Source organism: Kitasatospora sp. NPDC022856 (assembly GCF_055561235.1).
This window is the reverse complement of record NZ_JBVHHE010000009.1, coordinates 153,055-208,707: the sequence shown is the minus strand read 5'-3', so window position 1 is coordinate 208,707 and position 55,653 is coordinate 153,055. Positions and strand designations below refer to the sequence as shown.

The window sequence follows — 55,653 nt, the reverse complement described above, 5'->3', positions numbered from 1 at the left end:
CGGCATGACCGACTTCGCGATCGACGAGACCTTGGTGCGGGAACTCCTGCGGGAGCAGCACCCGGACCTCGCCGGGCTGGACATCCGCCGGGTGGACGCCGGGTGGGACAACCAGCAGTGGCGGCTCGGCGAGGAGTTGGCCGTGCGGATCCCCCGCACGGAACGGGCGCCGGAGCTGCTGCGGAAGGAGCGGGAGTGGCTGTCCGTGCTGGCCCCGCGGCTGCCCCTGCCGATCCCGGTCCACGTTCGGGCCGGTGAGCCGTCCGCGCTCCTCCCCCGGCCGTGGAGCGTGGTCCGCTGGGTACCGGGCGAGCCGGCCGACCGGGCGCCGATCGAGCGTGGCGACCACGCGGCGGGCGTGCTCGCGGAGTTCCTCGCGGCGCTCCACCGGGAGGCGCCCGCCGGGGCGTTCCCCGGTTCGAACCGGGGCGCTCCGCCCAGGGAGGCCGCCGGCGGCTTCGAGCAGCAGTTCCACCTCGTCGCCGCCGACGTCGCGGCAGACGTCCGGCGGGTCTGGGCGGAGGCCGTCGCCGCGCCCGACCGGGAGGGCCCGCCGCGCTGGCTGCACGGCGACCTCCACCCGGCGAACGTCGTCGTCACGGACGGGACGCTGTCCGGCGTGCTCGACTTCGGCGAACTCTGCGCCGGCGACCCGGCGGCGGACCTCGCGGCGGCCTGGCTGCTCCTGCCCGAAGGCGCGGCGGACGGCTTCTTCGACGCCTACGCCGAGGCCACCGCGGCCGAGGTGGACACGGCGACGGTGCTGCGCGCCCGGGGCTGGGCGCTGCTGCGCTGCCTCTCCCTGATCGGCATCGGCCTGGCCGGGGAGCGCGGCCTCCCCGGTGGGCAGCGGACCTGGGGTCCGGCCGGGCGGGCGGCGCTCGCGCGGGTCCTGGCTACGGGGTAGCCCCGGGGGCGGGCGCCCCGGCGGCCGCCCGGTGCCGTGCGCGGTAGGAGCGCGGCGTGGTGCCGGTCAGCCGGGCGAAGTGCTGCCGCAGGCTCGCGGCCGACGCGAAACCGGCCAGCGCCGCCACCCGTTCCACCGGCTCGTCGGTCTCCGTGAGCAGCTCGCGGGCGCGGTCCAGGCGCAGCCGGAGCAGGTACTGCGGCGGGCTGACGCCGGCCTGGGCGCGGAACCGGCGGTTGAGGCTGCTGACGCTGATTCCGGCGTGCGCGGCGACGTCGGCGGGGGTCAGCGGGAGGTGGAGGCGGGCCTTCAGCCAGCGCAGGGTCGGTTCCAGGCCCGCGCTGTCGGCGAGTTCGCGGTCGATGCCCTCCTGGACGCGGTCCGCGTGCCGCAGCAGGGGGGTGAGGAGCTCCCGCGAGGTCTCGCCGGCCGTCCGCTCCCCGTGGTCCTGGGCCAGCAGGTGCAGGCAGACGTCCAGCCCGCCGAAGATCCCGGCCGAGGTGAGGAAGCGGCCGTCGGCCACCGCCGCGCCGACCGGGTCGACCTCGATCCGGGGGTGCCGCCGGGCCAGTTCCGCGGTGTGCCGCCAACCGGTGGTGGCGCGCCGGCCGTCGAGCAGGCCGGTGGCCGCGAGGGTGAACACCCCGGTGCCGATCGCGCCGATCCGGCCGCCCCGCGCGGCGGCGGCCCGCAGCACGTCGAGGACCTCGGACGGCGGCTCCGCCGGGGCGCCGTCGCGCCCCGCCAGCAGCACGATGTCGGCGTCGGCGAGGCCCTCCAGCCCGTGCGGGACGGTGATGCCCAGCGGTGCCGGCAGCCCGATCCCGACCGGCCCGGGCGCGGCACACAACCGCACCTCGTAGGCGACCCCCGGGTGCTCACGTGCCGCCGTCCCGAACACCAGCCCCGGCGTGGTGAGGTGGTGTCCGGGCAGCCCGTCGGGCACGAGGACGGCGATGACCGACATACCCGGAATGTACCCGAAGCCCGGGGCGGCCTGGCCACCGTCCCGGCGGTCACCCCAGGTAGGGCGTCGCCCGGTGGTCGAGGTGGTGCCGGAGCCGGAGCCGCTGCGTGTGGTGCATCGGCAGGTCCCCGATGTCGTCCGGAGCCACGAACCGCAGGTCGGTCGACTCGTCGGAGATCCGGAGCTCCCCGCCCGTGACGCGGGCGGTGAAGCAGACGTTGAACTGCTGCCGCACCTCGCCGTCGGAGTAGGCGATCACATGCCGGGGGTCGGTGTAGGTGCCGACCAGCCCGGTGATCTCGACGACGAGCCCGGTCTCCTCGCGGACCTCCCGGACCGCGGTGCCGGGAAGCGACTCACCGAGGTCCATCGTGCCGCCCGGCAGCGCGTACAGGCCGTTGTCGGCGCGCCGTTGGAGCAGCACCCGCCCGTCCTCGTCGGTCACCACGGCCGACGCGGCCACCACCAGCCAGTTCGGCTCCGGCGCGCCGGGATCGTCGTAGAACTCGGTTCGTGCCACGTGGTCAGCTCTCCTCGACTCTTCGGCGACCGGTGGGGCGGCGTTCCCATACTGCCCCGGCGGCCGGCGGCAGCGCCGGGCGCTGCCGCCGCCGGGAGTCAGCTGTTCTGGTGGATCGTCTGCCGGATCCAGTCCGCGTACGCCGGAACGCTGGTGTAGAGGCCCGGGCCGGTCGAACAGGTCGGGTCGGTGTCGCCGTCGCCCGAGGTGGTGCCGACGAGTTCCCAGCGGCCGCCCCGGCCCTTCTGGAGCTGCGGGCCGCCGGAGTCCCCGAAGCAGGCCATCGCGCCCGGCACCTGGCTGACCGTGCAGAGGCGCAGCCACCCCGCCCGGCCGGGGGCGCACTCGTCGACGGCTCCCCGGCGGGTCTCCAACTGCTGGAGCCGGTTCGCGAACTCGGCCCGCTGCGGGGTGTCCACGTCGGCGACGCTGCCGAAGCCGAGCAGCCGGGTCGGCGTACCGGGCCGGGCCGCGCGGTCGGCGATCCGGACGGGCTGCTCGCTCACCGGGCGGTCCAGCCGGATCAGCGCGAGGTCGTCCTGGTTGGCTCCGCCGCCGCCGGTTCCGATCCCGTAGCCGGGGTGGGTGATCGTCCGCTCGATGGTGCGCACGGTGCCGCCGGACGTGCGCCGGTCCGAGCCGATCCGGACGGTGCCGTCCAGGACCACGCCGATCTCGGGGTCGAGGCAGTGGCCCGCCGTCAGCACCCACTGCGGGTGGATCAGTGTCGCGCCGCAGACACCGTCGGCCAGGCCCTGCGTCGGAGCCGACATCGGGATCGAGGCCATGTACGGGTAGCGCCCGGTGGCGTCCGTCCCGTTGACGATGGCTCCGGCGCTGCCGGTCATGGCGGTGGCGCACACCGTCGCGGCCAGGGCGACGGTGGCGACGCGGGCCGCTCGGCGGGCCAGGGAGCTGAAAGCGGGCATGGCAGGTCCTTCGTTCGGGGTGCGCGCGAGCGCGCTTCTGGGGTGTTCGGATCAGGAGTGGCGCGGACGCCCCGGCGGTGCGGGTGCCGCGTACCGCCCATCCTTCGCACCGGCCCGCGCCCGGAACAGCGGCTCCGATGTCACCCTCGGCTAAATTCTGGACATGCCAGTGATCGCTGTCCTCGCCCTCGACGGCGTACCGGGCCACCAGCTCACCGCGCCGGGGATCTCCTTCGGCGCCGCCGCGCGCCACCACCCGCACGTCGGGTACGAGGTGCGGTACTGCGCGGGCCCCGGGTTCCGTACGACGGGGGCGCCGGCACCGTTCCGGCTCGACACACCGTGGGGCCTGGAGGGGCTGGCGGGTGCGGACACCGTACTGGTGCCCGGCCACGACGGTTTCCGTGCGGAGCCGCCGCCCGGGGTCGTCGACGCGCTGCGGGCCGCGGCGGCCGGGGGCAGCCGGATCGGTGCGATCGGGACGGGGACGTTCACCCTCGCCGCCACCGGGCTGCTGGACGGGCGGCGGGCCGCGACCGGCCGCCGGTACGCGGCCGAACTGGCCGGGCGCCACCCCCGGATCGAGGTCGACCCGGAGGGCTCGGTCACGGACGCGGCGCCGTTCCACAGCGCGGCGGGGGTGCTCGGCGGGGTCGACCTCTGCCTGCGGCTGATCACCCTGGACCACGGCGAGCCGGTCGCCATCGAGACGGAGCGGCAGGTCTTCCTGGAACTGCACGGGCCTGCCGGGCCGGCGGCCTCCAGCGGGGCGGCGGCCACCACCGCGTCGGCGGCCACCACCGGTACCGCTCGCGCACCGGGTCCCGGGGGCTCCCGGCTCGGGCCGACGCTCCGGTGGCTGGAGGCCCACCTCGACCGGCCGCTGACGCTGAACGACCTCGCCGACCACGCCGGACTCACCGTCCGCGGCCTGACCAGGCGCTTCCGGGCCGAGACCGGGCTGCCGCCGCTGCAGTACCTGCTCCGCGCGCGCATCCAGCTCGCGCAGCGCCTGCTGGAGCGCGGCGACGAGCCGGTCGAACGCATCGCCACCCGCACGGGGCTCGGCACGCCCGCCAACCTGCGCCACCACTTCCAGCACCACACGGGAACCAGCCCCCGGACCTACCGGGCGGCCTTCCGTTCCCTCGTCTCCACCCTGACCTGGGCCGACGGCCGCCCGGCCGGCGACGCCCCGGCAGCGGACCGGGCCGACCGACCGGTTCCCCCGCACGACCGCCGCGCCCCGGCCGATCGTCGTGCCTGGTCCTGACAGGACCAGGCACGACGGCGGCGCGTCGGCCAGAATCGGCACATGAGTTCCCCGACCGCCCTCGGCGTCTTCCTGCGTTCCCGCCGCGCCCGGCTGCTGCCCCAGGAGGTCGGCCTGCCCGGCGCGGGCGCCCGGCGGCGGGTCGCCGGCCTGCGCCGCGAGGAGATCGCCGAACTCGCCGGGGTCAGCGTCGACTACTACACCCGGATGGAACAGGGCCGGGTCCGCAACGCCTCGCCGGCGGTGCTCGACGCGCTGGCCCGGGCGCTGCGCCTGGAGGAGCAGGAGACCCGGCACCTGCACCGGATCGCCCGCCCGGCCGCCGCCACGCGGCGGGCCGCGCCGGCGGCGGAGGAGCCGCAGCGCGTCCGGCCGATGCTGCGGACCCTCCTGCGGTCCCTCCCGGAGCTGCCCGCGCTGGTGATGGGGCAGCGGATGGACGTGCTGGCCTGGAACCGGGCGGCGAGCGCGCTGTTCGGCGACTTCGCGGCCCTGGAACCCGCCGCGCGCAACATCGCCAGGATCACCTTCCTGCACCCCGAGTCCCGCTCCCTGTACGCGGACTGGGACGAGTGCGCGCGGGGGAACGTGGCCCATCTGGGCATGGAGGCGGGCCGCCGGCCCGACGACCCGCGACTGCGCGAGCTGATCGGTGAACTCGCGATGAAGAGCCGGGAGTTCCGCACCTGGTGGGCCGAACGCCCGGTGCGGGACAAGACGTCCGGGGTCAAGCGCTTCCACCACCCGGTGGTCGGCACGCTCGAATTGACCTACGAGACCCTGCGGGCGGCCGACGACCCGGCCCAGGCGCTGATCACCTACGCGCCCGAGCCCGGCAGTCCGTCCGAGGACGCCCTGCGGCTGCTGCTGGCCTGGACGGCGCAGCAGACCCCGGCCGACCACCCGGCCCCCCCGACCGGCACCGCTCAGGGCCGCCCTTCGGACGACCACGCCCGGCGCGAGGACCACGCCCGCTAGGCGCCGGACAGGCCGGCTCCCGGCCCGCCCCCGCCCCGGCCCGCCACTGGCTCCAGCGCCGTCGCCATCCCCGTCACCAACGCCGACCCGGCGGCCGCTCATGCCCCGGTTGCCCGAAAGGGCAACCGCCCGGCGCCTTCGGGCAGGGGTCGCCACCGGCCGCGCAGGCCGTTCCTCCGCCGCAACTCCGGCCTGGTCACCGCCCGTTCCCACGGATCGCGTCGGCGGCCGCGAGCCTCCTCCGGAGAAGGGTTGACACCACAAGTTGGTCTAGTCCACCGTAGGGGAAGCAAGTTTGACGAGGTGGGAAGTCCTGGCGATGCCCCGTGCCGGACACGCGAGTTGGCCGACGCCGCCGCATGTCCACCGAGGGCGTCAACGACGCGTCGGGGGCTTCGAACACAAGAAGGAGGAAGGAATCCCGGCCCCGTCCCCGCGGGAAGCGGGCGGTCCGTCCCTGGATGCGACAGCCCCGAGGGCCCGACCGGGCCCGCCACCCCCGCAGGAACCGCACGCGCGCTGAGCGCCGCCGGGAACCGCGAGACCCGCAACCTCCCCGCTGTCCGAAGCCCCGTCGCCCGACACCCCGATCAACCACCCTCCGCCCTCTCCCCCTTCACCTTCACCTTCACCCGACCGGCGCCTTCGGCCGCGCTCTCCCAGGAGCCGTCCGCCGCCGGCCGTTCGTGGCCACCGCGCCCCGAACCGTCCGCGCCCGAGCACGCGTTGCCGCCGGTCGGCCGTCCTCCGACGCCGCCCTGCGGCGATGCCGCCGTGCGCGCGGCGGAACGGGAACGGCGGTGCGTACGGGCGCAGGAGCCGCCCCGTGAACCGGCGCTGCGTCCCGGCCGCAGTAGTTTCCCGACCTCTGGAGTGATTGCATGCCGAAGCCTGACGGATACCTGTATCGGGCCGCCTCCGACACCCCGTACTTCAGCAACGACGGCGAGACCTACCTCGCCAGGACACCGCTGAAGGACATCGAGAAGGCGCGGCCGCTGCGCGTGCTCTCCGAGGAGGACTACTCGTTCTGGCAGACGTACGGCTACGTCGTCGTCCGGGAGGCGATCCCGGCCGAGGCGGCGAAGCGGCTGCTGGACTTCGCCTGGGACTTCCAGGGCCTGGACCCGGAGCGGCCGGAGACCTGGTACGAGGAGCGGGAGTTCGCCGACGAACTGGCCCAGCACCTGCACATCTACGGCTTCGTCGAGGCCTACCAGCACCAGCTGATCTGGGACAGCCGCCAGGCGCAGCGGGTCTACGACGCGTTCGTCGACGTCTGGGACTGCGAAGAGCTCTGGGTGACGCTGGACCGACTCAACCTCAACCCGCCGAACGTCGGCAACCGTGACCGCGCGCTGATCGAGGCGACGGACAAGGGCTTCGACATCGAGCTGCACTGGGATGTCGACACCACGCTCGGCATCCTGCCGCAGCGCGTCCAGGGGATCATCGCGCTCAACGACACCCGGCCGGACCACGGCGGCTTCCAGTGCAACCCCGAGCTGTTCCGGCGGTTCAACCAGTGGCAGGCCGCTCAGCCGGCCGACCGCGACCCGATCCGGCCCGCCGTCGACCGTGCGGAGTTCCCGGTCGTGCGGCCCGAGTTGAAGGCCGGCGACCTGCTGATCTGGAACGGCCTGCTCGCCCACGGCGTGGCCCGCAACACCTCGGAGCAGGGCGTCCGGGCGGTCCAGTACCTCTCGATGATGCCGGCGCTGGAGGAGCACGAGGAGCTCAAGGCCTCGCGGATCGCCTCCTGGCGCGACCTCTCCACCCCGACGTGGAACAAGACGCTGGTGGGCGACCCGCGGAAGCACGAGTCGCTGCGCTACGGCAAGGCCGAGCTGAGCGACCTCGGCGCCAAACTGCTGGGCCTGGAGTCCTGGCACGCCGAGCAGCGCACCGAACCGGAGACCGAACCGAACACCGCACAGCACACCGCACAGCACACCGTCCGACACAGCACCCCGGACGGCGACGCGTGAACCGGGCCGCCGGCGTGGACAGGATCTGCCTGACCCTGCCCACCAACCGGGCCTGCGCCGACACCATCGCGTCCATCGGCGAGGAAGCCGCCTACGCCGCCGCGCAGTTCGGCGTCGAGGTGCACCTGCTGGTGCTGGACTCCTCCGACGAGCCGACGTTCGCCGTCCACGCCAAGGCCGTGGACGCGCTGCCCGGGGCGGCGGGCGTGGTCGTGCACCACCTCGACGAAGCCCGGCAGCGGACGTTCCTGCGGCGGGTGATCGACGCCGCCGCGGTCGCCGAACCGGCCCGGGTGCTCGACCTGATGCTGCCGGACGCCGTCTCCTACGGCGCCTGCACCAACCGGGCGTTCCTGATCGCCGCCGCCCTCGGCTGCCGCTCCGTCCACCGCCGGGACTCCGACAGCCACTACCAGGTCCTGGACGGGAAGCCGGTCTTCCCGATCCACCACGAGCTGCTGTCCCTCGGGAAGCGGGCGGCCGACGCGGCGGCCGGCGTCACCGAGAACGCCCTCGACCCGGCGCACGCCGAGAAGCCGGTGGCGATGGTCGGCGGCTCCTTCGTCGGTGAACTCTCCGTCGACATCGGCGAGATCCGCGAGCTGGACCCGGCCGTCTACGACGAGGTCGTCGCGCTCTGGGCGCCGGCCGGGGCGTCGGAGCAGGAGAAGCGGGAGCTGGTCGACGACTCCTTCGTGGGCGGTGGCACCGACCCGTTCACCGAGGACCGCGCCGTCCTGGACCTCCCGGACATCTGGCGGGTCGACATGTGCAACATCGGCTTCGACCACGCGGTGTACGAGCGCCTGTCGCTGCCGTCCGCGACAGACACCATCGGCAGCGACTACTTCCTCCTGCACGTGGTGCGCGACGCCACCCTTCCCGGTGTGGTGCACAACCGGCACATCGTGAACTACTACACCCCCGAGCGCCGCACGGGCGCCGGATTCACCGCCTACCAGCTGCGGTTCACCAAGTTCCTGCTGTCGATGCTCTACCTCTACCCGGTGTACTTCGACATGGAGGCGGCGGGCGGTGCGCTGCTCGACGACGAGCACCGCGTACGGGTCGCCGTGATCGCCGACTCCGTCCGGCGCAGCATCGCGACGGACCGGGCGGAGAACGTCCGCCGGCTGTCCGTCCTGGACGGCGCCTACCGCCGACTCGGCGGCAAGTACGCCGAGTTCGCCGACCATCTGCTCACCCTGCGGGACCGCCTGCTCGACGAGGCACAGGCGGACACCGAGGACTTCGCACTGCTGATCGGGGCGTGGGGTCCGCTGGTGCGGGCGTGCAAGGCCACCGGCCCCGAGCAGCTGGCCCGCTGACCGGGCCTGGAGCTATCGACGATGTCTGAGAACACCCTTCTGCGCGCCGCCCTGGCGGCCGCGACCGACGACCGGATCTACTACGACCTGGACGGGATCGAGAGCCAGTACACGGCGCTGCTGCGCGAACTGCCGGGCATCGCCGTCCGCTTCGCCATGAAGGCGTGCCCGGTGGACGAGGTCCTCGCCCACCTGGCGGAGCTGGGCGCCGGCTTCGACGCGGCCGGCCCGCAGGAGATCGCCCAGGCCCTGCGCACCGGCGTCCCGGTCGAGCGGATCCACTACGGCAACACCATCAAGTCCGACCGCAACATCGCCGAGGCGTACCGGCTCGGCGTCCGGGACTTCGCGACGGACAGCCTGGAGGACGTCGCGGCGCTCGCCGTCCACGCCCCGGGTGCCCGGGTGTTCTGCCGGGTCGCCACCACCGGGGACGGCGCGCTCTGGGGCCTGAGCCGGAAGTTCGGCTGCTCACCGGCGGACGCCGTCCTGGTCCTGGAGGAGGCGCGCGCGGCGGGGCTGACCCCGTCGGGGCTCTCCGTCCACGTCGGGTCGCAGCAGATGACCTCCGACGCCTGGCAGAGCGCGCTGGACTCGCTCACCGCCGTGGTCGAGGAGCTGGACCGGCGGGGCATCCTGCTGGACCACGTCAACCTCGGCGGCGGCCTGCCCGCCCTCGGCGTCCTCGACAAGCGGGGCCGGCCGCTCGACCCGCCGGTGGACAAGATGTTCGCCGTACTCCGGGAGGGCATGCAGCGACTCCGGGAGGTGTCGGCGGCGCCGCTGGACTTCCTCCTGGAGCCGGGGCGCCACCTGGTCGCGGACCACGGCGCCATCCGGACCCAGGTCGCCCGGCTGACCTCCCGGCAGCAGCTCGACGGCGAGCGGCAGCACTGGCTCTACCTGGGCTGCGGCAAGTTCAACGGCCTGTACGAGATGGACGAACTGCAGTACCGGATGGAGTTCCCCGCCCATCCGCGGGACTCCGCCACCGAGGGCGGCTACCTATCGGCCGTCGTCGCGGGCCCGACCTGCGACAGCGACGACGCGTACACCGACGACGACGGCCTCGTCGCGGTGCCGGCGGCCGCCGCCTCCGGGGATCCGGTCTGGATCTTCTCCTGCGGTGCCTACGCCACGGCGTACACGACCCAGGGCTTCAACGGGTTCGAGCCGCTCCCGTACACCTGCGTCCGCCGGACCGACAGCACCGGCCGCCCCACCCCCGCGCCTGCCCGCACCCCCGTTCCCGTCTCCGAGGGAGGTCCCGCATGATGGCCGACGAGATCGCCGAGGGCGTCCGCGTCCGACTGCTGGCCGCCGACGACTGGGACGAGGTCGTGGCACTGGAGGCCCGCGCCTACAGCGCGAGCGGTCTGTCCGAGGGGCGGGCGGCGCTGGAGTCCCGGGGCCGGGCCTCGCCCACCACCTGCTTCGCGGTGGAGCACCGGGGGCGCCTCGGCGGCTACCTGCTCGCCCTGCCCTACCCGCTCCACGCGTGCCCGGACCTGAGCCGGCCGGAGGCCGCCGGCGTCCGGTCCACCAACATGCACGCGCACGACCTGGTGATCGCCGAGGAGCTGCGCGGCCGGGGGCTCGCGCCCCTGGTGCTCGGCCACCTCGCGCGAACGGCCCGGCTGCGGCGGTTCGAGACCATCTCGCTGGTGGCCGTCCGGGGCAGCGAGGTCCTCTGGGCCCCGCTGGGCTACCGCGCCGAGCCGGAGGTCGAACTCCCGGCGAGCTACGGCCCCCAGGCGGTCTACATGTCGATGTCCCTGCGCACGGCTCCCCCCGCCGCGCCTCCCCTCCCGGCGGCTCCCACCCCCACGGCCCTGCTCGCCGCAGCCGGCTCCGGGGCGCCGCGGCACCCCCACGGCCCGTTCCCCGGGTCACCCCTGAAAGACGAAGTGGTTCGATGAACATGCTCCGCCTGCGCGACGACTACCGCCGAGCCCAACTGGCCATCGCGGCCCTGTTCTGCTTCCTCGGCTTCCAGTACGCGACGTGGGTCTCCCGCCTGCCCGCGCTGAAGAGCCGGCTGGACCTGAGCGAGGCCGAACTCGGCCTGCTGCTGATGGTCTGCGGAGTGGGCGCGGCGGTGTCCTTCCCGCTGGTCGCGGCGCTGATGAAGCGGCTCGGTTCACGGCTGCTCGCCACCCTGTCGGCGCTCGCCCTGGGCCTGGTGCTGCTCGGACTCACCGTGGCGCCCAACTACCCGGTGACCCTGGTGGTGGCCTGCTTCGACGGCATCGCGGTCGGCTGCCTGAACGTCGCGATGAACGCGCAGGGCGCCGCCCTGGAGGTCAAGTACCGGCGGACGGCGATGTCCAGGCTGCATGCCACCTTCAGCGCCGGCTCGCTGCTCGCCGCCCTGCTCGCCTCCGGCGTCAACGCCTTCACCACCACCCTGTCCGTGCACTTCGGCCTCGCCGCCGTCGTCCTCCTGCTGCTCCTCGGGCTCGCCCAGACGGGGATGCTGACGGATGACCGGAAGGCGGCCGCGGAAGCGCCGGAGGCCGCCGAGCCGCAGGCGCCGAAGAAGCGACGCGGGCTGACGCTGCCCTCGCGGGTGACGATCTGGATGGGCCTGGCGATGGTGTTCGGCACCATCACCGAGGGCGCCATGAACGACTGGTCGGCCCTCTACCTGAAGGACGTCGTCAACGCGGCGCCCCAGCTGGCCCCGCTGGGCATCGCCGTCGTCTCGGTCATGATGGTGGCGGCCCGGATCTTCGCCGACGGCTGGCGCACCCGCTTCGGCGACGGGCGGATCGTCCGCTTCGGCAGCCTGCTGGCGGGCGGCGGCCTGGCACTCGCGCTGCTGGCCGGCGGGGTGGTGCCGACGCTGCTCGGGTTCGCCTGCGTGGGGCTGGGCGTCGCGGCCGTGACCCCGTGCATCTACGTGGCCGCCGCCCGGCAGGGCTCGGACGCGCTGGCGCTGGTCGCCGCCACCGGGACGACGGGCCTGCTCGCGGGGCCGGCGGTGATCGGCTTCATCGCCAACGGCAGCAGCCTGGTGTGGGGCATGGCCGCGGTGGCCGCGTCCGCCGCCGTCGTCTCACTCTGCGCGACGCAGATCCGCTGGCCCGCGCTGGGCGGCGCGGAGCCCGCCGCGCCGGCCTCCGCCGGCCCCGACGGCATCGCGCCGCCCGAGGCCGCCCTGCGCGAGGCCTGAGCCCGTCGGGGCACCGGGTGGGATCCCACCCGGTGCCCCGGGCCCAGGCCTGACGCCCCCGGCGAAACGCGGTGGAACCGGACCGGCCCCGATGGCTAGGGTCGAGGGATGACCACTCGCACCTTCCGCGTCACCGTCCGCGGCTCCTTCGACGGCCTCGACGCCGACCAGCACGCCGAACTCCTCGCCCGCGCGGCCGAACACGACGTGCTGTACGCGTCGTTCACGCCCGAGGGGCACCTCAGCTACGACCTCGCCTCGCGCCCCGCCTTCACCTTCCGCTTCCTGGACTCGGGCGAGGCCGAGGAGGACATCCTGGAGGCCGCCGACCGGGCCGAGGGGGCGGCGAAGGCCTGGCTCGACGAACACGGCTACGGCTACAAGAACCTCCGGTCGCAGGCCGAGGACCTCTCCCAGGCCGCTGTCGGCAAGCGCCAACGCCGAGCCGCCCGCACCGCCTGATCCCACCCCGCACGATCCCGCACCCCCCGCTCCGCCACCTCCTCGACGGCTCAGTCCGCAGCTATACTTGAGTAGTCAAGGATGTGGCAATGAGTTCCACATTGGACGCGGCCCTGCGCCTGGTCCGGGCGCAGGCGGCCCTGGTACGGCGGTTCGACGCGAGCCTGAGCGGCCTGCACGGGGTCAGCCTGGCCGATTTCACCCTGCTGCTCCGGCTGGGCCAGGCGCCCGGCGGCCGGATGCGCCGGGTGGACCTCGCCGAGGCGCTCGGCCTCACCGCCTCCGGCGTCACCCGGGGGCTCGCCCCGCTGGAGCGCATCGGCCTGGTGACCCGCGAGCCGGACGCCCGGGACGCCCGGGTCGCCTACGCGGCGCTCACCGACACCGGCCGCACCCTGCTCCGGGACATCCGCGCCACCGCCGAACGCGTCGCCGACGAGCTGTTCGCCGCACCCTCCTGGAGCCCGGACGACATCGCCCTGTTCGCCGGCCTGACCACCCGCCTCGGCGGCACCGGCCTCACCGACCGCCCCCTGACCGGATGGACCTGACCGACCCGCCGCTGCTCTGCCACTGGACGTCCGCCGAGGGCACCTCCACGCTCGCCGTCCACCGCACCCCTGCCGGGTGGGAGTTGCTCGTGGCCTCCCCGTACGTGTCCGAGTCGCTGCTGTTCGACACGGCCGACGACGTCCGCGCGCTGGCCCGAGCCCTCGTGGAGCTGCCGTCCGGCCCCGAGCCGTTCGAGGCCGAGTGGTACCTCGCCGCCCCCGACAGCGAGGGCGACCAGGGCCACTTCGCCACCCTCGCGTGCGGCCTGGACCTCCGCGCCGGCCACCGCCCGTACCTCGCCTACCAAGCGGTGCACCGGTTCGGCTCCTTCAGCATCCCCGGTGCGGACCTGTACTGCGACGACCTCCCGCTCGACCGGCTCCGCCACCAGGCCGCCGCACTCCTCGCCGCACTCGCGACGCCCTGACGAACCGGCCCCCGGCAGACGCCGGAGGGCCGACCGCACCCGCGACCGGCCCTCCTTGCCCCGCCTCCCGGCTACGCCGTCCGGCGCAGCAGCGCCAGGTACATCGCGTCGGTGCCGTGCAGGTGCGGCCAGAGCTGGACGTCCGGGCCCTCGCCCAGCGACGGCACGCCGGGCAGCAGCGGGCGGGCGTCGATCCACTCGACCCGGCCACCCTGCTCCCGCAGCACGTCGTTCACCACGGCCCTGGTCTCGGCGAGGTGCGGCGAGCAGGTCGCGTAGCCGACGACGCCGCCGATCCGGGTGGCGTCGATGGCGCCGCGCAGCAGGTCGCGCTGGAGCGGGCCGAAGGCGGCGACGTCCGCCGGCCGGCGGCGCCAGCGCGCCTCGGGGCGGCGGCGCAGCGCGCCGAGGCCGGAGCAGGGGACGTCCACGAGCACCCGGTCGAAGCTGTCGGCGCGCCACGCGGGGCGGGTGCCGTCGGCGGCGATCACGGTGTACGGGCCGGGGTTGCCCTCCAGCGTGCGGGCCACCAGCCGGGCCCGGTGCGGCTGCTTCTCACTGGCCACCAGGGCGGCGCCGCGCTGGGCGGCCAGGGCGGCGAGCATCGCGGCCTTGCCGCCGGGGCCGGCGCAGCCGTCCAGCCAGACCCGGTCCGGGCCGTCGAGCGGCGCGGCGGCCAGGGCGAGCGCGACCAGCTGGCTGCCCTCGTCCTGGACGCCGGCGCGGTTCTCCTGGACGGCCGGGAGCGCGCCCGGGTCGCCGCCCTCGGCGAGCCGGAGCGCGAACGGGGACCAGCGGCCGGGCTCGGCCTCGGGCAGCGCCTCGGCGAGGTCGGCGACGGCGATCCGGCCGGGGCGGGCGACCAGGGTGACCTCGGGGCGCTCGTTGTCGGCGCGCAGCAGCTCCTCGATCGCGGTGCGGTCGGAGGCGTCGGGCTGCCAGCGGCCGAGCGAGTCCCAGAGGGCGGCGACCACCCAGCGGGGGTGCGAGTGGACGACGGCGAGGTGGTCCTCGGCGTCCTTCTCGTACGGCGGGGCCACCTTGGCGATCCAGGCGTCCAGGTCGTGGGCGCTGATCCGGCGCAGGACGGCGTTGACGAACTTGGCCTTGCCGTCGCCGAGGACCACCCGGGCCAGCTCGACGGTCGCCGAGACGGCGGCGTGGCTGGGGATGCGGGTGGTGAGCAGCTGGTGGGCGCCGAGCGACAGGACGTCCAGGACCGGCGGGTCGACCTTGCTGAGCGGCCGGTCGATGCAGGCGGCGATGACGGCGTCGTAGGTGCCCTGGAGGCGTAGCGTGCCGTAGACCAGCTCGGTGGCGAGGGCGGCGTCGCGCCGGTCCATGCCCTTCTGCTCGGCTTCGCGCAGGAGGGACGGCAGGATCAGGTTGGCGTAGGCGTCGCGCTCGTCGACGGCCCGCAGGGCGCGGAACGCGACGATGCGCGCCGGGTCCTTCTTGGGACGACGGTGCGGACGGGGCGCGCGGCCGGCGCTGGGAGTGCTCAAAAGGTGCCTCAAAGTGCTGCGGTGGTTATCGAACGAACAGTATTCCCCATGGTCCGGGGAGACTCGTCGCCCGGGGAGACTCGTCCGAAGGTACACCCCGGCCCCGGCCCGTGCCGGACCCCGGACCCGCGCCGCACCGCTCCCGCGCCGGGCCCGGCGGCCCCGCCCGGGCGAGACGGGACCGGCGGCACGGCATCCGGCGGCACGGCATCCGGCACGGGAGCGCTGTCCCGGCGGAAGCGCCGTCCTACGGGCGCGCGGCGTCCTCGAAGCGCTCGCCGGACTCGATCCGCGCCCCCCGGGCCCAGTCGGCCGCGCGCATCGGCTTCTTGCCCTGCGGCTGCACCTCGCCCAGCTCGATCTCGTGGCTGCCGGTGCCGACCCGGATGCTGTTCTTGCCGACGGCCAACTCCCCGGGGGCGAGCGCGGAGGCGTCCGCCAGCAGCTTCACCGGGCCGGAGACCTTGAGCCGCTCACCGCGGAACAGCGTCCAGGCGCCGGGGGCGGGGGCGCAGCCGCGGACCACGCGGTCGATCCGCAGGGCGGGGTGGGCCCAGTCGATCCGCGCGTCCTCGACGGTGAGCTTCGGCGCGAGCGTGATGCCCTCGGCGGGCTGCGGGACGGCGTGCAGCGAACCGTCGGCGATCCCGTCCATGGTGGCGGCGAGCAGCCGGGCGCCGGAGTGCGCGAGCCGGTCGAGCAGCTCGCCGCTGGTGTCGGCCGGGCGGATCTCCTCGGTGATGACGCCGTAGACCGGACCGGAGTCCAGGCCCTGCTCGATCAGGAAGGTGGAGGCGCCGGTGACCTCGTCGCCGGCCAGCACCGCGTGCTGCACGGGGGCGGCGCCGCGCCAGGCCGGAAGCAGCGAGAAGTGCAGGTTGACCCAGCCGTGCTTGGGGATCTCCAGCGCGCCGGGGCGCAGCAGCGCGCCGTACGCGACCACCGGGCAGCAGTCGGGGGCGAGCTCGGTGAGGCGGGCGATGAACTCCGGGTCGCTGGGCTTCACCGGCTTGAGGACCTCGATCCCGGCCTCCTCGGCGCGCTGGGCGACCGGGCTGGCGACCAGCTTGCGCCCGCGTCCGGCGGGAGCGTCGGGGCGGGTGACCACCGCGACGACCTCGTGCCGGTCGGAGGCGAGCAGGGCGTCCAGGGCGGGAACGGCGACCTCGGGGGTGCCGGCGAACACGAGGCGCATCAAGGGCCTTTCTGGTAGCGGGAATTCCGTGGGAGCGGCGACCGGGGTGGTGGTCAGCGCGCGGAGCCGAAGGTGCTGTGCGGGGAGACCCGGACGACGGGCGCGGGGCCCTCGCCCCAGTCCGCTTCGCGGATCGCCTTCAGCGCTTCCTTGCGCCGCTCACGGTCGAGGCGGTCGATGAAGATGATGCCGTCGAGGTGGTCGGTCTCGTGCTGGATGCAGCGGGCGAGCAGCTCGGTGCCCTCGACCGTGACCGGATCGCCGTACATGGTGAAGCCCTTGGCGACCACGCCGTACGCGCGCCTGGTGTCGTAGCGCAGGCCGGGCAGCGAGAGGCAGCCCTCGGGGCCGTCCTGCTCCTCCTCGGTCAGCGACAGGTCGGGGTTGATCAGGTGCCCGGTGACGCCGTCCACGTGATAGGTGAACACCCGTAGGGAGACGCCGAGTTGGGGAGCCGCGAGACCGGCGCCGGGGGCGTCGAGCATGGTCTCGGTGAGATCCCGGACGAGGTTGCGCAGTTCCTTGTCGAAGGTGGTCACCGGCTTGGCGGTGGCCCGCAGGACGGGGTCTCCGAAGATGCGGATCGGCTGGATCGCCACGGCGTACGGGCTCCTGTCCGTCGGGGAGTTGAGGAGTGCGGGAGGTGCGGGACTTCGGCGTTCGGGTTTCGAGCGTTCGGCGTGCCACGGGCGGGCCCCGGGAGTTCGGACCACGGACCGGTCACCGAGCGGTCACCGACCCGCCCACGACCGCCCGACGGGCCGACCACCGGCCAAGTCTATGCAATCGGATCGCGGCACCGCCCGCCCCTCCGCACCGCTCCCGCGCAGGCCTTCGACTCCCGGCACCGTGTTCTGGCATATCCCGAGTCGGCCCGGCTGCGTGACCCCGGCGGGCGGTCCGGCGTTGGTCAAGTGAGATTGACCGGGGCCGGAACGCGCGGGACATCACGTTCCGGCCGAGCTGAACCGTACGGAAGGTGGCACGTAGGCCATGGCCGAGCAGATCAATCACGACGCCCGGGCGCGGGCGAGCCTGCACCTGCTGGTGCGGGACATCGAGCGGGTCCGGCGGCAGGTCGACGCGCTGCGGACGCTCACCGCCCAGCTGGGCAACGTCTACCGTCCGCGCCGCCCCAGTACTTCGGCCGGGTTCGTGGTGTACGGGCGGGCGCCCGCGCCGACGGTGCGGCTGGCGCAGGAGCTGCGCGAGAGCGTGGAGACGCTGGTCGCGGCGGCGGTCGAGTTCGACCGCGCGCTGGGTTTCTCCTGGGACTCGGTGGGCTCGGCCCTCGGGGTCACCAAGCAGGCGGTGCACCGGCGCTACGGGATGCGCCGGCCGACCAGCGAGCTGCTGGCGGCCGGCGGGGTGCCGGCCGGCGGCGTCCCGGGGGTGCCCGGTCCGACCCGGCCGGACCGCTCCGAGGAGCTGCCGGCCGCCGCTCCCGCCCCGACCGGACTGGCCGCGACCGTCCCGGCGGCCCGCCAGGGCGGCCTGGACCGCAGCGCCCTGGACCGGGCCGTACTGGAGCGCGCGGCGGCGCACGACCGCCCTACCCACGACCGGGGCGCCCTGGACCGCCCGGGCATCCCCCTGCGCGGCTGAGCCCGACGGCAGCCCGTGCGGTCCGGCCGATCACGCCGAACCGCACGGGCCCCGCTCGGCCGACGCCGACCGAACCCACCCGACACCCCGGCCGACGCCACCCGAACCACCGGCCCACACCCGCCGAAGCCACCCGAGACCCCGGCCCACACCCTCCGGACCACCCGACCGCCCCCGGGCCTCACCCGATGTCCGTCGGATCGATCCGCACCTTCACCGCCTCCGGCGTCCGCAGCGCGATCCGCGCGATCTGCGCCGCCTTCAGCGCCGTCGCCAGCGCCGCGCCCTGCCCGGGCGGCACCCGCAACAGCGCCCGCTCCTGCTCCTCCCCCCGCAGCGCGGGCGCCGGCACCGGCCCCAGCACATCCGCCTCGGAGGGCAGCCGGATCAGCCCGAGCAGATCCGCCACCGCCGCCGGGCTGCCACTGACCGAGGCCATCCGCGACACCGGGGGGAAGTGCAGCTGCGCCCGCTCCTCCAGCTCCATCCCGGCGTGGCCGAGCGGGTCCCAGCGGACCAGCGCCTGCACCGGCCGCGCGGTCGGCTCGGCCACCACGACCACCGCGCCGCCCTCCGTCGACGGCTTCACCAGCGCGGCGGCGGTCAGCCAGAGCCGCAGCGTCTCCTCACCGGCCCGCAGGTCCGGGCGGCCGAGCAGTGCCCAGCCGTCCAGCAGCAGGGCGGCCGCGTAGCCGCTGCCGCCCTCCACCACCGGCTCGGCGCCCGGGGTGGAGATCACCAGGGCGGGCTCGGCGGGGACGGTCGCCAGCACCGCGTCCCGCCCGGAGGTCCGGACCGGGATGCGCGGGAACGCCTTGCCCAGCTCCTCCGCCGTGCGCCGGGCGCCGATCACCTGGGCCCGCAGCCGGAACGAGCCGCACTCCTGGCAGTGCCAGTCGGCCGCGCCCTCCCCGCACCACCCGCAGTGCAGCGGCGCGTCGGCGGCCGAGGCCTCCAGCGGGCCCTCGCAGCGGCGGCAGCGCGCCGGCGTGCGGCAGTTCCCGCAGGACAGCCGGGGCACGTAGCCGCGGCGCGGCACCTGGATGAGCACGGGGCCGCCGCTCGCCAGGGCCTCCCGGGCCACCTCCCAGGCCACCGAGGGCAGCCGGGCGGCCTGGGCGGCGGCGTCCCGGTGCTGGTCCTGGTCGGTGACGGTACGGACCCTCGGCGCCACCTGCCGGACGGTCTCCCGGTCGGCCACCAGCGGCCGGGCCCAGCCGGTGCTGACCAGCTGCGCGCCCTCGACCGTGACGGCGTGCCCGCCGAGCAGGACGCCGGCGCCCTCCTCCGCCGCGCGCAGCAGCGCGACCTCCCGCACGTGCGGGTGCGGGCTGCGCGGATCGCTGTGGCTGCTGTCGCCGTCCGACCAGACGACCACCAGCCCGAGGTCGTGCACCGGCGCGAACATGGCGGCGCGGGTCCCGATGGCGGCGCGCACCGAGCCGCGGCTCACCGTGAGCCAGCGCCGGTAGCGCTCGCGGGGGCCGAGGTCGGCCGCCAGGGTCGCGTGCATGCCCTCGCCCAGCAGCTCGGTCAGCGCCTGGTCGACCCGCGCCACCGACCGGCCCTCCGGCAGCACGACCAGTGCGCCCCGCCCGCTCGCCAGCGTGGCGGCGACCGCCCGGGCGATCTCGTAGGGCCAGCCGGGGCCGGGCAGCGCCGTCCAGACCGCGCGCGGCTGGCCGCCGGCGGCCAGCGCGGCGAGGAAGTCGGGCCCGGCGGGGTAGCGGGACCAGCCGCCGGGCTGCGGTGCCCCGGGCAGCGGGCCGGGCGGCGGCGAGGGCTCGGCCTCGGCCTTGGCGTGCCGGGGCGGTACGGCCAGCTGGAGGACGTCCGCCAGGGTGCCGGCGTACCGGTCGGCGACGGTGCGGCAGAGCCGGAGCAGCTGCGGGGTGAGGACCGGTTCGGGCGACAGCACCTGGGCGAGCGGCGCCAGCGGACCGGGGAAGTCGCTCTTCTCCAGCCGCTCGACGATGAACCCGTCGTGCAGCTCCCCGCCCTCGCGCTGGCCCTTCACCACCCGCGCCCCGAAACGCACCCGCACCCGGACGCCGGGCCGGGCGTCGTCCGCCATCGCGGCGGGCACCTCGTAGTCGAAGAACTTGTCGATGGTCAGGACGCCCTTGTCGACCACCACCCGGGCCACCGGCAGGTGCTCGGCCCGCTTGGCGCCGTGCCACGTCCGGGGCTTGGCCCGGCGGACCGTCTCCCGGATGAAGGCAAGCTGCTCCGGCGCCGCCCCGGCCTCGTCACTCCCCTGCGTGCTGCTCATCGCTCCCAGTACTACCAGGTCACACCGACATGACGCCCGCACCGGCCCCCGACCGGGGAACGCCGCAGGCGGCGGCCGCCCCCGTGTCGGGGCGGCCGCCGCCTGCGGTCCGATCGGTCGGGCCGACCGCGGGTCAGTCCTGTACGGCCTTCTTCAGCTGCTCGACCCGGTCGGTCCGCTCCCAGGTGAAGTCCGGCAGCTCACGGCCGAAGTGGCCGTACGCGGCGGTCTGCGAGTAGATCGGGCGGAGCAGGTCCAGGTCGCGGATGATCGCGGCCGGGCGAAGGTCGAACACGTCGGTGACGGCCTTCTGGATGGTGAGCACCGGCACGGTCTCGGTGCCGAAGGTCTCCACGAAGAGGCCGACCGGCTCGGCCTTGCCGATCGCGTACGCGACCTGCACCTCGGCGCGGCTGGCGAGGCCGGCGGCGACGATGTTCTTCGCCACCCAGCGCATCGCGTAGGCGGCCGAGCGGTCCACCTTGGACGGGTCCTTGCCGGAGAAGGCGCCGCCGCCGTGCCGGGCGAAGCCGCCGTAGGTGTCGATGATGATCTTGCGGCCGGTGAGGCCGGCGTCGCCCATCGGGCCGCCGATCTCGAAGCGCCCGGTCGGGTTGACCAGCAGGCGGTAGCCCTCGGTCACGAGCTTGATGCCCTGCTCGGCGAGCGCCTTGAGCTCCGGCTCCACGACGAACTCGCGGATGTCCGGGGTGAGCAGCGAGTCGAGGTCGATGTCGCTCGCGTGCTGCGAGGAGACGACCACGGTGTCGAGGCGGACGGCCTTGTCGCCGTCGTACTCGATGGTGACCTGGGTCTTGCCGTCGGGGCGCAGGTACGGGATCGTCCCGTTCTTGCGGACCTCGGAGAGGCGACGCGAGAGGCGGTGCGCCAGGGTGATCGGCAGCGGCATGAGCTCGGGCGTCTCGTCGGACGCGTAGCCGAACATCAGGCCCTGGTCACCGGCGCCCTGCTTGTCCAGGTCGTCCTCGTCACCCTCCACCCGGGCCTCGTACGCCGTGTCGACACCCTGTGCGATGTCGGGCGACTGGGCACCGATGGACACCGAGACGCCGCAGGAGGCGCCGTCGAAGCCCTTCTTGGAGCTGTCGTAGCCGATCTCCAGGATCTTGTCCCGGACGAGCTGCGCGATCGGCGCGTAAGCCTTGGTGGTCACCTCGCCGGCCACGTGCACCTGGCCGGTGGTGATGAGCGTCTCCACGGCGACCCGGGACGTCGGGTCCTCTCGCAGGAGAGCGTCAAGGATGGTGTCGCTGATCTGGTCAGCGATCTTGTCGGGGTGTCCCTCGGTCACGGATTCCGAGGTGAACAGGCGGCGAGACACAGCGCTCCCTGGGGTTGCAGCGGCTGCTGACTGAAGGCCCCCGGCGGACCGGGGACATCCGGAAAGACTTGATTCCTGGAGTGTAACGGTCAGCTACCGGCTATCGGGACTCGATTCCGGAAAAGGAGACCGGTTGCTCACCTCTTGAGATCACTCGGCGACCGGTTGCCACCGCTTCGCGACCAGGTCCCAGACCACGTCGGCGAGCGCCTCCTTCGGCCCCACCGGCACCCCCGTCTCAGTGCCGTCCGAGCCCAGAATCACGGCCTCGTTGACGTCCGTGCCGAAGGCCTTGCCGTTGCCGACCTCGTTCACCACCAGCAGGTCGCAGCCCTTGCGGGCGAGCTTCGCGCGACCGTTCGCCAGCACGTCGTCGGTCTCCGCCGCGAAACCCACCACCAGTTGACCCGAACGGGGCCGCTGGGCGGAGAGCTCGGCCAGGATGTCCGGGTTGCGGACCAGCGCGACCGGGGCCGGCTCGACCCCCTCGACCTTCTTGATCTTGCCGCTGGCGTACTCGGCCGGGCGGAAGTCGGCCACCGCGGCGGCCATCACCACCGCGTCGGCGTCCGCCGCCGCCTTCGTCGCGGCCTCCCGCAGCTCCAGCGCGGTCGAGACGTGCACCACGTCGACCCCGGCCGGGTCGGGCAGCTCCGCGTTGGCCGAGAGCAACGTCACCCGGGCGCCGCGCGCCGCGGCGGTCGCGGCCAGCGCGTAGCCCTGCTTGCCGGAGGACCGGTTGCCGAGGTAGCGCACCGGGTCCAGCGGCTCACGGGTACCGCCGGCCGAGACCACCACGTGCCGGCCGGCCAGGTCGGCCGCGGCCGCGCCCCGGCGCAGCAGCGCCCGGCAGGCGTCGAAGATCGCGGACGGCTCGGGCAGCCGCCCCTTGCCGGTGTCCTTGCCGGTCAGCCGCCCGACGGCGGGCTCCAGCACCACGACGCCCCGGCGGCGCAGCGTGGCCACGTTCTCCCGGGTCGCCGGGTGCTCCCACATCTCGGTGTGCATCGCCGGCGCCAGGACGACCGGGCAGCGCGCGGTCAGCAGGGTGTTGGTGAGCAGGTCGTCGGCGAGCCCGTGGGCGGCCTTGGCCATCAGGTCGGCGGTCGCGGGGGCGACCACGACGAGGTCGGCGCTCTGCCCGATCCGCACGTGCGGCACCTCGTGGACCCGCTCCCAGGTCTCGGTGGCGGCGGGACGGCCGGAGAGCGCGGCCCAGGTGGCCTCGCCGACGAAGTGCAGCGCGGCCTCGGTGGGCACCACGGTCACCTGGTGGCCGGATTCGGTGAACCGCCGCAGCACCTCGCACGCCTTGTAGGCGGCGATGCCGCCGCTGACGCCGAGGACGACGCGCGGTGCGTCCGACCGGTCCGTGCTCGCGCTCATGCTTCCCACTCTCTCCTCGCTCGGGACGTGCTCACCCTACGACCCCCCGCCGGCCGGCGGCACGGTGCACCCCGCACCGCCCCCGGGCACGCCGAAGGGCCCGCCGGAACGGATCCGACGGGCCCTTCGACAGAACAGACAGGGAGACCGGCTCAGGCCGCCTCGACCGCCTCGGCGGTGAGCATGCCGGCGTTGATCTCGCGCAGCGCGATCGACAGCGGCTTCTCGTGCACGTGGGTGTCCACCAGCGGGCCGACGTACTCCAGCAGGCCCTCACCGAGCTGCGAGTAGTACGCGTTGATCTGACGCGCGCGCTTGGCGGCGTAGATCACGAGGCTGTACTTGGAGTCGGTGGCCTCAAGCAGCTCGTCGATCGGCGGGTTGATGATGCCCTCGGGCGCGGTCATGGAAGAGGACACGCGAAAACCTTCCGAAAGGTGGAAAAGACAGACAGGTCAGACTACACCGAGCAAGGCTAGCAGTTCGGCCGCTACCTGCTCGACCGAGGTGTTGACAAGGCTCGTGTCGAACTCCGTCTCGGCGGCCAGCTCGACCTTGGCCGCCTCCAGCCGCTTCTCGATGACGTCCTGCGGCTCGGTGCCCCGGCCGGTGAGCCGGCGGACCAGCTCCCCCCAGCTCGGCGGAGCCAGGAAGACCAGCTGCGCCTCGGGCATCGACTCGCGCACCTGACGGGCGCCCTGCAGGTCGATCTCCAGCAGGACCGGCACGCCGGCTTCCAGCTTCTCCAGTACGGCCTGGCGCGGGGTGCCGTAGCGGTTGCCCGCGAACACGGCCCACTCCAGCAGCTCACCGTTGGCGATCAGCTTGTCGAACTCGTCGTTGTCGACGAAGTGGTACTGGACCCCGTGCTGCTCGCCGGGCCTCGGGTGGCGGGTCGTCGCCGACACCGAGAGCCAGACTTCGGGGTGCTGCTTCCTCATATGAGCGACGACCGTGCTCTTGCCGACCCCCGAGGGGCCGGAGAGCACGGTCAGCCGCGGACGCTCACTCATGCACCGATTATCCCGGATCGCGGACGCTCCCGGGACCACGGGGGCACGGTCAGGCGGCACCGCCGCCGAACTCCCGCTCCAGGGAGGCGATCTGGTTCGTACCGAGGCCACGGACACGACGGCTCTCGCTGATGCCGAGGCGCTCCATGATCTGCTTGGCGCGGACCTTGCCCACGCCGGGGAGGGACTCCAGGAGCGCGGAGACCTTCATCTTGCCGATCACGTCGTTGTCGGCCTTGCCGGCCTTGATCACCTCGTGCAGGGAGGCGCCGGAGTGCTTGAGCCGATTCTTGACCTCGGCGCGCTCCCGGCGAGCCTCGGCGGCCTTGGCGAGCGCGGCGGTGCGCTGTTCAGGGGTAAGGGGCGGAAGAGCCACGCCGTTCACCTCAGGGTGTGGAAGGAAGGGATTGAGCTATGACTGGTTTGGTTCCCAGGACACCGGCCGCAGGGGAACCTCACGGCTCTGACCTGCGAGAGCAACGGGAATCGCCGCTCTTCGATGACCTATCGCCGGACACTACCCGGATTGCGGCGCCACGTCAGGAAAAGAACACGAAAAGTCCTGGTCAGCCAAGGCCGACCAGGACTTTCCCGGGCAAAATGACCGCGATTGCGGACCTTTGGCACCACCGATGTGACGGCGCTCACGTCAAGTCGTGAGACCCCGCGCCACCCCGTCACGCCATCGCGGCACATCACGCCACCTCCGCGGCGACGCTTCGGGTGCCACCGAAAGCGCTGCGGCGCCCGCTACTTCACCGCGTCCGCGTACTCCTGGACGAAGCGGTCCGCCGCCTCCCGCAGGGCCGCCGGCGACGGGCCGCGCCGCAGGACGTCGCGGCTGACGCTCGGCACCACGTTGCGCACCGAGGCGCCGAACACCCGCGGCAGGTCCGCCATCGTGGCGCCCTGGGCGCCGATCCCCGGGGCCAGCAGCGGGCCGTTGATCGCCAGGTCGACGCCCGCGTCGGCCAGCGTCGCGCCGACCACCGCGCCGAACGAGCCGAGCGGCTCCGCGCCGGCGTTCTCGGCGGCCAGCTGCCGCAGCACCGCGGCCGCCACCGGCTCGCCGTCCGCGCCGGTCGCGCGCTGCACCTCGGCGCCCTCCGGGTTGGAGGTGAGGGCCAGCGCGAACACCCCGGTGCCGCCTGCCGCCGCCAGGTCGAGCGCCGGCCGCAGCGAGCCGAAGCCCAGGTACGGGCTGACGGTGACGGCATCCGAGAAGAGCGGGCTGCCGGGCGCCAGGAAGGCCTCCGCGTACGCGGCCATGGTGGAGCCGATGTCGCCGCGCTTGGCGTCCATCAGGACGAGCGCGCCGGCCGCCCGGGCCTCCTCGACGGACCGCTCCAGCACCGCGACGCCCCGGGAGCCGAACCGCTCGAAGAAGGCGGCCTGGGGCTTGAGCACGGCCACCCGGTCGGCCAGGGCCTCGACCACGGTGCGGCTGAAGGTCTCCAGGCCCGCCACGGAGTCCTCCAGCCCCCAGGCGGCGAGCAGGGAGGCGTGCGGGTCGATGCCCACGCAGAGCTGGCCGCGGGTGTCGAGGGCGTGCCGCAGGCGGGCACCGAAGGGGGCGAGGGTCATGACGTCCTTCCAGGGCGTAGCACGGGGGTGAGGGGGTCCGGCGGGGGTCAGGAGGCCTTGGCGCTGCCGACGGCGGCCGCCAGGTCGCGGAAGCCTCCGGCCCGGACGCGGGCGGAGAGGCCCTTGTGGATGCGCCGGCACCAGAACGGGCCCTGGTAGATGAAGGCGCTGTAGCCCTGGACCAGGTCGGCGCCGTGCACGATGCGCTGCCAGGCGTCCTCGGCGGTCTCGATGCCGCCGACCGAGACCAGGGTCAGCCGGCCCTCGGTCCGGGCGCGCAGGCGCTGCAGCACCTCCAGCGCGCGGGCCTTGAGCGGGGCACCGGAGAGGCCGCCCATGCCGATCTCCTCGATCCGGGCGGCGCTCGCGCGCAGGCCCTCGCGGCCGATCGTGGTGTTGGTGGCGATGATGCCGTCCAGGCCCAGCTCCAGGGCGAGGTCGGCGACCGCGTCGACGTCCTCGTCGGCCAGGTCGGGGGCGATCTTGACCAGCAGCGGCACGTGGTGTGCGGTGGAGCGGTCGGCGGCCTCGCGGACGGCGGCCAGCAGCGGGCCGAGGTGCGAGACGGCCTGGAGGTTGCGCAGGCCCGGGGTGTTCGGCGAGCTGACGTTGACCACCAGGTAGTCGGCGTACTGGGCGAGCCGCTCGGTGGACTTCACGTAGTCGGCGATCGCGTCGGCCTCCTCGACCACCTTGGTCTTGCCGATGTTGACGCCGACGACCGGTGTGGAGCTGGTGTGCGGGCGTGCGGCCAGCCGGGCGGCGACCCGGGCCGAGCCCTGGTTGTTGAAGCCCATCCGGTTGATCAGCGCGCGGTCCTCGACTAGGCGGAACAGCCGCGGCGCCGGGTTGCCCGGCTGCGGCTCACCGGTGACGGTGCCGATCTCGACGTAGTCGAAGCCGAGCATCGACAGGCCGTCGATGCCGACGCCGTTCTTGTCGAAGCCGGCCGCCAGGCCGAACGGGCCGGGCAGGTCGAGGCCGAGGGCGGTGGTGCGCAGCGCCCGGTCGCGCGGGGCGAGCACCAGCCGGACGAGGGTGCGCAGGCCGGGCACCGAGGACGCCAGCCGGACCCAGAAGAAGGCCAGGTGGTGGGCCTTCTCGGGGTCCATCTTCTTGAAGACGAGGTCGAACAGGAGCTTGTACACAGCGGGTCCCAACTGAGGATCGGGCGCGGCCCGTCGGGCGAGGGGCGGCGGCGGGCGACGGGTGGGCATGGCAGTGGGGGGCACCCGGCGGTCGGTGCCCCCCACTGCGGTGGTGCTACTTCGCGCGGCCGGCGTTGATCAGCTGGGCGTGCTCCTGGAGCGACATCACCCCGACCTCGTCGCGCAGCAGCGCGTCGATGCCCTGGACGGCGGCGCCCATCGCCTGGACGGTGGTCAGGCAGGGCACCGAACGGGCGACGGCGGCGGTGCGGATCTCGTAGCCGTCGAGACGGCCGCCGGTGCCGTACGGCGTGTTGATGATGAGGTCGACCTCACCGTCGTGGATCAGCTGGACGATGGTCCGCTCGCCGTTCGGGCCCTCGCCCTCGCTGTGCTTGCGCACCACGGTGGCGGGGATGCCGCCGCGCTGCAGCACCTCGGCGGTGCCGGCGGTGGCGAGCAGCTCGAACCCGAGGCCGACCAGCGCGCGGGCCGGGAAGACCAGGTTGCGCTTGTCCCGGTTGGCGACGGAGACGAAGACCTTGCCCTTGGTCGGCAGCGCGCCGTAGGCACCGGCCTGCGACTTGGCGTACGCCGTGCCGAAGACCTTGTCGATGCCCATGACCTCGCCGGTGGAGCGCATCTCCGGGCCGAGCACGGTGTCCACGCCGCGGCCGTAGATGTCGCGGAAGCGGCTCCACGGCATCACGGCCTCCTTGACGGAGATCGGGCAGTCGGCGGGCAGGGTGCCGCCGTCGCCCTCGGCCGGGAGCAGGCCCTCGGCGCGCAGCTCGGCGACGGTGGCGCCGAGCGAGATCCGGGCGGCGGCCTTGGCCAGCGGCACCGCCGTGGCCTTGGAGGTGAACGGCACGGTGCGGGAGGCGCGGGGGTTGGCCTCCAGCACGTACAGGATGTCGCCGGAGAGGGCGAACTGGATGTTGATCAGGCCGCGGACGCCGACGCCGCGGGCGATCGCCTCGGTGGAGGTGCGCAGCCGCTTGATGTCGTAGCCGCCGAGGGTGATCGGGGGCAGCGCGCAGGCGGAGTCGCCGGAGTGGATGCCGGCCTCCTCGATGTGCTCCATGACGCCGCCGAGGTAGAGCTCGGTGCCGTCGTAGAGCGCGTCGACGTCGATCTCCACCGCGTCGTCGAGGAAGCGGTCGATCAGCACCGGGTGCTCGGAGATCAGACCGGCGTGCCGCTCCAGGTAGGAGGCGAGCGAGGCCTCGTCGTAGACGATCTCCATGCCGCGGCCGCCGAGCACGTAGGACGGGCGGGCCAGCACGGGGTAGCCGATCTCGTCGGCGATCGCCTTGGCCTCCTCGAAGGAGAAGGCCGTGCCGTGCTTGGGGGCGGGCAGGCCGGCGTCGCGCAGCACGCGGCCGAAGGCGCCGCGCTCCTCGGCGAGGTCGATCGCCTCGGGCTGGGTGCCGACGATCGGCACGCCGTTGTCCTTGAGCGCCTGGGCCAGGCCGAGCGGGGTCTGGCCGCCGAGCTGGACGATCACGCCCGCGAGCGGTCCGGCCTGCTGCTCGGCGTGGACGATCTCCAGCACGTCCTCCAGGGTGAGCGGCTCGAAGTAGAGCCGGTCGGAGGTGTCGTAGTCGGTGGAGACGGTCTCCGGGTTGCAGTTGACCATCACGGTCTCGTACCCGGCGTCGGCCAGCGCGAAGGAGGCGTGGACGCACGAGTAGTCGAACTCGATGCCCTGGCCGATGCGGTTCGGGCCCGAGCCGAGGATGATCACCGCGGGCTTGGTGCGCGGGGCGACCTCGTTCTCCTCGTCGTAGGACGAGTAGAAGTACGGGGTCTTGGCGGCGAACTCGGCGGCGCAGGTGTCGACGGTCTTGAACACCGGGCGGATGCCGAGCGCGTGCCGGACCTCGCGGACCACGTCGGTCCGCAGGCCGCGGATCTCACCGATCTGCAGGTCGGAGAAGCCGTGCCGCTTGGCGTGGCGCAGCAGCTCGGGGGTGAGCTCGGCGGCCTCGGCCAGCTCGTCGGCGATCTCGTCCAGCAGGAAGAGCTGGTCGACGAACCACGGGTCGATCTTGGTGTACTCGAACACCTCCTCCGCGGTGGCGCCGGCCCGGATGGCCTCCATGACGGTGTTGATCCGGCCGTCGGTGGGGACCACGGCCTTCTCCAGCAGCGCGGTCTTGTCGCCGACCGGGCCGGCCCAGGTGAACTGGGAGCCCTTCTTCTCCAGCGAGCGGAGCGCCTTGTTGAGCGCCTCGGGGAAGTTGCGGCCCATGGCCATGGCCTCGCCGACCGACTTCATGGTGGTGGTCAGCGTGGCGTCGGCGCTCGGGAACTTCTCGAACGCGAACCGCGGGACCTTCACCACGACGTAGTCGAGGGTCGGCTCGAACGACGCCGGCGTCTGCTCGGTGATGTCGTTGGGGATCTCGTCCAGGGTGTAGCCGACGGCGAGCTTCGCCGCGATCTTGGCGATCGGGAAGCCGGTCGCCTTCGAGGCCAGCGCCGAGGAGCGCGAGACGCGCGGGTTCATCTCGATGACGATGACCCGGCCGTCCGCGGGGTCGACCGCGAACTGGATGTTGCAGCCGCCGGTGTCCACGCCGACCTCGCGGATGACCGCGATGCCGATGTCGCGCAGGATCTGGTACTCGCGGTCGGTCAGCGTCATCGCCGGGGCGACGGTGATCGAGTCACCGGTGTGCACGCCCATCGGGTCGAAGTTCTCGATCGAGCAGACGACCACGACGTTGTCGTTCTTGTCGCGCATCAGCTCCAGCTCGTACTCCTTCCAGCCGAGGATGGACTCCTCCAGGAGCACCTCGGTGGTCGGCGAGAGGGTCAGGCCCTGGCCGGCGATGCGGCGCAGGTCCTCCTCGTTGTGCGCGAAGCCCGAGCCGGCGCCGCCCATGGTGAAGGAGGGGCGGACCACGACCGGGTAGCCGCCGAGCGTGTCGACGCCGGCCAGCACGTCGTCCATGGTGTGGCAGATCACCGAGCGGGCGGACTCGCCGTGGCCGATCTTGGCGTTGACGGCCTCGACGACGCCCTTGAAGAGCTCGCGGTCCTCGCCCTTGTGGATCGAGTCGACCTTGGCGCCGATCAGCTCCACGTTGTACTTGGCCAGCACGCCGTTGGCGTCCAGCGCGATCGCCGTGTTGAGCGCGGTCTGCCCGCCCAGGGTCGGCAGCAGGGCGTCCGGGCGCTCCTTGGCGATGATCTTCTCGACGAACTCCGGGGTGATCGGCTCGACGTAGGTGGCGTCGGCGATCTCCGGGTCGGTCATGATCGTGGCCGGGTTGGAGTTGACCAGGATGACCCGCAGGCCCTCGGCCTTGAGCACCCGGCAGGCCTGCGTGCCCGAGTAGTCGAACTCCGCGGCCTGGCCGATGACGATCGGGCCGGAGCCGATGACCAGGACGGACTTGATGTCGGTGCGCTTAGGCACGCTGGCCCTCCATGAGCTCAACACTGTCGTTGTCGTCGCCTCGCATGAGCTCGACGAACCGGTCGAAGAGGTACGCCGCGTCGTGCGGGCCGGCCGCCGCTTCCGGGTGGTACTGCACGCTGAAGGCGGGCACGTCCAGTGCCTGGAGGCCCTCGACCACATCGTCGTTGAGGCAGACGTGGGAGACCTCGACCCGGCCGAACGGCGTGTCGCTCACCTTGTCCAGCGGCGCGTTCACGGCGAAGCCGTGGTTGTGCGCGGTCACCTCGACCTTGCCGGTGGTGCGGTCCTGCACCGGCTGGTTGATGCCGCGGTGGCCGTACTTGAGCTTGTAGGTGCCGAAGCCCAGCGCCCGGCCGAGGATCTGGTTGCCGAAGCAGATCCCGAAGAACGGGGTCCGGCGCTCCAGCACGCCCTGCGCCACGGCGACCTGGTGGTCGGCGGTGGCCGGGTCGCCCGGGCCGTTGGAGAAGAAGACGCCGTCCGGGTCGACGGCGTAGATGTCCTCCAGCGTGGAGTTCGCCGGCAGCACGTGCACCTCGATGCCGCGCTCGGCCATCCGCTGCGGGGTCATCGCCTTGATGCCGAGGTCCAGCGCGGCGACGGTGAACTTCTTCTCGCCGACGGCGGGCACCACGTACGGCTCGGTGGTGGCGACCTCGGGGCAGAGGTCGGCGCCCTTCATCTCGGGCGACTGCTGCACCCGGGCCAGCAGCGCGGCGTCGTCCGCCAGCGCCGGGCCGGAGAAGATGCCGCAGCGCATCGCGCCGCGCTCGCGCAGGTGGCGGGTGAGGGCGCGGGTGTCGATGCCGCTGATGCCGACGACGCCCTGGTTGACGAGCTCCTCGTCGAGCGGGCGGCGCGAGCGCCAGTTGGACGTCACCCGGGCGGGGTCGCGCACGATGTACCCGGCGACCCAGATCCGGCGGGACTCGTCGTCCTCGTCGTTCCAGCCGGTGTTGCCGATCTGCGGGGCGGTCATCGCGACCACCTGGCGGTGGTACGACGGGTCGGTCAGGGTCTCCTGGTAGCCGGACATGCCGGTGTTGAAGACGGCCTCGCCGAAGGTCTCGCCGATCGCGCCGTAGGCCTGGCCACGGAAGATCCGGCCGTCCTCCAGGACGAGCACGGCGGGGACGCGGTCCCGCCGTTGGCGCTGCGTGGTGGGGGCAGGTGCGGTCATTGAGCGGCCTCTTCCGTCTTCGTCTGCGTACGTGTTGCGAGGTGGGCGATCGCCTCGACCCAGGCGGCGTGCTCGCCGGGGTGGTCGGCCCGGAACCCGGAGTCCAGCGCGGTGCCCTCGTGCGTCCAGGTGACGACGAGCAGTCCGGACGGCACGACCTTGCCGGCGATCCCGGAGTCCGTCCGGGCCCCGGTCAGCTGCTCGGCCGGGATCCAGAAGTCGACGTCGCCGGGGCGCTGCACCAGCAGGCCGTCCGCGCCGAGGGTCAGGTCGGCCCGGCTGCGGGTGCCCAGGCCGTGCGCGACGACCCGGTCCAGCCAGTTCCCGGCGGTGGTGGTGCCGTGGTACCGGCCGCTGGTCTCCAGGATGGTCCGGCCGGCCCGGGCCGGCACGGCGGGCAGCGGCGGGATGCCGGACTGCAGGGTGCGCCGCCAGTTCCAGCCCTGGCGCATCAGCCAGTAGACCAGCCCGATCACCAGCAGCAGGCCGATGGCCCAGCCGATGTACCCGGGCCAGTCGGTGACCCTGGCCTGCTCCTGGGCGAGCCCGGTGAAGGCGCTCACGCGAGCCCGCCCTGCTCGACCAGCTCGCCGGCGAGCACCGTGGCGGTGCCGCGCAGGAAGGTGGCGTGCACCCGGCCGGGCAGGTCGAGGCCACGGTAGGGGGTGTTGCGACTGCGGGTGGCGAAGCTGTCGGGGTTCACGGCACCACGGTACGCGGGATCGAACAGCACCAGGTTGGCGGGCTCACCGACCGAGACGGGTCGTCCGTGGCCGGTGAGGCGACCGATCCGGGCCGGTCGGTGCGACATCCGGTCCGCGACGCCCTCCCAGTTCAGCAGGCCCGTGTCGACCATGGTCTGCTGCACCACCGAGAGCGCCGTCTCCAGACCGACCATGCCCATCGCGGCCACGGCCCACTCGCAGTCCTTGTCCTCGGACGGGTGCGGCGCGTGGTCCGTCGCGACGGCGTCGATGGTGCCGTCCGCGAGCGCCTTGCGCAGCGCCTGGACGTCGGCCGCGGTGCGCAGCGGCGGGTTCACCTTGTACACCGGGTCGTAGGAGCGGACCAGCTCGTCGGTGAGCAGCAGGTGGTGCGGGGTGACCTCGGCGGTGACGTTCCAGCCCTTGGCCTTGGCCCAGCGGATGATCTCCACCGAGCCGGCCGTCGAGACGTGGCAGACGTGCAGGCGCGAGCCGACGTGCGCGGCGAGCAGCACGTCGCGGGCGATGATCGCCTCCTCGGCGACGGCCGGCCAGCCGCCCAGCCCGAGCTCGCCGGAGACCTGGCCCTCGTTCATCTGGGCGCCCTCGGTGAGCCGGGGCTCCTGGGCGTGCTGGGCGACGACCCCGTCGAAGGCCTTCACGTACTCCAGCGCCCGCCGCATGATCACCGCGTCGTCGACGCACTTGCCGTCGTCGGAGAAGACCCGCACCTCGGCGGCCGAGTCGTGCATCGCGCCCAGCTCGGCGAGCTTCTTGCCCTCCAGGCCGACGGTGACGGCGCCGACCGGGCGCACGTCGCAGAAGCCGGACTCCTGGCCGAGCCGCCAGACCTGCTCGACCACGCCGGCGGTGTCGGCCACCGGGAAGGTGTTGGCCATCGCGTGCACGGCGGTGAAGCCGCCCATCGCGGCGGCCCGGGTGCCGGTGAGCACCGTCTCGGCGTCCTCGCGGCCGGGCTCGCGCAGGTGGGTGTGCAGGTCGACCAGGCCCGGCAGGACGATCAGGCCGGAGGCGTCGATCTCGATGTCCGCCTCGACCGCCAGGCCGGTGCCGATCTCCTTGACCACGCCGTCGGCGAGGTGGAGGTCCTGCGGGGCGCCGCCGAGGATCTGGGCGTTGCGGATCAGGTAGGTGGTCACTGAGCGGTCTCCACGGAGTCGGTGCGGGGGGCGGCGTCGGCGAGCGTGGCGCCGCCGAGCAGCAGGTACAGGACGGCCATCCGGACGGAGACGCCGTTGGCGACCTGCTCGACCACGGTGCAGCGCGGCGAGTCGGCGACCTCGGCGGTGATCTCCATGCCGCGGACCATCGGGCCGGGGTGCATCACGATGGCGTGCTCGGGCAGCTGCGCCATCCGGCTGCCGTCCAGGCCGTAGCGGCGGCTGTACTCGCGCTCGGTCGGGAAGAAGGCGGCGTTCATCCGCTCGCGCTGCACCCGGAGCATCATCAGCGCGTCCGTCTTGGGGAGCACGCTCTCCAGGTCGTAGCTGACCTCGCAGGGCCAGTTCTCGATGCCGATCGGCAGCAGCGTCGGCGGGGCCACGAAGGTGACCTGGGCGCCGAGGGTGGTGAGCAGGTGGACGTTGGAGCGGGCCACCCGGCTGTGCAGGACGTCGCCGACGATGGTCACCCGCCGGCCGGCGAGGTCGCGGCCGAGGCCGGCGTTGAGGTGGCGGCGCATGGTGAAGGCGTCGAGCAGCGCCTGGGTGGGGTGCTCGTGGGTGCCGTCGCCGGCGTTGATGACGCTGCCGTGCAGCCAGTCGGACTGGGCCAGCCGGGCCGGCGCGCCGGAGGCGTGGTGCCGGATGACGACCGCGTCGGCGCCCATCGCCTGGAGGGTGAGCGCGGTGTCCTTGAGGCTCTCGCCCTTGGAGACCGAGGAGCCCTTGGCGGAGAAGTTGATGACGTCGGCGGAGAGCCGCTTCTCGGCGACCTCGAAGGAGGTCTTGGTGCGGGTGGAGTCTTCGAAGAAGAGGTTGACGACCGTTCGACCACGGAGCGTAGGCAGCTTCTTGACGGCCCGTCCGGAGAGCTGGGCCAGCTCCTCGGCGGTGTCCAGGATCAGCAGCGCGTCGTCGCGGGTGAGGTCGGCGGCGGAGACGAGGTGGCGCTTCACGCGGGTTACTCCGGGAGGTGCGGTTCGGACGGCCGGGCGGCCAGGGCCTGCGAGCTGCGCTCACTGCGCGGGGGACGCGACGCGTCCGCGTGGTCGCGGTCGCCGACCAGCACGGCGTCCACGCCGTCGCTGTCCGCGAGGCGGACCTGCACGGCCTCGCGCAGCGAGGTGGGGAGGTTCTTGCCCACGTAGTCGGCGCGGATCGGCAGCTCGCGGTGGCCGCGGTCGACCAGGACGGCGAGCTGGACGGCGCGCGGGCGGCCGATGTCGCTGAGCGCGTCGAGCGCGGCGCGGATGGTGCGGCCCGAGAAGAGCACGTCGTCGACCAGGACGACGAGCCTGCCGTCGATGCCGCCGGCCGGGATCTCGGTGTGCTCCAGGGCCCGGGCGGGCTTCAGCCGCAGGTCGTCCCGGTACATGGTGATGTCCAGCGTCCCGAACGGGATCTCCCGGCCGGTGATCTGGGTCAGCCGGTCGCGCAGCCGGCGGGCGAGGTGCACGCCCCTGGTGTGGATGCCGAGCAGCACGACGTCCTCCGCGCCCTTGGCGCGCTCGACGATCTCGTGGGCTATCCGGGTGATCACCCGGGCGATGTCCGTGCCGTCCAGCACCTGGTGCGGCGGGCGCGGCGTCGGTTCGTGATGTGTGGTCATGCCGAAGCGGACCTCCTTCCCCGCCTCACTGGACGGGCCTTAAAGGATGTCTGGAACGCCCCCGCCGACGCGGCGCGGGCTCCCGCCATCGTACCAGCGCGCCCGACGGCAAACCGGCGTCCATCATTCCGCTTCACCGGGTTAACGTCCGCGACGCACCGCGGACGCGGGCCATTCGCACGACTGCCCCATTCGGCTTGACGCAGCTACCTCACTCTACGTAACCTCACAGTGAGTTACGAGACTGGCGTCGAACCCACCGGTAACGACGTCGACTATCGCCCGTGACCCACCACTGAACGCGAAGCAATCTCGTCCGGGGAGATCAATGTCCAGCGACTACGCGAAGCAACTCGGAGGAAAACTCCGAGCGATCCGCACTCAGCAGGGGCTCTCCCTGCACGGTGTCGAGGAGAAGTCCCAGGGGCGCTGGAAGGCAGTCGTCGTCGGCTCGTACGAGCGCGGTGACCGTGCGGTCACCGTGCAGCGGCTGGCCGAGCTGGCGGAGTTCTACGGCGTTCCGGTCCAGGAGCTGCTGCCCGGCGGTACGCCCGGTGGTGCGGCCGAGCCGCCGCCGCGCCTCGTGCTGGACCTGGAGAGACTGACCCAGGTCCCGTCCGAGAAGGCCGGTCCGCTGCAGCGCTACGCGGCGACCATCCAGAGCCAGCGCGGTGACTACAACGGCAAGGTGCTCTCGATCCGCCAGGACGACCTGCGCACGCTGGCCGTGATCTACGACCAGTCGCCGTCGATCCTGACCGAGCAGCTGATCTCCTGGGGCGTGCTGAACCCCGACGCGCGCCGTGCGGTGCGCGAGGAGGAGGCGAGCTGAGGCTCGCCCCCACCGGCTCCCACCGGCTCCCACCGGCTCCCACCGCCTCCCACCAGCAGGAACGGGCAGGGCCAAGCAGAAACGTCACGGCGCGGTGCCCCGGAACGGGGGCCGCGCCGTCGCGCGTCCGGCCCCGGACCGAAACCGGCCCGGGCCGCCCGGGCCGCTCCGGCGGCCTCAGCGGACCGTGCCCAGGCTGTGGCCGGGCTCGGCCGCCACGCCCTCCAGGCGCACCGCGGCCGCGGTCGGCGCCCAGCCCTGCCCAGCGCTGGCCCAGGCCCAGGCCGCCCCGCGGAAGGCCCGGTCGGCGGCTCCGTCACCGGCGGGGTCGGCAGCCCCGTCACCGGCTCCGCGGGCCGCCGCCGAGCCCTGCGTGCCGTGCAGCACCGCCAGCCCCGGCAGCTCCCGGGCCAGCCCCGCGCAGAGCACCGCGCAGACCAGCTCCAGGTCCTCGTCGTTGATCCGCACCACGCCGTCCTCCCACTGGAGCACCCGGGCCGCGGCCGTCAGCCGGCCACCGGGGGCGTCCACCGCGAGGCGCAGCTCGTAGACCCCGCTGCCCGCGCCGACCAGCATCCGCCGGAACACCTCGGCGCCGCGCTGGTAGGCCTCCCGGACGGCCCGGCCGTGCTCCTCGTAGAGCCCGCCGTCCAGCAGCAGGTCCGCGTGGCGCAGCGTCAGCCCGTTCTCGCGGGCCCGGACCAGCCGGGGCAGGAAGTCCCCGGCGAGGTCCTCGCCCTGGTAGGCGAGGAGCTGGGTCTGCAGCGGCGGATTGACCAGGTAGCGGTCGCGGGCGCCCGGCTCGGCCGGGTCGAGGCCGTGCAGGAGGCAGAACTCCTCGAAGTCCTGCGGGTGGAACATCCGGGCCCGGACGGTGTCGAAGCCGCGCCGGGCCTCGGCGAGCAGGTCGGCGGTGTCCCGCAGGTAGGTCTCGTAGTCCGGGGCGTCGCAGAGGCGCCAGGCGGCGGCGCGCTCGAAGTCGGCGGCGCTGGTCAGCACCCCGATGACGAAGGCCTGCCCCGCGCCGTCCGCCCGGCGCCGCTCGTGCCGCAGCCGCGCGCGGGGGCGGGGGCCGGCGGCGGAGCAGTCGGGGGTGCGGCGGGCGCGGCCGTTGCGGCTCATCGGAGGCTCCTGGGGCAGTGGCGGTCGGCGGCGGCAGGGGTGCCGCCGACCGTTGTCCTCCCCAGCCCCGGGTGTCGCACACGTACGGCGTGTCACAGGAATGTAACCGACCGTGAGGCGAGGCACGTCACCCGGTCGGCGCAACCCGCCGGACCGCGCCGCACCCGGCGGGCGGCCGGGCGCGGCGGGTCGCGGGACGGCGGCGGTCAGGCCTGCCGCGACACCCGGGCGAGCTGACGCGACTGGGCGACCAGGCGGCCGGACTCGTCCCAGACCTCGGCGTCCTCCTCGAAGTAGCCGCCGGCCACGTTGCGGGTGGCGTGGGTGACGCGCAGCCAGCCGGGCGCCGGCTTCGCCCGCAGGTGGACGGTCAGCTCGATGGTGGGGGCCCAGCCGGGCATCCCGAGGTCGAAGGTGACCGGCGGCAGCGCGTCGGCGACCAGCAGGAGCAGCAGCGGGTCGGGCTCCCGGCCGTCGGCGAGCCGGAACCAGCCCTGGATCCGGCCGTTGCCGGAGGGCTGCCCGAGCGCCCAGCCGATGGTCGCCGGGTCGAGCCGCAGGTCGAACCGCTCCAGGAGGGCGGCCTGCTCGATCAGCTGCTTGGGGGCGTGCTCCACGCCGACGCACTGGTCCGGCGGCGGCAGCTGCGGCGGCTGGGCGGTGGTCCGCACGTCGCCGCCGGCGTCGGCGAGGTCGCCGTGGGTGGCCACCACGCGCAGCCGCTCCACGCCGTCCTGGCTGAGCGAGGCGGTGCCGGTGGAGAGCGAGCGGCCGGTGCGGAGCACCTCGGTACGGACGGTGGCCGGGCCGGGGTGGGAGGCGGAGAGGTAGTAACCGCTGATCGAGACCGGGTCGGCGTGGTCGCCGTGCTCCAGCGAGAGGGCGTGGCCCGCCATCGCGAGCAGCAGCCCGCCGTTGACGCCGCCGCCGATCTGCCAGCCGGCGCCCAGTTCGCCGTCGTAGCGGCCCGGCTCGGCCGGGTGCCTGGTGAGGGCGATGCCCTGGTCGAACTCGCTGCGGATCGCCGTGGTCATGGGGGGTGGCCTGCCCTTCGCTGCGGGGTCACCGGTGCGCGTGGGTCACCGGAGCACCAGGTTACTGGCGAGTAGGGTCCCAACATACGCCACCCGGCCCGAACGCACGACGGCCGCCGGACCCTGTCGGGTCCGGCGGCCGTGCGTCGGAGTGCCGCCTACCGGCGGATGCTCGGCTTGAGCTCCAGGAAGCGGGCGAGCAGGCCGTTGACGAAGGCCGGGGAGTCGTCCGTGGAGAACTCCTTGGCGATCTCGACGGCCTCGTCCAGGACGACCGCGTCCGGGACGCCGTCCTCCCAGATCAGCTCGTACGCACCGAGCCGCAGGACGTTGCGGTCCACGATCGGCATCCGGTCGAGCGTCCAGCCCACCGCGTACTCGGAGATGAGGTCGTCGATCCGGCGGGCGTGCTGGACGTACCCCTCGATCAGCTCCATGGTGTACTCACCGACCTGCGGGGTGCCCTCGTCCGGCTTGGGCTCCCGGGCACGGGCCACCCAGTCGGCGAGGACCCGCTGCGGGTCGACCCCGCGGTGGTCGGCCTCGAAGAGGATCTGGAAGGCTCGCGTACGGGCCTTGCTGCGTGCGGCCGACACGGACTTACTTCACCCGGCCGAGGTAGCTGCCGTCGCGGGTGTCGACCTTGATCTTCTCACCGGTGACGATGAACAGCGGCACGGCGATCTCGGCGCCGGTCTCCAGGGTGGCCGGCTTGGAGCCACCGGTGGAGCGGTCGCCCTGGACGCCCGGCTCGGTGTGGGAGATGGTCAGCTCGACCGAGGCCGGGAGCTCGATGTACAGGGGGGCACCCTCGTACATGGCGACCAGGGCCTCGAAGCCCTCCAGCAGGTACTTCGCGGCGTCGCCGACGACGGCGGGCTCGATCGTGGTCTGGTCGTAGGTGTCCGTGTCCATGAACACGAAGTTCTCGCCGTCCTTGTACGAGAACTGCATGCCACGCTTGTCGACGTTGGCGGTCTCGACCTTGGTGCCGGCGTTGAAGGTCTTGTCGACGACCTTGCCCGTCAGGACCTCCTTGAGCTTGGTGCGCACGAAGGCCGGGCCCTTACCGGGCTTGACGTGCTGGAACTCGACGACGGACCAGAGCTTGCCGCCCTCCAGCTTGAGAACCATGCCGTTCTTGAGATCGTTCGTGGAAGCCACGGGCGCACTTACTCCTGGATATAGCTGTCAAGGAACCAAGGGGTGCGTCCTGCCGCCCCCGGCCGCCTCGGGCGGTCGCGGGTCACAGGGCGAGGAGCTCCTTGGTGGTGATGGTGAGCAGCTCGGGCCCGCCCTCTTCGAGGGGGCGCACCACGAGCGTGTCCTCGATCCGGACACCGCCCCGGCCCGGGAGGTGAACCCCTGGACCGACGGTGACCGGCACGCGGCTGTCCAGTTTACCCATGTCCGACGGCCCGAGGCGCGGGGCCTCCCGGATCTCCAGCCCGATGCCGTGACCGACGGGGTGCGGCGAGCTCTCGGTGTGCCCGGCCGCGTGGAGGATCTCCCGGGCGGCCTGGTCGGGCACGTACTGTTCGACGCCCGGACCGAGCGCCTCCCGCCCGGCCCGCTGGGCCCGGAACACCAGGCGGTGCAGTTCGACCTGCCAGGGCGCGGGGGCGGCGCCGATCACGAAGGTCCGGGCGGTCGAGACGCCGTACCCGCGGTACTGGGCACCCAGGACGACGGTGAGGAAGTCACCCTCCTCCACCCGCCGGTCGGTGGGCTGGTGGGACTGCTGGCCGGAGTGGCTGCCGGTGCCGACCGAGACCGGGAAGGCCGCCCGGTCCGCGCCGTGGTCGATCATCCGGCGTTCCAGCTCCATCGCCAGGTGCCGCTCGGTCCGGCCGACCAGGATCGACTCCAGCAGTTCGCCGAGCGCCTGGTCGGCGATCTCGGCGGCGATCCGCAGGTCCGCGATCTCGTGCTCGTCCTTGATCACCCGCAGCTGTTCGACCGCCCGGCCGAGGTCGGCCAGCCGGACGCCCTCCGCCAGAGCCGCCACGGCGCGGTGCCGGGCGACGGTCAGGTCGTGCTCCTCCACCGCCAGGTCGGCCACCCCCAGCCGGGCCGCGGCCGCGGCGGCCGCCAGCGCGGTGTCGGCGCCCGCCGCCACCGGCACCCGGGTGACGTCCTCGACGATCAGGTGCTCACCGGTGTCGTCCGGCGGCAGGTCGTCCGGCAGCGCCAGCAGCGCCCGCTCCCGGGTGAGCAGCAGCGTCGCGCCGCACGGCGGGCAACCGGTCAGGTACCGCACGTTCGCCGCCCGGGTGATCAGCGCCGCATCGGCCCCGGCCGCACTGCCGTGCTCCCTCAGACGCTCCCGCCGGACCGCGTACGCATCAGACATGCGTCGAGCCTACGGAGCCCCACCCCGATCCGCCCGCCGAGCGGATCCGACCGGACCAGGACGGCCCTGGTCGGACACCCGGCCGGTCCGCCGGTGCGGCGTCGGCCCCCGGTGCGGCCCCCGGCGCCGCACCGGCGCCGGGGTGCGCGGCCGGTCGACCGGCCGCGCACCCGAACGGACGGTGCGGGCGGCGGACCGGAACGACCGGAGCCGCCGACGGGAGCGTGCGCCGCCCGACGAGCCCCGGCGCGTACGCGGTCGCGCGGCCGACCAGCGCCTCCACCGCCCGCCGGGGAATGGGCGGGGCGGAGGCCGTGTTGGACCCCGTGAAAACGACTTCCATTTCGGCGGAAGCCGTTTCCCCACCGCCCACCCCTCGGAGGAGGAGAACCATGGCCCGCAGCGAACTGCGCCCCGTCGTCAAGCTCAGGTCCACGGCCGAGACCGGCTTCACCTATGTGACCCGCAAGAACCGCCGCACCGACGCCGACCGGCTGGTGCTGCGCAAGTACGACCCGGTCGCGCGCCGGCACGTCGACTTCCGCGAGGAGCGCTGACCTCCCCCGTGGGCCCGGCAGGGCCCGCGGACCACGGCGAGGCGGCGCCCACCCGAACGGACCGGGTGGGCGCCGCCTCGTGACACCGCGGTGCCGCGGGCCGTCGGGGCCGACTACTTGGTGATGACCCCGGCGGCCTCGTCGGCCGCCGCCCCCTGGGCGGGCACCCCGTCGGCCGGTACCACCGGCTTCGGGCTCCAGCGCTGTTCGACGCCGGCGAGGCGCCAGTAGGCGATCGCCGCCCCCCAGACCACCACGAACAGCCCGACGATCGCGTAGCCGACGTTGTCCAGCGAGATGTCCGCGATCCAGCCGCTGACCGGGTCGGTGAGGTCCAGCTTCTCGTGCAGCACGGCGACCAGCTCGATGGTGCCGATGATGAACGCCACCGCGATCGACAGCCCGGTGATGGTCAGGTTGTAGTACACCTTGCGCACCGGGTTGGAGAACGCCCACTGGTAGGCGAAGTTCATGAACGTCCCGTCCAGCGTGTCGAACAGGCTCATCCCGGACGCGAACAGCAGCGGCAGGCAGACGATCGCGTACCAGGGCAGCCCGGCGGCCGCGCCGGAGCCGGCCATCACCATCAGGGTCACCTCGGTCGCGGTGTCGAAGCCGAGGCCGAGCACCATGCCGACCGGGAACATCTGGCCGGGCCGCGTGATCGAGCGGGTCGCCCGGTTCAGCACCCGGGCCATCAGACCGCGCGAGTTGAGGTGCTCCTCCAGCTCCGCCTCGTCGAACCGACCGGCCCGCATCGACCGGAACACCTTGAGGATGCCGAACAGCGCCGCCAGGTTGAGCGCGCCGATCAGGTAGAGGAAGACACCGGACGCGGAGGTGCCGACCACACCGAGCCACTGGTGGGTGGTGGACTCGTCGTCCATCAGCGTGTTGGCCAGCTGGGCGCCGCCCGCCACCAGGGCGGCCATCAGGACCACCATCGAGGAGTGGCCGAGCGCGAACCAGAAGCCCACCGAGACGGGCCGCTTCCCGTCCGCCATGAGCTTGCGGGTGGTGTTGTCGATCACCGCGATGTGGTCGGCGTCGAAGGCGTGCCGCATGCCGAGGGTGTAGGCGGTGATGCCCAGGCCCACCCCGAAGACCTGGGTACCGACCTCGTACTTCTCCGGGGCGACCAGGAAGATCAGCGTCCCGAACGCCACTACGTGCATGGCCAGGATCACCCCCATCAACCCGGCCGTGCGGAGGGTGTCCTCGCGCCGCCAGCGGAAGCTCGGCAGGGCGGAGGACGCCGCGGGAGCAGCGGCGGTTTCGGGCAGGGTCATCTTCGGATCACGCTCCAGCACCTCGTGGAAAGACGTTCGTGAGATGCCGTGGCCGGTCTCCTGGCTGACGGGGCTTCCGGATCCGCCTTCCCAGGCGCGCGAGGCGCCCAGTGGCGTCGTGGATACGGACGACTCCCCCGATCACAGTGGCGAGGGCCGCTCCGGACTCCGGACCCTGAGGGTCCGTCACCGGTCTTCCCGAACACCACGGCGGGCAACACCGTAGGGGGCCGCACCTCACCCTTGCAAGGCTGCGCACCTGCGCAGGTGTCCAGGATCACAGCCACGGGCTGCAACAATGTCCGCATGCATCTCGTACCGGCCGACCGCGCGGGCCACCGCACCATCGACGGGCACCGGGTCTGCGAGGCCATCGCCGCGATCGGCGACCCCGGGCACGTCCGGTCCTGGGCCGAGCGGTTCTCGCTGCTCGCCGACCCGGGGCGGCTCGCCCTGCTGCTCGCCCTGCACCGGGCCGGGCCGCTCGCCGTCACCGACCTGGCGGTCGCCACCGGCATGCGCGACCCGGCCGTCTCGCAGGCGCTGCGGCTGCTGCGCACCGCGGGTGTGGTCACCGGCGACAAGGACGGCCGCGTGGTGCGCTACCGGCTCGTGGACGAGGCCCTGCGCCCCCTCCTCGACGAGTGCGCCGCCGCGGACCACCACGAGCACGGCGAGCCCGCCACCGGGAGCGACGCCACCGGCGGCGAGCCCTCCGCACCCCGGGCCGCCGCGGCCGGCTGACCAGCTGACCGGCTCCCGGCTGACCGGCTGCGCCCGCGGAACACCGACCCTGCGCCCCGGGCCGTCGCGCCCGGGACCCGCCTCACCCCTCCCGCACCAGCCGTTCGAAGCGCTCCAGCGAGCGCCGGGCCAGCGGGTCCGTCGCGGGCCGCAGGGCCCGGTCGAGCAGACCCGCGCCGGGGAGCCGGAACGCGCCGAGGAAGGCGAAGCGGGTGCCTCCGGCCTCGGCGCGGGCCGCCATCCCGCCCAGCAGGAAGCGGCTGCGCATCAGGCACCACCCGGGCGTCAGCTCGACGTCGAAACGGGCCCGCAGCCGGGTGTGGCCGGTCACCAGCGCCTCGGTGCGACCGTCCGCCGGGCTCCCGGCCACGCGGACCGACCGGATGTCCGGCAGCCAGCGCGGGAGCCCCTCCTCCAGGTCGGCCGCGGCCGCCCAGACCCGCTCGAACGGCGCGTCGATCAGCGCCTCCCGGACGGCGGCGCCGGGGGTGACGGCGGCGATCACATGCAGCCGGCGGACCGGGTCGAAGGCCGCCGTCGGCCAGGGGGTCGGTGCGCTCACTGCTGCCACGCCCTTCGAAAGCCGAGCCGGGCCCGGGAGAGCCGGGACTTCACGGTGCCGGGTGCCACGCCCAGCAGTTCTGCGGTGGACCGCTCGTCGAGCCCCTCCAGGTCGCGCAGCACCAGCACGGCGCGGTGCTCCGGCGTCAGCCGGGCGAGGACGTCCTGGATGTCGGTGGCCAGCTGCGGGTCGCCGGGGCGGGGCAGCTCGGAGAGGTCGGCCGGGACGCAGCGGGCGACCCGCCGGACGTGCCGGACGGCCTCCCGCACGGCGATCGAGCGGACCCAGCCGAACAGCGCGGCCGGGTCCTGGAGCTGGCCCAGCTTGCGGAAGACGGCGATCAGCGCCTCCTGCGTCGCGTCGGGGCCGTCGTCCAGCGCGATCGGACCGCAGAGCCGGCGGACGTAGGGCGCGACCAGCTCCAGCAGCTCGCTGACGGCCAGTTGGTCGCCGCGCTGGGCGGCACGGACCAGGCCGGCGAGCCGGTCGGCGGTTCGGGTGTCGGGACCATCCACACCCGCATCAGAGGCGCCGGACCGGCCGGACGTTCCCTCCCTCCCCCGACTTCCCGCTGTGACGCTCGTCACGGGAACCTCCGGCCGGGCGGGCCGCTCCTGCGGGGTGACCCACCGTCGGAACCCCCGGAGGACCACCGTGAACCGTCGCCGTACCGCCGCCCTCGCCGTCGCCGGTCTGCTCGCCGCCGACGCCCTGCTGCACGTCTACTGGGCCACCGGCCGCACCTGGCCGGCCGCCGACCCGGCGTCACTCTCCCGGGCGGTGCTCAACGCCGAGGTGCCGTTCACCCCGCCGGTCGTCCTGCCGCTCGCGGCGCTGCTGTTCTCCGGCTCGGCCCTGGTGCTCGCCCGCGGCGGCCTGTTGGACGGCGCGGCCCGCCGGCTGCCGGCGGTGGCGCTGCGCTGGGGGCCGCGCGCGGTGGCCGCCGGACTGCTCGCCCGCGGGCTGGCCGGGCTGCTCTGGGCCACCGGGGTCGGCGTCGACACCGGCTCGGCCTTCTACCGGCTCAACCTGGCGTTCTACACCCCGCTCTGCCTGGCCGCCGCGGCCGCCGCCCTGGCGGTGGCCCGTACCGGGGCGGACGGCTGACCGCGCCCCTCCCCCGGCAGCCCCGCGACCGCCCGGGCGGCACCGGGCAACCGGCGCCGCCTCAGGCCCGCTGGCAGGTGGGGCACCAGAAGAGGTTGCGCGCGGCGTGCGCCTCGGTCCGGACCTCGGTGCCGCAGACCAGGCAGGGCATGCCGGCCCGGCGGTAGACGTAGACCTCGCCGCCGTGGTCGTCCACCCGCGGCGGACGGCCCATCGCCTCGGGGGTGTGCTCGGGTCGGACGGTGTCGATCCGCCCCGCGCCGACGCCCTCGCACATCAGCGCGACCAGGTCGGCCCAGACGGCGTCCCACTCGGCCCGGCCGAGGTCGCGCCCGGCCCGGTGCGGGTCGATGCCGTGCCGGAACAGCACCTCGGCGCGGTAGACGTTGCCCACGCCGGCCAGCACCTTCTGGTCCATCAGCAGTGCCGCGATCGTCGTCCGGCTGCCGGATATCCGCCGCCAGGCCGGCTCCGGGTCGGCGTCGGCCCGCAGCGGGTCGGGGCCGAGGCGCGCCGCGACGGCGGCCTTCTCGGCGTCGGTGATCAGCGCACAGGTGTTGGGACCGCGCAGATCGGCGTAGGCGTCGTCGTTCGCCAGGCGCAGCCGGACCAGGCCGACCGGCTCCGGCGCGGGGCCCTCGCCGAAGGCGAACCCACCGTAGAGGCCGAGGTGGATGTGCACCCAGGCGTCGTCCTCGAAGCCGAGGAAGAGGTGCTTGCCGACGGCCTCCGCCCCGGTCAGCACCTGCCCGTCGACCAGCTTCGCGCCGTCCGCGAACCGGCCCTGCGGGCTGCTCGCACGGACCGGGCGGCCGCCGAAGGCCCTGGCGTTCTCGGCGGCGAGGCGGTGGATGATGTGGCCTTCCGGCACGGGCGTCAGCTCCCCCGGGTGTGCGACAGGATGCCCCCATCATCGCAGCCCGCACCGACAGGCCCGGCCGGGCCGCCGGCCGTCGCGGGCTCCCGGAAGGCGGTACCGAATCCGCGCCGGGGCAGCGCCGGAGCCGCCCGGAACAGCCCCGGGCGGCGCGGGCCTCAGCGGACCGGGATGCCCATCAGCCGGGCCAGGATCACCCGGTCCAGCTCGGCGGCGGTGGCCGCGACGTCCAGCTGGGAGTTGTCGATGATCGGCAGCCCGGAGTTGTACCAGCCGGCCATCCGGCCGTGGATCCGGGCCACCTCCTCGTCGCTCAGCCGCCGGTTGCCACTGCGCCGGGCGTTGCGGCTCAGCACGGAGTCCAGACTGGGCAGCAGCACGACCGGGATCATCCCCGGGCCGATGTGCCGCTTCCAGCCGCCGAGGCCGATCGCCGGGCGGTCCGGGAAGACCGCGTCGTCGATGATGCAGGAGATGCCGTTGGCCAGGTAGTTGCGGCAGGCGAAACCGCAGGTGCGGCGGGCCAGCCGGTACTGCGCCTCGGAGGCGTTGTTCCAGCCGGACTGCGGGTTGGCGAAGCCGGACTGCACCCACTCGCGGACGTCGTCGAGGCTGATGTGGGCGGTGGGCGTGGGCCGCCGCTCGGCCCAGTGCCGGGCGACGGTGGTCTTGCCCGCGCCGGCCGGTCCGATCAGCAGCACGGCGAGTGGCCCGGACGGCAGGTGCGGCTGCGCGGGGTGGACCGGGAGCTGGACGGGCGCGCCCGACGGCAGCAGGAAGTGCCCGGTGGCGCCGGCCGGAACCGGCGCGGGCGCCGCGGCGGTGGGAGCCGACGGCGGCACGGGCCGCGCCGGCGCGGGCGGTGCGAGGGGGGCCGCCGGGGTGCCGGCCGGCGGCACGACCGGGCGACCGGCGTACGGGGGCCGACCGGCGGGCTCGCGCGCGGACCGGTCCGCGCCGTGGCGGACGGATTCGGCGTGGGCCGCCGCCCGCGGCACTCCCCGGGACGCGCCCGGCGCGCCACCGGCGGGCGGTGCGACGGTGGCACTGCCGGAGTACGGCGGGGCCGGCGGAGCGACGGGACGTGGGGGGACTTGTCCACCCCCGGCGTACTGCGTCACGGTCACCTCCCGACTTCTTTCAGCGGGGACACTACACGGCGGTCCCGCAGCGGGCACAGTCCGCCGCCGGGCCGCTGACGAGGGCCGGGGTACCGGATCGGGCCGGCCGGGGCCGCGCCGATCCGGTACCCCGGCCCCGGGTGTCAGCGTGCGGTGAGCTGCCCGCCGAGCGCCCGCAGTGCCAGCTCGTACGAGCCCAGGCCGAATCCGGCGATGGTGCCGGAGGCGACCGCGGCGATCACCGAGGTGTGCCGGAAGGTCTCCCGGGCGTACGGGTTGGAGATGTGCACCTCGATCAGCGGCGCGGTCCGCTGGGCGGCGGCGTCGCGCATCGCGTACGAGTAGTGGGTGAAGGCCCCCGGGTTGATCACCACGGGCACCCCGCCGTCGGCCGCCTCGTGCAGCCACTCCACCATCTGCTGCTCGGAGTTGGTCTCGTGCACCTCGACCTCGAAGCCGAGCTCCTCGCCGAGCACGGTGCAGCGCTCGACCAGCCCGGCGTAGGAGGTGGCGCCGTAGACGTCCGGCTCGCGGCTGCCCAGCCGGCCGAGGTTGGGGCCGTTGAGCACCATCACCCGGGTCACGAGGAGACCTCCGCGTAGGCGGCGACCAGCAGGGACGGGTCGGGGCCCTCCAGCATGGAGGTCCGGCCGAGGCCGTCCAGGACGATGAAGCGCAGCAGGTCTCCGCGCGACTTCTTGTCGATCTTCATGGCGTCCAGCAGCTTCGGCCAGGCGTCCGCGCGGTAGCTCAGCGGCAGGCCGACCGAGGCCAGCACGGTGCGGTGCCGGTCGGCCGTCTCGTCGTCCAGCCGGCCGGCCAGGCGGCCGAGTTCGGCGGCGAAGACCATCCCGATCGAGATCGCCGCGCCGTGCCGCCACTTGTAGCGCTCGTTGCGCTCGATGGCGTGGCCGAGGGTGTGGCCGTAGTTGAGGATCTCGCGCTGGCCGGACTCCTTGAGGTCCCCGGAGACCACGTCCGCCTTGACCTGCACGGCCCGCCGGATCAGCTCGACGGTGTGCGGCCCGGCGGGGCTCCTGGCGCCCTCCGGGTCCGCCTCGATGAGGTCCAGGATGACCGGGTCGGCGATGAAACCGCACTTGATGACCTCGGCGAGACCGGAGACGTAGTCGTGCCGGGGCACCGTCTCCAGGGTGTCGAGGTCCGCCAGCACGCCCACCGGCGGGTGGAAGGCGCCGACCATGTTCTTGCCCTCGGCGATGTTGATGCCGGTCTTGCCGCCCACCGCCGCGTCCACCATGCCGAGCAGCGTGGTGGGCATGGAGACCCAGCGCACCCCACGCAGCCAGGTGGCCGCGACGAAGCCGGCCAGGTCGGTGGTGGTGCCGCCGCCGAGGCCGACGATCACGTCGCTGCGGGTGAAGCCGGTCTGGCCGAGCACCGACCAGCAGTACGCGGCGACCTCGGCGCTCTTGGCGTCCTCGGCGTTGGGCACCTGGAGGACGATCGCCTCGTAGCCCTCGCCCAGCAGGTCCTCGCGGATGGCGTCGGCCGTGGCGGCCAGTCCTTCGGGGTGGATCAGCGCGACCCGCTTGGCGCGGGTCCCGATCAGCTGCCCCAACTCGCCGAGCAGCTGGTGTCCGATCAGCACGTCGTACGGGTCGTGGCCCGCGCTGCCGCCGACGTGAATCCTGACGATGTCACTCATGGGGGGTCTTCAGCTCCAGTGCTTCCATTACGGCGTCCGCGACCTGCCCGGGGGTGCGGCCCGCGGTGTCGACGACGGCGGTGGCCACCTCCAGGTACAGGGGCCGACGCGCTTCCATCAACTCACGCCAACGCGCCCGCGGGTTGACCGCGAGCAGCGGCCGCGGCGCGTCCAGCCCCACCCTCCGGACGGCGTCCGCCGGCGGGACCTCCAGGAACACCACCGGCAGCTCGCGCAGCAGTGCCCTGGTGGCCTCGGCCATCACCGCACCGCCCCCCAGCGCCAGCACGCCGTCGTGGTCCCGGGCGGCGCTGCGCACCGCGGCCGCCTCCAGCTCGCGGAAGTGCGGCTCGCCCTCGTCGATGAAGATCTCCGGGATCGGCTTGCCGGCCGACCGTTCGACATCGGCGTCGGTGTCCCGGAAGGCGACGCCCAGGCGCTGGGCGAGGTCCCGTCCGACGGTGGACTTGCCACTGCCGGGCGGGCCGACCAGCACCACCAGGGGTGCGCTCATCGGACGATCAGGTTGTCCAGGTACCCCTGGACGTTGCGGCGGGTCTCGCTGACGTGGTCGCCACCGAACTTCTCGTTCACCGCGTCCGCCAGCACCAGCGCGACCATCGCCTCGGCGACGATCCCCGCCGCGGGCACCGCGCACACGTCGGAGCGCTGGTGGTGGGCCTTGGCCGGCTCGCCCGTCCGCACGTCCAGCGTCTGCAGCGCGCGCGGCACGGTCGCGATCGGCTTCATCGCCGCCCGCACCCGGAGCAGCTCACCCGTCGACAGGCCGCCCTCGGTACCGCCCGACCGGCCCGACGTCCGCTTGACGCCCTCCGGGGTCGGCACGATCTCGTCGTGCGCCTGCGAACCCGGCACCCGGGCCAGCTCGAAGCCGTCGCCGACCTCGACGCCCTTGATCGCCTGGATCCCCATCAGCGCGGCGGCCAGCCGCGCGTCCAGCCGGCGGTCCCAGTGCACGTGCGAGCCGAGGCCGACCGGCACGCCGTAGGCCAGCACCTCGACGACCCCGCCCAGGGTGTCGCCGTCCTTGTGGGCCTGGTCGATCTCCGCGACCATCGCCTTCGACGCGTCGGCGTCCAGGCAGCGCACCGGGTCCTCGTCGAGGCGCGCCTCGTCGGAGGGCAGCGGCAGCACCCCGGCGGGGGCCTTGGCGCCCGCCAGCTCCACCACATGGCTGACGATCTCGATCCCGCAGGTCTCCTTGAGGTAGGCGCGCGCGACCGCGCCCAGCGCGACCCGGGCCGCCGTCTCCCGGGCGCTCGCGCGCTCCAGGATCGGCCGGGCCTCCTCGATCGAGTACTTCTGCATGCCCGCCAGGTCCGCGTGGCCCGGCCGGGGGCGGGTCAGCGCCTCGTTGCGGGCCAGCCCCGCCAGCACCTCCGGGTCGACCGGATCGGCCGACATGACCTGCTCCCACTTCGGCCACTCGGTGTTGCCGACCATCACGGCCACCGGGCTGCCCATGGTCTCGCCGTGCCGCACGCCGCCGAGGAAGGTCACCTCGTCCTGCTCGAACTTCATCCGGGCGCCACGGCCGTAGCCCAGCCGTCGGCGCGCCAGCGCCTCGGCCACCACCGCGGTGGTCACCGGAACACCGGCGGGCAGGCCCTCCAGCGTCGCGACCAGTGCCGGACCGTGCGACTCCCCCGCCGTCAGCCAGCGCAACGTACCCAACGGAGCTCCTTCATCAGCGGACCGGTCACGGCACTTGCCATGACCCGCCCGGGCGTGCTTCCTCTGTCCCTGGATCCTTTCATGCCGTCGGCATGCCCGGGAGCAGAGTCCGGGTGACGGACAGCAACCGGTCGACCCTCGGACGCGGTGGACGGCGGAGCACCCGGGCCCCGCCGGGAGCGCGGCCGGACCCCTCGCCGCGGCACGGCGCGCCGGGGTGGCACGACACGCTGGACGGGCTTGTCAGGTCCGACCGGCACGACGCGCCAGGGTGGCACAGCACGCCCTTCCGGCACGACACGCCGACGTGACACAGCACGCCGATCCGGCACGACACGCCACCCCGGCACGACATGCCCGGGCGGCACCGCCCGCCACCCCGCGCACACCGCGTCAGCGACCGGCGAGCGCCGCCTCACCCGCGGCCCGGATGGCCGCCAGCGGCCCGGGCGCGCGGCCGGTGAACCGCTCGTTCTGCAGGACCGCCTGGTGGACGAGCAGGTCCAGGCCGCCCAGCACGGCGGCGCCGCGCTCGGCGCAGGCGGCGGCCAGCGCCGTCGGCCACGGGTGGTAGAGCACGTCGAACAGCGCACCGGGCGCGGCGGGCAGCCCGGCGGCGAACGCGTCCGTCGCCCCCGCGGGCGTGGTCGACACGGTGAGCGGCTGCGCGAGCGCCTCCGCCCCCCGCTCCCAGTCGGCGGTCCGCACGGTCACCCCAAGGCGCTCGCCCAGCTCGGCCATCTCCCGGGCCCGCTCGGCGCTGCGGACGTAGACCGTCACCTCGCCGGTGCAGATCTGGGCCAGCGCCGCCAGCGCCGACGAGGCGGTGGCCCCGGCACCCAGCACCGCCGCCCCCGCCACTTCGGTGATGCCGCGCTCGCGCAGGGCGTTGACGAGGCCCGGGATGTCGGTGTTGTCCCCGGTGCGCCGCCCGTCGGCGGTGAAGACCACCGTGTTCACCGCGTCGACCGAGCGCGCGGTCGCGCTCACCTCGTCGAGCAGCGGGATGACCGCCCGCTTCAGCGGCATGGTGAGCGACAGGCCCGCCCACCGCTCCGCGTCCAGCCCGGCGAGGAAGCCGGGCAGCCCGGCCTCGTCCACCTCGAAGGCGTCGTAGCGCCAGCCGTCCAGCCCGAGCGCCGCGAAGGCGGCGCGGTGCAGGTGCGGCGAGAGCGAGTGGGCGATCGGCGAGCCGAGGACGGCGGCCCGGTACTTGCTGGTCAACGCTGTTACTCCGTGAACTACTGGCCCCTCAGGGCTACTTGGTGGTGCAGTGGACGGCCACCTTGTCGAAGCCCTGGCCGGCCGCCTTGCAGTACTCCTCGACATCGGCCGCGAACTGCTTGTCCGTCTCCGAGAAGCGGGTGTTCTTCGGGTCCATCGCGATGAAGTACAGCCACTTGCCGTCCGCCGGGTTCAGCACCGCCTTGAGCGCCGCGTCACCCGGGTTGGAGATCGGCCCGGGCGGCAGGCCCGCGTTGATGTAGGTGTTGTACTTGTTGGAGGCGTCGTTGATGTCCTTCTTGTCCAGCACCTTGCGGCCCAGCGAGTACTGCAGCGTGGTGTCCATGCCGAGCTTGCCGTCGATCTTGCCCGTGTCGGCCAGCCGGTTCTGGATCGTCCGGGCCATCTTGGCGAAGTCGTCGGGGTTGTTGCCCTCGGCCTGGAGGATGCTCGCCTCGATGACCACCTCGTAGCCGGTCTTGAGGCCGATCTTGGCGGCCTCCGCGTCCAGCCCCGCGTAGCGGTCGACGGCGTTCTTCACCATCTGCTTGAGCAGGTCCTCGGGCTTCATGCCCGAGGCGATCGAGTAGCGGGCCGGCCAGAGGAAGCCCTCGATGTTGCCGTTGGCGTACGCGGGCAGACCGAGGCTGCCCAGCTGCGCCTTGGCCACCTCGGCCGTGGTGCCCTTGGCCAGCTGCAGCTTGTCGTCGATCTTGGCGTAGGTGGCGGCGGCCGTCAGCCCCTCCTGGACGATCAGCTTCTCACCGCCGTTCGCCTCCACCAGGTTGGTGACGGCGGCCTCGGCCGACATCTCCTTGGGCATGGTGTAGGTGCCGTACTGGATGGTGGTGCACTTCGGGTTCTTCCCGCACGCCTGGGTGAAGGCCTCGATGCTCTTGACCACGCCGGCCTCCTTGAGCGTCTTGCCCATCTCGGCCCCGACGGCACCCTTCTTGATCTCCACCATGACCGAGCCGCTGCCCTGGCCGGTGAAGTCCGGGGGCGGCCCGAAGTGGTCCTGGTAGAAGCCGTACCCCCACCAGCCCGCGCCGGCCACGCCGCCGACCATCACCAGCGCGACCAGCAGGCAGGCGCCACCGTTGCGGCGGCCGGACTTCTTGCCCTTCTCCTTGCGCTTCTTCTTGCCCTCGCGGGAGTTGTCCTCCTCGCCGAGGAAACCGTTCTGGTCGTCCCCGCCGTCCTCGGCGTAGTCGTCCTGGTGCTCGTCCCACTCGACCTCGGCCTGCTCGGGCTCGGCCTCCGCCGGCCGGCCACCGGCCTCCAGCGCGGCGGCCTCCGCCTCCCAGTCGATGCCGTCCGGGCCGGGACCGGCGGGCCGCTCGGGCTCGGGCCGCCGGCGTCGCGAGGCCCGCCCGCCCGGCACCTGCCCGCCCGGAGCCTGCTCGCCCGGCACCCGCTGCTGACCGGGCTGCTGCGGCATCCCGGGCTGGGACGCGCCCTGCTGCGGCATCCCGGGCTGGGACGCGCCCTGCTGCGGCATCTCGGACTGGGGCGCGCCCTGCTGGTTCATACCCGACTGCGGCATGCCCGACTGCGGCATCCCCTGCTGCGGCATGCCCTGCTGCGAGTACCCCTGCTGCTGCCCCTGGTACCCGGGGGCGCTCTGCTGCTGCCCGGGGAACCCCTGCTGCGGGTATCCCTGCTGCTGGTCCTGGTACCCCTGCCCACCCGGGAAGCCCTGGCCCCCGCCGTGCCCCTGCTGCGGGTACCCCTGCTGGTCGCCGAAGGCCTGACCGCCGTACTGCTGGGCCTGCTGCTGCCCCCGCGCGAACTGCTGTCCCCCGTACTGCTGGGGCTGCTGGGGCTGGCCGCCCGGGTAGGCCTGCTGCGGGTAGCCCTGCTGGGGGTAACCCTGCTGCGCCGCCTGCTGCATCTGCTGCGGGTACCCCTGCTGGTCGACGAAAGCCTGACCGCCGTACTGCTGGGGCTGCTGCCACTGGTCGTCCGTCGGCCCGGGGACCGGCTGCTGGCCGCCGTACCCGGGGTCACCGGGGTGCCACGGCTCGGAGCCCTGGGGGCCGTAGCCCCGACCCAGATCGGTCATTGATCCCCTTACACCGACGGAGACGGCCGGAGGATCGGACCGGCCGTCCGGGACGGCGTCCCGGCTGATTCTCGAACCGGCGTGCTACTGCAGCGCCTGGAGGGAGACGTTACCGTACCGCAGCCTGGCCTCCGGCAGGGGCGATGTGCCCTCACTGCCCGCCCGGAGCGGTCGGCGCACCCGTCGGCTGACTGCCGCCCGCCCCCGCGGAGGCACCGCCCGAACCGCTCGCCGACGGGCTCGGCTGCGCGGCCCGGGCGGCGTTGAACTCGGCCACGTTGCGCTGCTGCACGTCGAAACTGTCGGTGAACCGGGTGTCCCCCGGCTTCACGGTGACGAAGTAGAGCCAGTCCCCCTGCGCCGGGTCCACCGCCGCCATGATCGCCTGCCGCCCGGGGTTGCCGATCGGCGTCGGCGGCAGTCCGGTGTGCAGATACGTGTTGTACGGGGAGTCCAGCTTGGTCTCCGTGACGGTGGTGTTCAGCGTCGAGCGCCCGAGCGCGTAGTTGATCGTGGAGTCCAGTTGCAGCGGCATGTTCTTGGCCAGCCGGTTGTAGATCACCCTGGCCACCTTGGCCATGTCCTCGGTGTTGTCCGCCTCGCCCTGCACCATGCTGGCGATGGTCACCAGCCCGTACAGGCTCTGCCCGAGGTTCTGCGCGACGACCTCCGCGTCGTCCCGGGCGAACTCCTTGCCGGCCCGCTCCACCATCTGCTTCAGCAGGTCCACCGCGGTGGTCCCGTCGGTCACGCTGTACGTCGCGGGGAAGAGGTACCCCTCCGGGCTGCCCTTGGCGAACTCCGGCAGCCCCAGCTCGGCGCCCTGCTCCTGGGCGGCCCGCTGCGTGGTGCCCTCGGGCAGGTCCAGCTTCTTGTCGATCGCCGTGTAGATCTGGCTGCCGCGCCAGCCCTCGGGGATGGTCAGGCCGTTGGCGTTGGCGGGGTCGACCAGGATCGCCAGCGCGGCGGCCGCCGACATCTTCTGCTTCAGCGTGTAGGTGCCGGGCTGGATCCGCCCGGCGGCGGCCGCGCTGCCCTTGGCCGCCCGGGTGAAGGCCAGCGAGCTGGCCACCACGCCGTTGCGCACCAGCGCGGAGGCGATCTGGGTGAGCCCGGCGCCCTCGGGCACCGAGACCTGGACCTCGCCGGTGCCCGCCCCGTGGTAGTCGGCGGCGGCCGGCGGCTTCTGCTGTCCCTGCAGCCAGGTGTACCCGGTCAGACCGGCCCCGCCGAAGACGACCACCAGGGCCAGCGCGGTCAGCCCGCAGGCGAGCCCGTTGCGCCGGCGGTGCGGATCCGGCGCATCGTGGCGAGGACGGGGCGCACCCGGCGGACGGCCCTCGGGTTCGAGCACCGGCGCACCGAGGTGGCCGGGTGTGAGCCCGGGCGTGAAGTCCTGGTCGGTCATTGCGCCCCCTCGGCGGTCCCGGAACGAGCAGAAGGGGCCCGTGCGGACGCGTCCGCACGGGCCCCTTCACCGGGACGTTAGATCAGACCGGTCAGCCGGCCGCCTCGACGCTCTCACCGGGCGGGCGTCCGCTCACCCGTTCGGACTCAAGGGCGGTCTGCAGGATCACCACCGCGGCGGCCTGGTCGACCACCGAGCGGCCCTTCTTGGCCTTGACCCCGGAGGCGCGCAGCCCGTGGGTGGCCGTGACGGTGGACATCCGCTCGTCGACCAGCCGGACCGGCACCGGGTAGAGCCGGTTGGCCAGCCGGGTGGCGTACCCGCGGACCTTCTCCGCCGCCGGGCCCTCCTTGCCGCTGAGCGAGCGCGGCAGGCCGACGATCACCTCGATCGCCTGGTACTCGTCGGCGATGGCGGCGATCCTGGCCTGCGACTTCACCCCGGCGGGGACGGTCTCCACCGGCGTGGCGAGCACCCCGTCGGGGTCGCAGGACGCGACCCCGATCCGAGCGTCACCGACGTCGACGGCGATCCGCCGCCCGCGGCGGAAGGGCGGCCTCTCCTCCTGGTCCATCAGCTGGCGCGCTCCGCGACCAGACCGCGCACCGCGGCGATGGCCTCGCCGACCGCGCCCGCGTCGGAGCCGCCGCCCTGGGCGACGTCGTCCTTGCCGCCACCGCCGCCGCCGAGGGTCTTGGCGGCGACCCGGACCAGCTCGCCGGCCTTGATGCCGCGCCCGCGCGCGTCCTCGTTGGTGGCGATCACGGTCAGCGGGCGGTCGTTGGCCACCGTGAAGGCGGCGACCACGGCCGGCCGCGAGCCGAGCCGGCCGCGCACGTCCAGGACGAGCTTGCGCAGCTCGTCGGCGCCGGTGCCGTCGGCGACCCGGGCGGCCACCACGGCGATGCCCTGGACGTCCTCGGCGGAGTCGGCCAGACCCGCGGCGGCGGCCAGCACCTTCTCGGCGCGGAAGCGCTCGATCTCCTTCTCGGCGTCCTTGAGCTTGGCGAGCATGCCCGAGATCTTCTCCGGCAGCTCCTCCGGGCGGCCCTTGACCAGCTCGGTCAGCTGGGCGACCACGGTGTGCTCACGGGCGAGGAACTTGTAGGCGTCCACGCCGACCAGCGCCTCGACCCGGCGCACGCCGGAGCCGATCGAGGACTCGCCGAGCAGCTTCACCAGGCCCAGCTGGGCGGTGTTGCCGACGTGCGTGCCACCGCAGAGCTCCTTGGAGAAGTCCCCGATGGTGACGACGCGGACCGAGTCGCCGTACTTCTCGCCGAACATCGCGATGGCGCCGGCCTTGCGGGCCTGGTCCATCGTCATGACCTCGG

54 protein-coding genes, 1 pseudogene and 1 riboswitch (1 of these 56 only partly in view) are annotated in these 55,653 nt (G+C 73.8%); of the genes and pseudogenes, 16 read left to right on the top strand and 39 right to left on the bottom strand.

The window, feature by feature from the left end; translation table 11 throughout:
* The first annotated feature begins 4 nt into the window (after positions 1-4).
* Positions 5-907, top strand: a complete 903-nt coding sequence (locus ACZ34W_RS13970; RefSeq protein ID WP_329486751.1) for an aminoglycoside phosphotransferase family protein — start codon at positions 5-7, stop codon at positions 905-907.
* On the opposite strand, the gene ACZ34W_RS13965 is transcribed toward ACZ34W_RS13970, so the two are convergent.
* The 3 genes from ACZ34W_RS13965 to ACZ34W_RS13955 all read right to left on the bottom strand — a co-directional run bounded on the left by ACZ34W_RS13965 (position 897) and on the right by ACZ34W_RS13955 (position 3,323).
* Entirely contained in the window at positions 897-1,874 is a 978-nt protein-coding gene (locus ACZ34W_RS13965; RefSeq protein ID WP_465603813.1) for a GlxA family transcriptional regulator, read from the bottom strand. The genes ACZ34W_RS13970 and ACZ34W_RS13965 overlap by 11 nt on opposite strands.
* Positions 1,875-1,923: 49 nt before the next feature.
* Positions 1,924-2,394, bottom strand: a complete 471-nt coding sequence (locus ACZ34W_RS13960; RefSeq protein ID WP_465603811.1) for an NUDIX domain-containing protein — start codon at positions 2,392-2,394, stop codon at positions 1,924-1,926.
* Between the two features lie 98 nt (positions 2,395-2,492).
* Complete coding sequence (locus ACZ34W_RS13955; protein WP_329486754.1) at positions 2,493-3,323, bottom strand: S1 family peptidase; 831 nt, start codon at positions 3,321-3,323, stop codon at positions 2,493-2,495.
* Positions 3,324-3,486: 163 nt separating this feature from the next.
* On the opposite strand from ACZ34W_RS13955, the gene ACZ34W_RS13950 reads away from it, so the two are divergent.
* From ACZ34W_RS13950 to ACZ34W_RS13905, 10 genes are all read left to right on the top strand, one after another.
* The gene (locus tag ACZ34W_RS13950) at positions 3,487-4,596 is read left to right on the top strand and encodes a GlxA family transcriptional regulator (RefSeq protein ID WP_465603809.1); all 1,110 of its coding nucleotides are present in this window, start codon (positions 3,487-3,489) and stop codon (positions 4,594-4,596) included.
* Positions 4,597-4,638: 42 nt separating this feature from the next.
* A complete protein-coding gene (locus tag ACZ34W_RS13945; protein ID WP_329486756.1) occupies positions 4,639-5,574 on the top strand; it encodes a helix-turn-helix transcriptional regulator in 936 nt (311 codons plus the stop codon).
* A gap of 881 nt (positions 5,575-6,455) precedes the next feature.
* Entirely contained in the window at positions 6,456-7,562 is a 1,107-nt protein-coding gene (locus ACZ34W_RS13940; protein WP_329486757.1) for a phytanoyl-CoA dioxygenase family protein, read from the top strand.
* A gap of 14 nt (positions 7,563-7,576) precedes the next feature.
* Entirely contained in the window at positions 7,577-8,890 is a 1,314-nt protein-coding gene (locus ACZ34W_RS13935; protein WP_465603933.1) for a DUF6271 family protein, read from the top strand.
* Between the two features lie 21 nt (positions 8,891-8,911).
* Complete coding sequence (locus ACZ34W_RS13930) at positions 8,912-10,165, top strand: type III PLP-dependent enzyme (RefSeq protein ID WP_465603806.1); 1,254 nt, start codon at positions 8,912-8,914, stop codon at positions 10,163-10,165.
* Positions 10,162-10,809 carry a GNAT family N-acetyltransferase gene (locus ACZ34W_RS13925; RefSeq protein WP_465603803.1) on the top strand — a complete coding sequence of 216 codons (648 nt, stop codon included), beginning with the start codon at positions 10,162-10,164 and terminating at the stop codon, positions 10,807-10,809. Before ACZ34W_RS13930 ends, ACZ34W_RS13925 begins: the two co-directional genes overlap by 4 nt.
* A gap of 2 nt (positions 10,810-10,811) precedes the next feature.
* The gene (locus tag ACZ34W_RS13920) at positions 10,812-12,065 is read left to right on the top strand and encodes an MFS transporter (RefSeq protein WP_465603931.1); all 1,254 of its coding nucleotides are present in this window, start codon (positions 10,812-10,814) and stop codon (positions 12,063-12,065) included.
* A 108-nt stretch (positions 12,066-12,173) separates the two neighbouring features.
* A complete protein-coding gene (locus tag ACZ34W_RS13915; RefSeq protein ID WP_359809638.1) occupies positions 12,174-12,527 on the top strand; it encodes a DUF6204 family protein in 354 nt (117 codons plus the stop codon).
* A gap of 89 nt (positions 12,528-12,616) precedes the next feature.
* Positions 12,617-13,078, top strand: a complete 462-nt coding sequence (locus tag ACZ34W_RS13910) for a MarR family winged helix-turn-helix transcriptional regulator (protein ID WP_465603800.1) — start codon at positions 12,617-12,619, stop codon at positions 13,076-13,078.
* Positions 13,069-13,506, top strand: coding sequence for a hypothetical protein (locus tag ACZ34W_RS13905; protein WP_465603798.1), 438 nt, complete (start codon positions 13,069-13,071; stop codon positions 13,504-13,506). Before ACZ34W_RS13910 ends, ACZ34W_RS13905 begins: the two co-directional genes overlap by 10 nt.
* A gap of 71 nt (positions 13,507-13,577) precedes the next feature.
* Here ACZ34W_RS13905 and ACZ34W_RS13900 read toward each other — a convergent pair whose 3' ends face one another.
* From ACZ34W_RS13900 to def, 3 genes are all read right to left on the bottom strand, one after another.
* The gene (locus tag ACZ34W_RS13900) at positions 13,578-15,011 is read right to left on the bottom strand and encodes an RsmB/NOP family class I SAM-dependent RNA methyltransferase (protein WP_329486763.1); all 1,434 of its coding nucleotides are present in this window, start codon (positions 15,009-15,011) and stop codon (positions 13,578-13,580) included.
* 247 nt (positions 15,012-15,258) lie between these two features.
* Positions 15,259-16,206 carry a methionyl-tRNA formyltransferase gene (fmt, locus tag ACZ34W_RS13895; RefSeq protein ID WP_329486764.1) on the bottom strand — a complete coding sequence of 316 codons (948 nt, stop codon included), beginning with the start codon at positions 16,204-16,206 and terminating at the stop codon, positions 15,259-15,261.
* A gap of 53 nt (positions 16,207-16,259) precedes the next feature.
* Positions 16,260-16,805 (bottom strand): peptide deformylase, encoded by a 546-nt coding sequence (gene def, locus ACZ34W_RS13890; RefSeq protein ID WP_329486765.1) that lies wholly within the window; start codon positions 16,803-16,805, stop codon positions 16,260-16,262.
* 394 nt (positions 16,806-17,199) lie between these two features.
* Here def and ACZ34W_RS13885 point away from each other — a divergent pair, with 394 nt between their 5' ends.
* Entirely contained in the window at positions 17,200-17,811 is a 612-nt protein-coding gene (locus tag ACZ34W_RS13885) for a hypothetical protein (RefSeq protein ID WP_329486766.1), read from the top strand.
* A gap of 181 nt (positions 17,812-17,992) precedes the next feature.
* On the opposite strand, the gene ACZ34W_RS13880 is transcribed toward ACZ34W_RS13885, so the two are convergent.
* The 14 genes from ACZ34W_RS13880 to pyrR all read right to left on the bottom strand — a co-directional run bounded on the left by ACZ34W_RS13880 (position 17,993) and on the right by pyrR (position 34,660).
* Entirely contained in the window at positions 17,993-20,083 is a 2,091-nt protein-coding gene (locus ACZ34W_RS13880; protein WP_329486767.1) for a primosomal protein N', read from the bottom strand.
* Positions 20,084-20,216: 133 nt separating this feature from the next.
* Positions 20,217-21,425 (bottom strand): methionine adenosyltransferase, encoded by a 1,209-nt coding sequence (gene metK, locus ACZ34W_RS13875; RefSeq protein ID WP_329486768.1) that lies wholly within the window; start codon positions 21,423-21,425, stop codon positions 20,217-20,219.
* Positions 21,426-21,575: 150 nt separating this feature from the next.
* Positions 21,576-22,811: a bifunctional phosphopantothenoylcysteine decarboxylase/phosphopantothenate--cysteine ligase CoaBC gene (coaBC, locus tag ACZ34W_RS13870; protein WP_465603794.1), complete on the bottom strand. Its 1,236-nt coding sequence runs from the start codon at positions 22,809-22,811 to the stop codon at positions 21,576-21,578.
* Between the two features lie 152 nt (positions 22,812-22,963).
* Positions 22,964-23,230, bottom strand: coding sequence for a DNA-directed RNA polymerase subunit omega (gene rpoZ / locus ACZ34W_RS13865; protein ID WP_030056185.1), 267 nt, complete (start codon positions 23,228-23,230; stop codon positions 22,964-22,966).
* Between the two features lie 36 nt (positions 23,231-23,266).
* A complete protein-coding gene (gmk, locus tag ACZ34W_RS13860) occupies positions 23,267-23,824 on the bottom strand; it encodes a guanylate kinase (RefSeq protein WP_465603792.1) in 558 nt (185 codons plus the stop codon).
* A 49-nt stretch (positions 23,825-23,873) separates the two neighbouring features.
* The gene (gene mihF, locus ACZ34W_RS13855; protein WP_030056187.1) at positions 23,874-24,200 is read right to left on the bottom strand and encodes an integration host factor, actinobacterial type; all 327 of its coding nucleotides are present in this window, start codon (positions 24,198-24,200) and stop codon (positions 23,874-23,876) included.
* Positions 24,201-24,574: 374 nt separating this feature from the next.
* Positions 24,575-25,408, bottom strand: a complete 834-nt coding sequence (gene pyrF / locus ACZ34W_RS13850; protein WP_329486771.1) for an orotidine-5'-phosphate decarboxylase — start codon at positions 25,406-25,408, stop codon at positions 24,575-24,577.
* A 47-nt stretch (positions 25,409-25,455) separates the two neighbouring features.
* Positions 25,456-26,556, bottom strand: a complete 1,101-nt coding sequence (locus ACZ34W_RS13845) for a quinone-dependent dihydroorotate dehydrogenase (RefSeq protein WP_329486773.1) — start codon at positions 26,554-26,556, stop codon at positions 25,456-25,458.
* 115 nt (positions 26,557-26,671) lie between these two features.
* A complete protein-coding gene (gene carB, locus ACZ34W_RS13840) occupies positions 26,672-29,983 on the bottom strand; it encodes a carbamoyl-phosphate synthase large subunit (protein ID WP_329486774.1) in 3,312 nt (1,103 codons plus the stop codon).
* The gene (gene carA / locus ACZ34W_RS13835; RefSeq protein ID WP_329486775.1) at positions 29,976-31,166 is read right to left on the bottom strand and encodes a glutamine-hydrolyzing carbamoyl-phosphate synthase small subunit; all 1,191 of its coding nucleotides are present in this window, start codon (positions 31,164-31,166) and stop codon (positions 29,976-29,978) included. The genes carB and carA overlap by 8 nt, the downstream gene beginning before the upstream one ends.
* Complete coding sequence (locus tag ACZ34W_RS13830; protein WP_329486776.1) at positions 31,163-31,729, bottom strand: PH-like domain-containing protein; 567 nt, start codon at positions 31,727-31,729, stop codon at positions 31,163-31,165. Before ACZ34W_RS13830 ends, carA begins: the two co-directional genes overlap by 4 nt.
* Complete coding sequence (locus ACZ34W_RS13825; RefSeq protein ID WP_329486777.1) at positions 31,726-33,030, bottom strand: dihydroorotase; 1,305 nt, start codon at positions 33,028-33,030, stop codon at positions 31,726-31,728. The genes ACZ34W_RS13830 and ACZ34W_RS13825 overlap by 4 nt, the downstream gene beginning before the upstream one ends.
* Entirely contained in the window at positions 33,027-34,007 is a 981-nt protein-coding gene (locus tag ACZ34W_RS13820; protein ID WP_465603788.1) for an aspartate carbamoyltransferase catalytic subunit, read from the bottom strand. Before ACZ34W_RS13820 ends, ACZ34W_RS13825 begins: the two co-directional genes overlap by 4 nt.
* Before the next feature lie 5 nt (positions 34,008-34,012).
* Positions 34,013-34,660, bottom strand: coding sequence for a bifunctional pyr operon transcriptional regulator/uracil phosphoribosyltransferase PyrR (gene pyrR / locus ACZ34W_RS13815; RefSeq protein WP_329486779.1), 648 nt, complete (start codon positions 34,658-34,660; stop codon positions 34,013-34,015).
* A gap of 328 nt (positions 34,661-34,988) precedes the next feature.
* On the opposite strand from pyrR, the gene bldD reads away from it, so the two are divergent.
* A complete protein-coding gene (gene bldD / locus ACZ34W_RS13810) occupies positions 34,989-35,492 on the top strand; it encodes a transcriptional regulator BldD (protein ID WP_031072501.1) in 504 nt (167 codons plus the stop codon).
* A 177-nt stretch (positions 35,493-35,669) separates the two neighbouring features.
* Here bldD and ACZ34W_RS13805 read toward each other — a convergent pair whose 3' ends face one another.
* The 5 genes from ACZ34W_RS13805 to ACZ34W_RS13785 form a co-directional block, all read right to left on the bottom strand.
* Positions 35,670-36,614, bottom strand: a complete 945-nt coding sequence (locus ACZ34W_RS13805; protein WP_465603786.1) for a hypothetical protein — start codon at positions 36,612-36,614, stop codon at positions 35,670-35,672.
* Between the two features lie 206 nt (positions 36,615-36,820).
* A complete protein-coding gene (locus tag ACZ34W_RS13800) occupies positions 36,821-37,648 on the bottom strand; it encodes a thioesterase family protein (RefSeq protein ID WP_465603784.1) in 828 nt (275 codons plus the stop codon).
* Positions 37,649-37,806: 158 nt separating this feature from the next.
* Entirely contained in the window at positions 37,807-38,244 is a 438-nt protein-coding gene (nusB, locus tag ACZ34W_RS13795) for a transcription antitermination factor NusB (RefSeq protein WP_329486782.1), read from the bottom strand.
* Between the two features lie 4 nt (positions 38,245-38,248).
* Positions 38,249-38,812 carry an elongation factor P gene (efp, locus tag ACZ34W_RS13790; RefSeq protein ID WP_329486783.1) on the bottom strand — a complete coding sequence of 188 codons (564 nt, stop codon included), beginning with the start codon at positions 38,810-38,812 and terminating at the stop codon, positions 38,249-38,251.
* Positions 38,813-38,894: 82 nt separating this feature from the next.
* Positions 38,895-40,001 carry a M24 family metallopeptidase gene (locus ACZ34W_RS13785; protein WP_465603781.1) on the bottom strand — a complete coding sequence of 369 codons (1,107 nt, stop codon included), beginning with the start codon at positions 39,999-40,001 and terminating at the stop codon, positions 38,895-38,897.
* Positions 40,002-40,393: 392 nt separating this feature from the next.
* Here ACZ34W_RS13785 and rpmG point away from each other — a divergent pair, with 392 nt between their 5' ends.
* Positions 40,394-40,558, top strand: coding sequence for a 50S ribosomal protein L33 (gene rpmG, locus ACZ34W_RS13780; RefSeq protein ID WP_329486785.1), 165 nt, complete (start codon positions 40,394-40,396; stop codon positions 40,556-40,558).
* A gap of 113 nt (positions 40,559-40,671) precedes the next feature.
* Here rpmG and nicT read toward each other — a convergent pair whose 3' ends face one another.
* Complete coding sequence (nicT, locus tag ACZ34W_RS13775) at positions 40,672-41,847, bottom strand: Nickel transporter NicT (protein WP_329486786.1); 1,176 nt, start codon at positions 41,845-41,847, stop codon at positions 40,672-40,674.
* Positions 41,848-41,880: 33 nt separating this feature from the next.
* A riboswitch (cobalamin riboswitch) is annotated at positions 41,881-42,072 on the bottom strand.
* Positions 42,073-42,153: 81 nt separating this feature from the next.
* On the opposite strand from nicT, the pseudogene ACZ34W_RS13770 reads away from it, so the two are divergent.
* Positions 42,154-42,492, top strand: a pseudogene (locus ACZ34W_RS13770) (ArsR/SmtB family transcription factor); the annotation flags it as partial.
* Between the two features lie 181 nt (positions 42,493-42,673).
* On the opposite strand, the gene ACZ34W_RS13765 reads toward ACZ34W_RS13770, so the two are convergent.
* Both ACZ34W_RS13765 and ACZ34W_RS13760 read right to left on the bottom strand, forming a co-directional pair.
* On the bottom strand, positions 42,674-43,153 hold the full coding sequence (locus ACZ34W_RS13765; protein WP_329486787.1) for an SRPBCC family protein: 480 nt from the start codon (positions 43,151-43,153) through the stop codon (positions 42,674-42,676).
* Entirely contained in the window at positions 43,150-43,668 is a 519-nt protein-coding gene (locus ACZ34W_RS13760) for an RNA polymerase sigma factor (RefSeq protein WP_329486788.1), read from the bottom strand. The genes ACZ34W_RS13765 and ACZ34W_RS13760 overlap by 4 nt, the downstream gene beginning before the upstream one ends.
* A 139-nt stretch (positions 43,669-43,807) precedes the next feature.
* Between ACZ34W_RS13760 and ACZ34W_RS13755 the strand changes: the two genes are divergently transcribed.
* Positions 43,808-44,260 (top strand): DUF3995 domain-containing protein, encoded by a 453-nt coding sequence (locus ACZ34W_RS13755; protein ID WP_329486789.1) that lies wholly within the window; start codon positions 43,808-43,810, stop codon positions 44,258-44,260.
* A 61-nt stretch (positions 44,261-44,321) separates the two neighbouring features.
* Here the strand turns inward: ACZ34W_RS13755 and ACZ34W_RS13750 are convergent, their stop codons facing one another.
* The 11 genes from ACZ34W_RS13750 to alaS all read right to left on the bottom strand — a co-directional run.
* Positions 44,322-45,131 carry an Fpg/Nei family DNA glycosylase gene (locus ACZ34W_RS13750; RefSeq protein ID WP_465603777.1) on the bottom strand — a complete coding sequence of 270 codons (810 nt, stop codon included), beginning with the start codon at positions 45,129-45,131 and terminating at the stop codon, positions 44,322-44,324.
* A 164-nt stretch (positions 45,132-45,295) separates the two neighbouring features.
* Complete coding sequence (locus tag ACZ34W_RS13745; RefSeq protein ID WP_396489633.1) at positions 45,296-45,979, bottom strand: AAA family ATPase; 684 nt, start codon at positions 45,977-45,979, stop codon at positions 45,296-45,298.
* A 422-nt stretch (positions 45,980-46,401) separates the two neighbouring features.
* The gene (gene aroQ / locus ACZ34W_RS13740; protein ID WP_359837733.1) at positions 46,402-46,830 is read right to left on the bottom strand and encodes a type II 3-dehydroquinate dehydratase; all 429 of its coding nucleotides are present in this window, start codon (positions 46,828-46,830) and stop codon (positions 46,402-46,404) included.
* Between the two features lie 8 nt (positions 46,831-46,838).
* On the bottom strand, positions 46,839-47,927 hold the full coding sequence (gene aroB, locus ACZ34W_RS13735) for a 3-dehydroquinate synthase (protein ID WP_329486792.1): 1,089 nt from the start codon (positions 47,925-47,927) through the stop codon (positions 46,839-46,841).
* The gene (locus ACZ34W_RS13730; protein ID WP_329486793.1) at positions 47,920-48,441 is read right to left on the bottom strand and encodes a shikimate kinase; all 522 of its coding nucleotides are present in this window, start codon (positions 48,439-48,441) and stop codon (positions 47,920-47,922) included. Before ACZ34W_RS13730 ends, aroB begins: the two co-directional genes overlap by 8 nt.
* Positions 48,438-49,622 (bottom strand): chorismate synthase, encoded by a 1,185-nt coding sequence (aroC, locus tag ACZ34W_RS13725; protein ID WP_329486794.1) that lies wholly within the window; start codon positions 49,620-49,622, stop codon positions 48,438-48,440. The genes ACZ34W_RS13730 and aroC overlap by 4 nt, the downstream gene beginning before the upstream one ends.
* Before the next feature lie 393 nt (positions 49,623-50,015).
* Positions 50,016-50,846, bottom strand: a complete 831-nt coding sequence (locus tag ACZ34W_RS13720) for a shikimate dehydrogenase (RefSeq protein ID WP_329486795.1) — start codon at positions 50,844-50,846, stop codon at positions 50,016-50,018.
* Positions 50,847-50,880: 34 nt separating this feature from the next.
* Positions 50,881-52,911, bottom strand: coding sequence for an endolytic transglycosylase MltG (gene mltG, locus ACZ34W_RS13715; RefSeq protein WP_465603773.1), 2,031 nt, complete (start codon positions 52,909-52,911; stop codon positions 50,881-50,883).
* Between the two features lie 151 nt (positions 52,912-53,062).
* A complete protein-coding gene (gene mltG / locus ACZ34W_RS13710) occupies positions 53,063-54,319 on the bottom strand; it encodes an endolytic transglycosylase MltG (RefSeq protein ID WP_465603771.1) in 1,257 nt (418 codons plus the stop codon).
* A 91-nt stretch (positions 54,320-54,410) separates the two neighbouring features.
* Positions 54,411-54,893, bottom strand: a complete 483-nt coding sequence (ruvX, locus tag ACZ34W_RS13705; RefSeq protein WP_329486798.1) for a Holliday junction resolvase RuvX — start codon at positions 54,891-54,893, stop codon at positions 54,411-54,413.
* Positions 54,893-55,653, bottom strand: partial view of an alanine--tRNA ligase gene (gene alaS, locus ACZ34W_RS13700; RefSeq protein WP_465603769.1) — the 3' end only. The gene runs 1,909 nt beyond the window's last position; 761 of the gene's 2,670 nt are visible here — the last part of the coding sequence; its start codon lies off the right edge, out of view — the gene reads right to left on this strand; it ends in the stop codon at positions 54,893-54,895. Before alaS ends, ruvX begins: the two co-directional genes overlap by 1 nt.

Excerpts from the sequence above, each read along its gene's own strand:
- ACZ34W_RS13970 (WP_329486751.1), top strand. The coding sequence starts at position 5 with ATGACCGACTTCGCGATCGACGAGACCTTGGTGCGGGAACTCCTGCGG.
- ACZ34W_RS13965 (WP_465603813.1), bottom strand. The coding sequence starts at position 1,874 with ATGTCGGTCATCGCCGTCCTCGTGCCCGACGGGCTGCCCGGACACCAC.
- ACZ34W_RS13955 (WP_329486754.1), bottom strand. The coding sequence starts at position 3,323 with ATGCCCGCTTTCAGCTCCCTGGCCCGCCGAGCGGCCCGCGTCGCCACC.
- ACZ34W_RS13950 (WP_465603809.1), top strand. The coding sequence starts at position 3,487 with ATGCCAGTGATCGCTGTCCTCGCCCTCGACGGCGTACCGGGCCACCAG.
- ACZ34W_RS13945 (WP_329486756.1), top strand. The coding sequence starts at position 4,639 with ATGAGTTCCCCGACCGCCCTCGGCGTCTTCCTGCGTTCCCGCCGCGCC.
- ACZ34W_RS13940 (WP_329486757.1), top strand. The coding sequence starts at position 6,456 with ATGCCGAAGCCTGACGGATACCTGTATCGGGCCGCCTCCGACACCCCG.
- ACZ34W_RS13930 (WP_465603806.1), top strand. The coding sequence starts at position 8,912 with ATGTCTGAGAACACCCTTCTGCGCGCCGCCCTGGCGGCCGCGACCGAC.
- ACZ34W_RS13925 (WP_465603803.1), top strand. The coding sequence starts at position 10,162 with ATGATGGCCGACGAGATCGCCGAGGGCGTCCGCGTCCGACTGCTGGCC.
- ACZ34W_RS13920 (WP_465603931.1), top strand. The coding sequence starts at position 10,812 with ATGCTCCGCCTGCGCGACGACTACCGCCGAGCCCAACTGGCCATCGCG.
- ACZ34W_RS13915 (WP_359809638.1), top strand. The coding sequence starts at position 12,174 with ATGACCACTCGCACCTTCCGCGTCACCGTCCGCGGCTCCTTCGACGGC.
- ACZ34W_RS13910 (WP_465603800.1), top strand. The coding sequence starts at position 12,617 with ATGAGTTCCACATTGGACGCGGCCCTGCGCCTGGTCCGGGCGCAGGCG.
- ACZ34W_RS13905 (WP_465603798.1), top strand. The coding sequence starts at position 13,069 with ATGGACCTGACCGACCCGCCGCTGCTCTGCCACTGGACGTCCGCCGAG.
- fmt (WP_329486764.1), bottom strand. The coding sequence starts at position 16,206 with ATGCGCCTCGTGTTCGCCGGCACCCCCGAGGTCGCCGTTCCCGCCCTG.
- ACZ34W_RS13885 (WP_329486766.1), top strand. The coding sequence starts at position 17,200 with ATGGCCGAGCAGATCAATCACGACGCCCGGGCGCGGGCGAGCCTGCAC.
- ACZ34W_RS13880 (WP_329486767.1), bottom strand. The coding sequence starts at position 20,083 with ATGAGCAGCACGCAGGGGAGTGACGAGGCCGGGGCGGCGCCGGAGCAG.
- coaBC (WP_465603794.1), bottom strand. The coding sequence starts at position 22,811 with ATGAGCGCGAGCACGGACCGGTCGGACGCACCGCGCGTCGTCCTCGGC.
- gmk (WP_465603792.1), bottom strand. The coding sequence starts at position 23,824 with ATGAGTGAGCGTCCGCGGCTGACCGTGCTCTCCGGCCCCTCGGGGGTC.
- pyrF (WP_329486771.1), bottom strand. The coding sequence starts at position 25,408 with ATGACCCTCGCCCCCTTCGGTGCCCGCCTGCGGCACGCCCTCGACACC.
- carA (WP_329486775.1), bottom strand. The coding sequence starts at position 31,166 with ATGACCGCACCTGCCCCCACCACGCAGCGCCAACGGCGGGACCGCGTC.
- pyrR (WP_329486779.1), bottom strand. The coding sequence starts at position 34,660 with ATGACCACACATCACGAACCGACGCCGCGCCCGCCGCACCAGGTGCTG.
- bldD (WP_031072501.1), top strand. The coding sequence starts at position 34,989 with ATGTCCAGCGACTACGCGAAGCAACTCGGAGGAAAACTCCGAGCGATC.
- ACZ34W_RS13805 (WP_465603786.1), bottom strand. The coding sequence starts at position 36,614 with ATGAGCCGCAACGGCCGCGCCCGCCGCACCCCCGACTGCTCCGCCGCC.
- ACZ34W_RS13800 (WP_465603784.1), bottom strand. The coding sequence starts at position 37,648 with ATGACCACGGCGATCCGCAGCGAGTTCGACCAGGGCATCGCCCTCACC.
- ACZ34W_RS13785 (WP_465603781.1), bottom strand. The coding sequence starts at position 40,001 with ATGTCTGATGCGTACGCGGTCCGGCGGGAGCGTCTGAGGGAGCACGGC.
- rpmG (WP_329486785.1), top strand. The coding sequence starts at position 40,394 with ATGGCCCGCAGCGAACTGCGCCCCGTCGTCAAGCTCAGGTCCACGGCC.
- nicT (WP_329486786.1), bottom strand. The coding sequence starts at position 41,847 with ATGACCCTGCCCGAAACCGCCGCTGCTCCCGCGGCGTCCTCCGCCCTG.
- aroQ (WP_359837733.1), bottom strand. The coding sequence starts at position 46,830 with ATGGTGCTCAACGGCCCCAACCTCGGCCGGCTGGGCAGCCGCGAGCCG.
- aroB (WP_329486792.1), bottom strand. The coding sequence starts at position 47,927 with ATGAGTGACATCGTCAGGATTCACGTCGGCGGCAGCGCGGGCCACGAC.
- ACZ34W_RS13730 (WP_329486793.1), bottom strand. The coding sequence starts at position 48,441 with ATGAGCGCACCCCTGGTGGTGCTGGTCGGCCCGCCCGGCAGTGGCAAG.
- mltG (WP_465603773.1), bottom strand. The coding sequence starts at position 52,911 with ATGACCGATCTGGGTCGGGGCTACGGCCCCCAGGGCTCCGAGCCGTGG.
- mltG (WP_465603771.1), bottom strand. The coding sequence starts at position 54,319 with ATGACCGACCAGGACTTCACGCCCGGGCTCACACCCGGCCACCTCGGT.
- ruvX (WP_329486798.1), bottom strand. The coding sequence starts at position 54,893 with ATGGACCAGGAGGAGAGGCCGCCCTTCCGCCGCGGGCGGCGGATCGCC.